Annotated in this window: 45 protein-coding genes (2 of these 45 running past the window's edge); 33 read left to right on the forward strand and 12 right to left on the reverse strand. The window is 47.9% G+C overall.

The genetic code is table 11. From position 1 onward, the window contains the following. The 17 genes from ABXS70_RS29260 to ABXS70_RS29340 form a co-directional block, all read left to right on the forward strand. A protein-coding gene (locus tag ABXS70_RS29260; RefSeq protein WP_366292965.1) for a flagellar protein FlgN crosses the window boundary here: on the forward strand, positions 1-364 show its 3' portion. Its footprint begins 140 nt before the window's first position; 364 of the gene's 504 nt are visible here — the last part of the coding sequence; its start codon lies off the left edge, out of view; its stop codon occupies positions 362-364. Between the two features lie 19 nt (positions 365-383). Beyond that, positions 384-1,937: a flagellar hook-associated protein FlgK gene (flgK, locus tag ABXS70_RS29265; RefSeq protein ID WP_366292968.1), complete on the forward strand. Its 1,554-nt coding sequence runs from the start codon at positions 384-386 to the stop codon at positions 1,935-1,937. Positions 1,938-1,961: 24 nt separating this feature from the next. Beyond that, positions 1,962-2,882: a flagellar hook-associated protein FlgL gene (gene flgL / locus ABXS70_RS29270; RefSeq protein WP_366292971.1), complete on the forward strand. Its 921-nt coding sequence runs from the start codon at positions 1,962-1,964 to the stop codon at positions 2,880-2,882. 15 nt (positions 2,883-2,897) lie between these two features. After that, positions 2,898-3,467 (forward strand): DUF6470 family protein, encoded by a 570-nt coding sequence (locus tag ABXS70_RS29275; RefSeq protein WP_366292974.1) that lies wholly within the window; start codon positions 2,898-2,900, stop codon positions 3,465-3,467. Positions 3,468-3,518: 51 nt separating this feature from the next. After that, complete coding sequence (gene fliW / locus ABXS70_RS29280; RefSeq protein ID WP_366292977.1) at positions 3,519-4,001, forward strand: flagellar assembly protein FliW; 483 nt, start codon at positions 3,519-3,521, stop codon at positions 3,999-4,001. A 1-nt stretch (position 4,002) separates the two neighbouring features. Beyond that, on the forward strand, positions 4,003-4,248 hold the full coding sequence (csrA, locus tag ABXS70_RS29285; RefSeq protein ID WP_366292980.1) for a carbon storage regulator CsrA: 246 nt from the start codon (positions 4,003-4,005) through the stop codon (positions 4,246-4,248). Between the two features lie 144 nt (positions 4,249-4,392). Further along, positions 4,393-6,132: a flagellin gene (locus ABXS70_RS29290; RefSeq protein ID WP_366292983.1), complete on the forward strand. Its 1,740-nt coding sequence runs from the start codon at positions 4,393-4,395 to the stop codon at positions 6,130-6,132. A gap of 135 nt (positions 6,133-6,267) precedes the next feature. After that, entirely contained in the window at positions 6,268-6,654 is a 387-nt protein-coding gene (locus tag ABXS70_RS29295; protein WP_342553038.1) for a flagellar protein FlaG, read from the forward strand. Between the two features lie 17 nt (positions 6,655-6,671). Beyond that, complete coding sequence (gene fliD / locus ABXS70_RS29300; RefSeq protein ID WP_366292986.1) at positions 6,672-8,573, forward strand: flagellar filament capping protein FliD; 1,902 nt, start codon at positions 6,672-6,674, stop codon at positions 8,571-8,573. A gap of 25 nt (positions 8,574-8,598) precedes the next feature. Next, on the forward strand, positions 8,599-9,009 hold the full coding sequence (gene fliS, locus ABXS70_RS29305) for a flagellar export chaperone FliS (protein ID WP_342553036.1): 411 nt from the start codon (positions 8,599-8,601) through the stop codon (positions 9,007-9,009). Further along, a complete protein-coding gene (locus ABXS70_RS29310) occupies positions 9,002-9,343 on the forward strand; it encodes a hypothetical protein (protein WP_366292989.1) in 342 nt (113 codons plus the stop codon). Before fliS ends, ABXS70_RS29310 begins: the two co-directional genes overlap by 8 nt. Positions 9,344-9,758: 415 nt before the next feature. Then, positions 9,759-9,956, forward strand: a complete 198-nt coding sequence (locus ABXS70_RS29315; RefSeq protein ID WP_024631599.1) for a cold shock domain-containing protein — start codon at positions 9,759-9,761, stop codon at positions 9,954-9,956. A 410-nt stretch (positions 9,957-10,366) separates the two neighbouring features. Next, on the forward strand, positions 10,367-14,167 hold the full coding sequence (locus tag ABXS70_RS29320) for an InlB B-repeat-containing protein (RefSeq protein ID WP_366292992.1): 3,801 nt from the start codon (positions 10,367-10,369) through the stop codon (positions 14,165-14,167). A gap of 358 nt (positions 14,168-14,525) precedes the next feature. Further along, complete coding sequence (raiA, locus tag ABXS70_RS29325; RefSeq protein ID WP_145414115.1) at positions 14,526-15,089, forward strand: ribosome-associated translation inhibitor RaiA; 564 nt, start codon at positions 14,526-14,528, stop codon at positions 15,087-15,089. Between the two features lie 917 nt (positions 15,090-16,006). After that, positions 16,007-18,511 (forward strand): preprotein translocase subunit SecA, encoded by a 2,505-nt coding sequence (secA, locus tag ABXS70_RS29330; RefSeq protein ID WP_342553033.1) that lies wholly within the window; start codon positions 16,007-16,009, stop codon positions 18,509-18,511. 291 nt (positions 18,512-18,802) lie between these two features. Continuing rightward, a protein-coding gene (gene prfB, locus ABXS70_RS29335) for a peptide chain release factor 2 (RefSeq protein ID WP_342553032.1) occupies positions 18,803-19,916 on the forward strand; the annotation gives its coding sequence in 2 pieces (ribosomal slippage) (positions 18,803-18,874 and positions 18,876-19,916; 1,113 coding nt in all). A 127-nt stretch (positions 19,917-20,043) separates the two neighbouring features. Further along, a complete protein-coding gene (locus ABXS70_RS29340) occupies positions 20,044-20,952 on the forward strand; it encodes a YitT family protein (RefSeq protein WP_366292997.1) in 909 nt (302 codons plus the stop codon). A 176-nt stretch (positions 20,953-21,128) separates the two neighbouring features. Here ABXS70_RS29340 and cls read toward each other — a convergent pair whose 3' ends face one another. After that, entirely contained in the window at positions 21,129-22,577 is a 1,449-nt protein-coding gene (gene cls / locus ABXS70_RS29345) for a cardiolipin synthase (protein ID WP_342553030.1), read from the reverse strand. Positions 22,578-22,908: 331 nt separating this feature from the next. Between cls and argC the strand changes: the two genes are divergently transcribed. The 7 genes from argC (at position 22,909) to argH (ending at position 32,507) form a co-directional block, all read left to right on the forward strand. Further along, positions 22,909-23,958: an N-acetyl-gamma-glutamyl-phosphate reductase gene (gene argC, locus ABXS70_RS29350; protein ID WP_366293000.1), complete on the forward strand. Its 1,050-nt coding sequence runs from the start codon at positions 22,909-22,911 to the stop codon at positions 23,956-23,958. Positions 23,959-24,120: 162 nt separating this feature from the next. Further along, on the forward strand, positions 24,121-25,347 hold the full coding sequence (gene argJ / locus ABXS70_RS29355; protein ID WP_342556456.1) for a bifunctional glutamate N-acetyltransferase/amino-acid acetyltransferase ArgJ: 1,227 nt from the start codon (positions 24,121-24,123) through the stop codon (positions 25,345-25,347). Positions 25,348-25,817: 470 nt separating this feature from the next. Then, positions 25,818-26,663: an acetylglutamate kinase gene (argB, locus tag ABXS70_RS29360; protein WP_342553028.1), complete on the forward strand. Its 846-nt coding sequence runs from the start codon at positions 25,818-25,820 to the stop codon at positions 26,661-26,663. A gap of 469 nt (positions 26,664-27,132) precedes the next feature. Further along, a complete protein-coding gene (locus ABXS70_RS29365; RefSeq protein WP_342553027.1) occupies positions 27,133-28,386 on the forward strand; it encodes an aspartate aminotransferase family protein in 1,254 nt (417 codons plus the stop codon). A gap of 253 nt (positions 28,387-28,639) precedes the next feature. Beyond that, positions 28,640-29,605, forward strand: a complete 966-nt coding sequence (argF, locus tag ABXS70_RS29370; RefSeq protein WP_366293005.1) for an ornithine carbamoyltransferase — start codon at positions 28,640-28,642, stop codon at positions 29,603-29,605. Between the two features lie 156 nt (positions 29,606-29,761). Further along, entirely contained in the window at positions 29,762-30,997 is a 1,236-nt protein-coding gene (locus tag ABXS70_RS29375; RefSeq protein ID WP_090922968.1) for an argininosuccinate synthase, read from the forward strand. A 106-nt stretch (positions 30,998-31,103) separates the two neighbouring features. Continuing rightward, positions 31,104-32,507, forward strand: coding sequence for an argininosuccinate lyase (argH, locus tag ABXS70_RS29380; protein WP_342553025.1), 1,404 nt, complete (start codon positions 31,104-31,106; stop codon positions 32,505-32,507). A 131-nt stretch (positions 32,508-32,638) separates the two neighbouring features. Here argH and ABXS70_RS29385 read toward each other — a convergent pair whose 3' ends face one another. The 8 genes from ABXS70_RS29385 to allC form a co-directional block, all read right to left on the reverse strand. After that, positions 32,639-33,994 (reverse strand): allantoinase, encoded by a 1,356-nt coding sequence (locus ABXS70_RS29385; protein WP_366293010.1) that lies wholly within the window; start codon positions 33,992-33,994, stop codon positions 32,639-32,641. Between the two features lie 68 nt (positions 33,995-34,062). After that, on the reverse strand, positions 34,063-35,457 hold the full coding sequence (locus ABXS70_RS29390) for an NCS1 family transporter (RefSeq protein ID WP_342553023.1): 1,395 nt from the start codon (positions 35,455-35,457) through the stop codon (positions 34,063-34,065). A 327-nt stretch (positions 35,458-35,784) separates the two neighbouring features. Beyond that, complete coding sequence (locus ABXS70_RS29395) at positions 35,785-36,645, reverse strand: fumarylacetoacetate hydrolase family protein (RefSeq protein WP_342553022.1); 861 nt, start codon at positions 36,643-36,645, stop codon at positions 35,785-35,787. Then, positions 36,642-37,190: an amidase family protein gene (locus tag ABXS70_RS29400; protein ID WP_366293014.1), complete on the reverse strand. Its 549-nt coding sequence runs from the start codon at positions 37,188-37,190 to the stop codon at positions 36,642-36,644. The genes ABXS70_RS29395 and ABXS70_RS29400 overlap by 4 nt, the downstream gene beginning before the upstream one ends. 100 nt (positions 37,191-37,290) lie before the next feature. Further along, positions 37,291-37,974, reverse strand: a complete 684-nt coding sequence (locus tag ABXS70_RS29405; protein ID WP_366293017.1) for an amidase family protein — start codon at positions 37,972-37,974, stop codon at positions 37,291-37,293. Beyond that, positions 37,971-39,314, reverse strand: a complete 1,344-nt coding sequence (locus ABXS70_RS29410; RefSeq protein WP_342553020.1) for a uracil/xanthine transporter — start codon at positions 39,312-39,314, stop codon at positions 37,971-37,973. Before ABXS70_RS29410 ends, ABXS70_RS29405 begins: the two co-directional genes overlap by 4 nt. A gap of 260 nt (positions 39,315-39,574) precedes the next feature. Continuing rightward, positions 39,575-40,825 (reverse strand): alanine--glyoxylate aminotransferase family protein, encoded by a 1,251-nt coding sequence (locus ABXS70_RS29415; RefSeq protein ID WP_342553019.1) that lies wholly within the window; start codon positions 40,823-40,825, stop codon positions 39,575-39,577. Positions 40,826-40,851: 26 nt separating this feature from the next. Next, a complete protein-coding gene (gene allC / locus ABXS70_RS29420) occupies positions 40,852-42,096 on the reverse strand; it encodes an allantoate deiminase (protein ID WP_342553018.1) in 1,245 nt (414 codons plus the stop codon). A 167-nt stretch (positions 42,097-42,263) separates the two neighbouring features. On the opposite strand from allC, the gene ABXS70_RS29425 reads away from it, so the two are divergent. Beyond that, a complete protein-coding gene (locus tag ABXS70_RS29425; protein ID WP_342553017.1) occupies positions 42,264-43,898 on the forward strand; it encodes a PucR family transcriptional regulator ligand-binding domain-containing protein in 1,635 nt (544 codons plus the stop codon). 257 nt (positions 43,899-44,155) lie between these two features. Here ABXS70_RS29425 and ABXS70_RS29430 read toward each other — a convergent pair whose 3' ends face one another. Further along, a complete protein-coding gene (locus tag ABXS70_RS29430; RefSeq protein ID WP_366293022.1) occupies positions 44,156-44,944 on the reverse strand; it encodes an alpha/beta hydrolase family protein in 789 nt (262 codons plus the stop codon). Between the two features lie 320 nt (positions 44,945-45,264). On the opposite strand from ABXS70_RS29430, the gene ABXS70_RS29435 reads away from it, so the two are divergent. From ABXS70_RS29435 to ABXS70_RS29445, 3 genes are all read left to right on the forward strand, one after another. After that, entirely contained in the window at positions 45,265-45,888 is a 624-nt protein-coding gene (locus tag ABXS70_RS29435; protein WP_342553015.1) for a YhbD family protein, read from the forward strand. A 13-nt stretch (positions 45,889-45,901) separates the two neighbouring features. Continuing rightward, positions 45,902-46,729, forward strand: coding sequence for a hypothetical protein (locus tag ABXS70_RS29440; RefSeq protein ID WP_342553014.1), 828 nt, complete (start codon positions 45,902-45,904; stop codon positions 46,727-46,729). Positions 46,730-46,882: 153 nt separating this feature from the next. Next, positions 46,883-48,433 carry an MDR family MFS transporter gene (locus tag ABXS70_RS29445; RefSeq protein WP_366293026.1) on the forward strand — a complete coding sequence of 517 codons (1,551 nt, stop codon included), beginning with the start codon at positions 46,883-46,885 and terminating at the stop codon, positions 48,431-48,433. Positions 48,434-49,084: 651 nt separating this feature from the next. On the opposite strand, the gene ABXS70_RS29450 is transcribed toward ABXS70_RS29445, so the two are convergent. After that, complete coding sequence (locus ABXS70_RS29450) at positions 49,085-50,518, reverse strand: VanW family protein (protein WP_366293029.1); 1,434 nt, start codon at positions 50,516-50,518, stop codon at positions 49,085-49,087. Positions 50,519-50,771: 253 nt separating this feature from the next. On the opposite strand from ABXS70_RS29450, the gene ftsE reads away from it, so the two are divergent. The 5 genes from ftsE to ABXS70_RS29475 all read left to right on the forward strand — a co-directional run bounded on the left by ftsE (position 50,772) and on the right by ABXS70_RS29475 (position 57,018). Further along, on the forward strand, positions 50,772-51,458 hold the full coding sequence (gene ftsE / locus ABXS70_RS29455; RefSeq protein ID WP_366293032.1) for a cell division ATP-binding protein FtsE: 687 nt from the start codon (positions 50,772-50,774) through the stop codon (positions 51,456-51,458). Next, entirely contained in the window at positions 51,448-52,365 is a 918-nt protein-coding gene (gene ftsX, locus ABXS70_RS29460; RefSeq protein ID WP_342553010.1) for a permease-like cell division protein FtsX, read from the forward strand. The genes ftsE and ftsX overlap by 11 nt, the downstream gene beginning before the upstream one ends. A 158-nt stretch (positions 52,366-52,523) precedes the next feature. Beyond that, positions 52,524-53,807 (forward strand): peptidoglycan DD-metalloendopeptidase family protein, encoded by a 1,284-nt coding sequence (locus tag ABXS70_RS29465; protein WP_366293036.1) that lies wholly within the window; start codon positions 52,524-52,526, stop codon positions 53,805-53,807. A 345-nt stretch (positions 53,808-54,152) separates the two neighbouring features. Next, positions 54,153-55,625, forward strand: coding sequence for a S41 family peptidase (locus ABXS70_RS29470; RefSeq protein ID WP_342553008.1), 1,473 nt, complete (start codon positions 54,153-54,155; stop codon positions 55,623-55,625). A 64-nt stretch (positions 55,626-55,689) separates the two neighbouring features. Further along, entirely contained in the window at positions 55,690-57,018 is a 1,329-nt protein-coding gene (locus tag ABXS70_RS29475; RefSeq protein ID WP_342553007.1) for a PDZ domain-containing protein, read from the forward strand. 76 nt (positions 57,019-57,094) lie between these two features. Here the strand turns inward: ABXS70_RS29475 and ABXS70_RS29480 are convergent, their stop codons facing one another. Continuing rightward, positions 57,095-57,671, reverse strand: the 3' portion of a protein-coding gene (locus ABXS70_RS29480; RefSeq protein WP_342553006.1) for a response regulator transcription factor. It continues 113 nt past the right edge of the window; the window shows 577 of its 690 coding nt (coding positions 114-690); its start codon lies off the right edge, out of view — the gene reads right to left on this strand; its stop codon occupies positions 57,095-57,097.

Genomic DNA, 57,671 nt, shown 5'->3' on the forward strand with positions numbered 1-57,671 from the left:
ATCCAAGTTTATGAAACAGCAGGAGCCGCTGGAGACGGAGCGAATGCATGCTGTTCACGAACTGCTTCAGGAGCGCGGCATCAAATCGATGCTGAACCTGAATATTACCGAGATTTCCAAGCTGATCTTTGATCCGGCTGATAAACAGCGATTGTTTGAGATCCAGAAGAAGCTGGCGGGAACATTACAGGAACTGAAAGACATCAATCAACTCAATCAAAAGCTGATCGAGCAATCGTTAATGTTTATTGATCTATCGATGGACATGTTTGCTTCGAGGCCGGAACAGGATGCAACTTATCAGCATCCTGCTGATAAGCACGGCAATCCAGGGCGAATCGGTCTGTTTGACACGCGTGCCTGATTAAATAGGGGGAAACCAGGTGACATCTACATTTCATTCAATCGAAACGGCTAAACGCAGTTTGTTCGCACAGACGACCGCTCTTAGCACAACAGGTCATAACGTAGCCAATGCCAACACGGAAGGGTACTCACGCCAGCGAGTAAACATGCAGGCATCCATTCCGATGGAGCCGTTTGCATTTCTGCACAGCACAACACCAGGTCAGCTCGGAACAGGGGTGGAGTTCGACTCCATTACCCGGATTCGCGAGAAGTTTCTGGACGATCAGTATCGTAATGAAAATACCAACTTCGGGAGTTGGTCCATTCAGCGAGATACACTCGAAAAGCTGGAAGCTATCGTTAACGAGCCATCGGAGACCGGTTTTCGGACGGTGATGGATAACTTCTATAAATCCTGGTCCGATCTGAGCAAAAACCCGGAGGACGTAACTGCACGCCGGATTGTTAAAGAAACGACACTCGCACTTACGGACGCAATGAACCAGATTAGCCGTCAATTGGATGCATTGGGGCATGATTTGGACAGCAACATTGCGGTGAAAAGCAATGAAATTCAGGGATATTTGGGTAACATTGCAAACCTGAACAGTGCAATCGTGAAGGTTGAATCCCTTGGCGATAACGCCAACGATCTGCGTGACCAACGTGACTTGATGGCAGACAAGCTGTCCAAAATTATGAATATTACCGTTACGGATACACCACAGGGTTATCAGGTTCAGATGAATGGACAAGGACTTGTGGCTGGTGGAGCCGTACAAGCTGTGGTCGATCCAGCATTTTTGAATGCTGCTTACACAGCGGGAACACTCACTAACGGTGAGGTCCACGGTATGATTAAGTCCCGAGATACACTGGTGAGCGATTATCGCAAACAAATGGACGAGTTAGCTAATACATTGGCTAATGGGGATATTGAGATCACTATACCTGCAGGTTCTGTACTGCCTGAGAATACCTTCCTGGATGGTGTTCAATACAACGGAGATGGACGGAAACTGACTACTGATCTTAAGGTTACTGTTAAAGGTCTGAACGGATTACACCAGCTCGGATACAGTATGGATGGAACCACTACGGGAGGTTTGCCTTTCTTTACTGCAGCTGGCGGTGGAACCACAATTACAGCAGGAAACATTTCCTTGAATGCGGCCATATTGGCTGATCCGAACAAGATTGCGACCTCACTTCGTACGACAGATGCATCTGGAACGGAAACGGTAATCAAAGGGAATAACACCTTGGCTCTTTTGCTCGCAAACTTGAAAGATACCCCAATGAAATCAGCGGATGGATTGCGTAATGCAACGATCGGGGCACAATTCAGTGCCATCGTAGGGCAGCTGGGTGTTCAATCTCAGGAAGCAGCACGTCAGACATCCAACACCGAATTTTTGGTACAGCAGGTGGATACCCGTAGGCAATCGGTCAGCGGTGTATCATTGGACGAAGAGATGGGCAACATGATCAAATTCCAGCATGCTTACAGTGCATCTGCACGTTTTATGACCACTTATGATCAACTGCTTGATAAATTAATTAACTCTACCGGTATGGTAGGCAGATAATCGAAGGGAGTGGCATGACAGATCATGAGAATCACGAATAACATGCTTAGTTCTCAGCTGCTGCTGAACTTGAACCGCAATGCACAGCAGATGAATAATACGCAGACACAACTGGCAACAGGACGTAAAATTAATAAACCCTCAGACGATCCGGTAGGCATCACGTACTCCCTCCGTTATCGGGCTGAGCTGTCCTCCAATGAGCAGTATCAGAAGAATGTAGACAGTGCAATTTCTTGGCTGGAGTTCAATGATACAGTAATGAATCAAGCAGGAAACGTTGTTCAGCGAATACGTGAATTGACTGTACAGGGTTCGACTGGTACTAATCCTCAATCTGCACTCGATAGTATCAATGAAGAGGTTAAGGAACTTAAAGAGCAGCTCGTTGATATTGCTAACAGCAAGTTGAATGGAAAGTATATCTTTAATGGCGAGACATACGATCTTCAGCCATATGTATTTCCTTCTAATCCTGATGGGTCTTTAGACACTTCCGGTGCGGCTTCTATCAAAACGGACAGTGGTAGAATTAATTTTATTGTCGGTGATAGTGTGCAGCTTCCTATTAACGTTAATGGGAATGAGGTTTTTGGTAATGAATCGGAAGAAGATAACCTGTTTGTGACCGTGAACAATATTATGAAGGCTTTAACTCAAGGAGATACAGAAGAGTTAAGCAAGCAGCTTGATAATATAGATACCCGAATGAATAAAATGCTGGCGATCCGTTCCGAGATTGGAGCCAAAACGAACCGGGTGGATTTGATGATGGGTCGTCTGGATGATCTTAATATCAACTTAACTGACCTTCAAGCCAAAGTTGAAGATGCTGATTATGCCGAACTGGCAATGAAATCGAAAATACAGGAAAATATCTATAATGCTTCTCTTTCCACAGGGGCCAAAATTATTTCTCCTTCCTTAGTGGACTTCTTAAGATAATAGGAGGAGCTTAATATGAGGATTCCCCCTGTCGTACAGATTCAGACAACACCTTCGCTGCTCAGCATAGATGCAGACCCGGGACAGTATTCCATTCGTCAACCTAAGGCTGAAGTGCAGCTTCAGACGAAACCTTCGAAGTTGACTGTGCAGAGTCATCCAATTGAGCTGCATGTAGACCAACGTCAAGCCTTCTCTGCATATAATGGAGGCAATATGATCGATATGAATGCGCGGATATATTCAGGTATTCAACAAAATTTAATGCAGAATATAGCGGCGCGTGTGGAGCAGGGAAATCAGTTGGCAGCTATCCATAAGCCTGGAAACACGATTGCTGACATTGTGGGAACAAATTGGCAAGCTCAGGCGTTTCCGGAGATAAGAACCCCTGCTTCTTATGATAACGTAGACATTCGTATAAACACACGACCTCCGGATATCAGCTTTGATCCAGCCGTTTCGGAGGTGAATGTCATCGTACATAAGCCGGAGATTGAGTATCAGAGAGGTAAGTTAGACATTCATGTTCAGCAGTATGCATCGATTCAATATACTCCGCCAGCCATCGATATGGTGTTATAAGTTATAATATGAGCTATAGACGGTCTCGGACGCAGCCCTCTATGGCTCTTTTTGTATAAAATCACTGCCAAGGAGGCGTTTATTATTTATATTCAGACAAGTATGTGGGGAGAAGTAGAGGTACAGGAGAAGGATATTTATCAATTTCCCAAAGGATTACCGGGTTTCGAAGATGAAACGCGGTTTGCCCTGATTCCCTGGGAAGATACACCATTCAGTTATTTACAATCCATTCGTGAGAAAGAGCTATCGTTCTTATTGGTAAGTCCGTTTACGTTTGCTCCTGAATATAGTTTTGAGTTAGGTGAAGTGGATAAGGAGGAACTGCAGATTGAAGAGCAAGTTTCTGTATTCTCTCTGGTTACCATCCATTCACAGGCTAATAAATCAACAATGAATCTCCTTGCACCCATTGTACTGAATCCAGATCTAGGTTTGGGTAAACAAGTCGTGCTCCATCATTCGCAATATGACACACGCCATCTCATCTGGGCGGAAGAAGAAAAAACGGAATCTGTGAAGGGTGGAGTATAATATGCTGGTTTTGTCGCGGAAAAAAGGAGAATCTATCGTTATTCAAGATCATATCGAAGTTACAGTACTTGCAGTCGAGGGAGATACCGTAAGAATCGGTATAACTGCACCCAAACATATTGATATATTTCGTCAGGAAATCTACGCATCCATTCAAGAGGCCAATCGAGAGTCAGCTGCACCTTTGGCTGCTAATGTTGAAGCGTTTATGGAACGATTAAGAAATAACGGAGTAAAAAAAGAATAAAAAATATTCCAATTTGCTATAAAGAGTTGCTAACCTCCCGTCGATATATAATTTAGACGCTGCTTCGGCAGGGCGGCCGACCTTAATGTCGCGGCGTTTACCACAAGGATGTGGAACTAACTTATTTCAGGGAGGAAACACTCAATGATTATCAACCATAACGTACCGGCGTTGAACACTCACCGCCAATTGTCCATTAACACTGGTAACACCAATAAAAACATCGAAAAATTGTCTTCCGGTCTTCGCATCAACCGTGCTGGTGACGATGCTGCTGGTCTCGCAATTTCCGAAAAAATGCGCGGTCAAATCCGTGGTTTGGACCAAGCTTCCCGTAACGCTCAAGACGGTATCTCTTTGATCCAAACAGCTGAGGGTGCTTTGAACGAAACTCACTCCATCCTGCAGCGTCAACGCGAGATTGCTAACCAATCCGCTAACGGAACAAACACGGATTCTGACCGCCAAGCACTGCAAGATGAAATGAACGCTCTGACTTCCGAAATCAACCGGATCGGTAACACAACTGAGTTCAATACTCAAAAGTTGCTGCAAGGTGATGGAAAAGCGAATCTTGAAGGAGCTAAACTTTTTGCTGATGGAAAATTAGCAAATGGAGCAACCAATAAAACTCAAGTCACACAAACAACAACTATTGGTACTGCAGCAGCTGATGGGGATACGTTGAAATTCACTTTGAACGGTCAAGATTTGACTGTTGGCTTCACAACAAGTGGCAGTAACGGTGCTGCTGCAAATGATGGTAAGGCCTACGATGTCACTTCTAATTCCGCAAAAGTAGCTCGTGCTGCAACTGCTGATGCAGATGCGAATGCTACATCATTACGTGAAGCTTTGACATCGATGATTAATGCGAATGATCAACTTAAAGGTCAATATACAGTAACTGGTACCGGTGCAGATGTAATTGTTACTGCAGTGGCGGGCGGAAAATTTGATGGTGCAGATGGTAATATAGCAGTAGCTGCAAAAACAGGAACAATAGCATTTGGTACAACTGGAACAGCAGCTGTTGGTACAACAACTGCAGTTAATGCATCCAAAACTCTTGACTTTAGCTCATTAGAGAATACAGATGCAGCTACAACTAATGCTAACCTTCAGAAGTTAGTAGGAACTGGGTTTACAATTGGTAATCAACAAGTTGAGTTTTATAAGGCTAGTGAAGGTGCATACAAAGGCACAGGAATCGGTGTAGCTATTGATACAGCATTGGAAAATGGCACTTACACTACTAAAGCTGATTCTTTGACAAAGGCAATTGCAGATGCTGTTGGCAGTAAAATTGAAGGTGTTACACTTACTAACAATGCCAATAACTTAGTGATCACAGCTACTAAGGGTGGGGTTGAAGGTAACAATATTGAGTACAAAGACGGTGGAGTTCAAAAAGCTTTCGAAACATCCTTCCAAATCGGTGCTAACACTGGTCAATCCATGAGCTTGTCTATTAATGACATGCGTTCCAAAGCTCTTGGTATCACTGGTAAAGCTGGCGATGCTGGCTTCACGAAAGATAACACTGTAACTGATGGAACAAACGATGTTAAAGGCGAAGCTGCCCTGAACATCTCCACTAAAGAAGGTGCAGCGGCTGCAATCGCAGTACTGGATAAAGCAACTGCTCTCGTATCCAGCGAACGTTCTAAACTGGGTGCTACTCAAAACCGTCTGGAGCACACAATCAACAACTTGGGAACTGCATCTGAGAACCTGACAGCTGCTGAATCCCGTATCCGTGACGTTGACATGGCGAAAGAAATGATGCAGCAAACAAAAAACAACATCTTGGCTCAAGCAGCTCAAGCTATGTTGGCACAAGCAAACCAACAGCCGCAAGGCGTTCTGCAATTGCTGCGTTAATTTTAACAAGATTAACATTAAACCTTGGATCATTGATCCAAGGTTTTTTTATTGATTTTACATATTCCCTAAAACTAGAGCTCTGTCTAACCGATATATACTATAAATGCCAAACATGGTGGAGGTCGTTCAAGGGTGAACATTCAATTTTCTTTATCTGCCGCCTCATCCGTAACGAATGCTGGGATTGAGGCACAGAACCCGGCAAGCGCTTCTCAAGCGGGACCAGAAACAGCGAGTATTAAGACAGCCAAGGAAGCGTATAACAAGGAAAAACAAGGTATACATCTGTCCATAGGGGAAGAGCAGTTGATTCGCAATATTGATCGGGCTGTTAAGGCTTTACAAGGTCCGCAGACGACATTGGATATCAGCATTCATGAGAAAACACATGAAATTATGGTCAAAGTTCTCAATAAGGATACAGGAGAATTAATCCGGGAAGTTCCTCCTGAGAAGACGTTAGATTTGGTAGCCAAGATGATGGAGATTGCTGGGATTATTATTGACGAGAAAATATAGATTGTGGGGGTGGAATAATGGTAACACGAGTGAATGGATTCTCAGGTATGGACATTGAGAGTATGGTTAAGAGTATGATGGCAACCAAGCGGGCGCCTTTGGATAAAATTAATCAGGAGAAGCAGCTGCTGCAGTGGCAGCGGGAAAGTTACCGGGAGCTGAGCAGTAAGCTCTATGATTTCAGATCAAACAAATTAATCACTAAATATGGAAACTCTACAGCATTAAATGCTAATAAAGCCATTGTTTCGGGAAATACAGATGCGGTAAAAGCGGAGGCAACCGCAGCGGCTAGTGGAGTAGAGATGAAGGTAAGTGTCACTCAACTGGCCAAAAGTGCAACGGCATCCACATCTGGACTTGGGCAGGGAGTAAGCGGTTCTACATCGTTAGCGGCTTTGGAAGGTGTAGACATTAACAGAATGAGCGCTGTTGATCTGGAAAAATATTTGCAAAAAGGTTTTGATATTAAAATAAATGGGGTTAGTTTTACCGATAAAGACGGCAAATCATTATTTAATGGAATGACATCGATCTCTACGCTCGTATCTACTATCAACTCTAATGCTCAGGCCAATGCGATTGCCAGTTATGACGAAATTACAGGTAAGCTGTCCATTGCATCCAAAACAGGTGGGGACGATAGCAAAATAACAGTGGAGACGCCAAGTGGAGGCAACTCCATCATAGCTCTTTTTTCTAAAAAGACAGTTATTGAAACTAACGGTGTGGGATCAGGGGTTACAGATGATAAAACGTTAGCTGATTTATATAAGCTCAATGGGGGCAAGGACCCAGAGCCTGGAGACCCTGCGAAGACCTACAGCTTTGTTTTAAATGGAAAAACATTTAATTTCAGTGAAACCGATAAAATATCAGATGTTGTGAACAGTATCAATGCTGATACGAATATGACGGGCACTCCTGATGCTAATGCAACAGCTAGTTTCGTTGACGGTAAACTTACAATCACTGCAGTTCCAGGCAAAGAGCTTAAAATGAGCGGAGGCTCCTATGAATTTTTGAGTTTGTTTAAAGGAGCTAAACCGTATACGGATGTGGCAGGGCAGCTTACCACTACCCAAGGGCAGGATGCAAAGGTTAATGTGAACGGTGAAGACTTGCAAAATATGAAGAGCAACACATTTACCCTTAACGGCGTGCAGTTTACTCTTCAAGGCCTTACTAAGGGAGCAGACAATGTAGATAATCCAACAATTGTGAAAAACCAAACCGATCCTGATAAAGCCTTGGAATCTATCAAATCTTTTATTGAAGACTACAACACTTTAATTAAAGCATTAAATTCCAAGGTAGATGAAACCAAGTACCGGGACTTTAAACCACTGACTGACGAGCAGAAGAAAGAACTGAAAGAAACAGAAATAAACTCTTGGACTGAAAAAGCAAAGAGCGGCTTGCTTAAAAATGATGATATTATTAAATCGGTTCTATCTGAAATGCGTCAAGTGATTACAGACAAGCTTGGTCCTTTAAGTACACTTGGAATTACTACTGGGAACTATGCCGAAAATGGTAAGTTAGTTATTGAGAATGAGATCAAATTAAAAAATATGATCAGTGAAAATCCTCAACTTGCATTGGATCTGTTCCAAGGTCCTGCTAACGCTCCAAAAGAAGGGTTGTTTAATAAACTAGCTGATAAAGTAGGAAATGCAATCGAAAAAATTTATCAGCGTGCAGGTACGAATAGATATACAACTGATGTTACCAGCGCATTTCGTGATGAGAACATCATGGGTCGTAAGATGAAAGAGTATAATAACCGAATTCTGATGATGCAGACGAACCTGCAAAGGACAGAAGATCGGTATTATAGACAGTTTGCTGCAATGGAAGCAGCGATGAATAAAATGCAGTCACAGTCGTCCAGTCTTTTTTCCAGTATGGGAAGATAAGAAACTTATATAAAGGGTGAGACATTTGATTACATCTCCATATGATAAATACCGTCAATCGTCAGTTCAGACTTCTAATCCGGCGCAATTAGTTATTATGTTGTATGACGGTGCCATTCGTTTTGTGAAGACGGCTATCGAAGGTTTAGCTCAAAATGATAATGAAAAAACAAGTCTGAATTTGGGTAAAGCTCAGACGATTATTAGTGAGCTGATGAGTACGTTGGATCGTTCGTACGACATATCTAAAAACCTGAATTCATTGTATGAATATACAAACTATTTGCTTGTGGAAGCGAACATTCGTAAAGATGCATCCAAGGCTCAGGAGGCAGTCGGTTATCTGACAGAACTTCGTGAAACGTGGTTGGAGGCATCTAAAATTGCTGCGGGACAGCAGACATCCTCTGTTTCGGCCGAAAGCGCCCATGGATAAACAAACGTATTTACATCAACTGAGTGAATTGACGAGTACGATGATGAGTGAATTATATGAGATGAATTATGAGCAGCTTGAAGCTTTCGTTGAAGAGCGTCAGTTGATTGTTAACGGGCTTGTGGAGCTTTTTGCCGAACAACCTCCTAGTGCGGAAGAGAAGAATAAAGTCGAAGAACTCTTAGGTCACGACCATGAGATCATAGCTCGTATGAATGTCCTTCGTCTCGAAGCTCAGGACTGGCTGCATAAGCGCGGGCAGGCAAAAACGCAGCGTAATGCGTATGAGACGAATTATGCTCCTGACAGTTTTTTAATGGACAAAAAGAAATAACAACCATTCAGCCCTTCTATGTACGCCTTGACTAGTTATCTTGGTGGTATAGAAGGGTATTTTATATAATAAACATTATCTAATTGTAATGCCTAATCATCTTCTATTAATGAGACTTTAAATTCACCGGATAACACTAGATTCAAAATGTTACCATCATGCTGCTGAAGATTTGTTGATGTCACTGAACGGATATACTTTAATTGGATGTTTCTTCAAAAAAATTTATTTATAAATTTCATTCTACAAAAACCCTGCATATTCCTCAAAATCCTCAATTAATCTACAAAAAATACCAATAAAACATTTTCTTTACCAATTGACAATGGATAAGTTTAGGTGATATCATCTGAATTGTGGGCTAGGGTCTTGGCCAGGGCTTCACTTCATTTGATGACGAAGGGAATGTTAGTGCATGCAAGGTAAAGTAAAATGGTTCAACGCAGAAAAAGGTTACGGTTTCATTGAGACTGAAGACGGCGGCGACGTATTCGTACACTTCTCCGCAATTCAATCCGAAGGCTTCAAAACTTTGGAAGAAGGTCAATCCGTAGAATTCGACATCGTCGAAGGCGCACGTGGACCTCAAGCCGCTAACGTAATCAAATTATAATCATCCGGACAATCCGACCTACATATATGGTTAGATGGTTACCAAATTGAATTATCGCTAGCATCAGACTCCGGTCATCCGGGGTCTTTTTTTGTTGTCTTTAGTTTTTAAATTAAAGTCTAGCTCTATATTTTTTTCAGTAATAGATGTTAGCCAACACGGGTTTAAAGCTAACCAAATTGGATTGAAAGTGTAAAAAACGAGTTGTACTGGAGAAGATTCCAATCTTCTTCCTAAACTATCATTGAAGAGCAAATAAATAGTAGAATATTCCTCTCATCATATGGTATATTATTACTACCTTGCTAGATAATTAGACCCATACATCTTAGATGTTAGATTGAGTTCAATCTTCTAACAAAGCATTGCCAATTATCTGAGAGTAATACATAAGACTTTAGGAGGACAACATGAGTAAAAAGAAAAAACTTCGTGGGGCAGTTGTTAGCGCATTGAGCTTAAGTATGGCATTATCTTCAATGGGTGCTGTATCTGCACAGTCTGTAAATGATGTTAAAGGACACTGGGCGGAGCAGCAGATGGATAGCTGGATTGCGAACGGGAATCTGAAAGGTTATCAGGATGGTTCCGTTAAACCAAATAGCGCGATTACACGTGCCGAGTTCATCGTATTGGTGAATCGGTTATTTGAATTTTCTGAAACAGCATCTGCTGATTTCAAAGACTTGTCTGCTTCCAACTGGGCTTATAATGACGTAGCTAAAGCGCTCGGAGCTGGCTATGTTAAAGGTTATTCGGATAATACGTTTAAACCTACTTCCAATGTAAGTCGTCAGGAAGCAGCGAGCATGGTATCCAGCATTCTTGGTCTGGACACAAGTAACTCTGAAATAGTTAACCAATTCAAAGATGCAGGTAAAATTCCTGCTTGGAGTAAGGGAAGTATTGCAGCAGTAATTGATAAGGGGATCATGAAGGGATATCCGGATGGCACATTCCAAGCTCAAAAGCAGCTGACTCGTGCTGAAGCTGTTGTCTTGATTGATTCTGCCCTGAACAATCGCACGACTCCCAAAGAAACGGTAAGCATCGATACACCAGGAACTTATGGAAGCACGCAAGAAACCAAAGTTGTGAACGGTGATGTAATTATCAATGTCGCTGGCGTAACTCTTCAAAACTATGAAATTAAAGGTAACTTAATGCTCGCATCAGGAATTGGCAGCGGCGATGTTACCATTAAAAATGTAAAAGTCCATGGAACTACAAATGTCGAGGGTGGCGGAGAAAACTCTATTCATTTCGTAGATTCCGTACTCGTTAACGTTCTGGTCAATAAAAAAGATGGTACCGTTCGTCTGGTCGCTGAAGGTACGACAACAGCACAAAAAGTGGTTGTTCAATCTTCTGCCAAATTGGAAGAAAATGAACTGCAGGGCCAAGGATTTACTGATGTTGAATTGGCTAAAGAACTGCCAGCAAATGCAAAAGTACAGTTGAACGGTAAATTTGATGATCTTGATGTATTCAGTGCGTCCGTGACTGTGCAGCTGCAGCGTGGATCGATTCAAGACGTTAAAGTGGATGCTGCGGCAGCCAATAACACGATTCAAATTAACGCTGGAGCACAGGTGGTAAATATTGTATTGAATGCAATTTCAAAAATTTTGGGTGCCACTAATATTACAACAGTTACGCTGAACCCGGGTTCACAAAACTCTGTATTTGACGTAAGACCGAGTAAAGTTGAAGGAGAGCAAAAAGCTAATTATATCGTCAACACTCCATCAACTACGGCGACTGCTCCAAGCGGAGGATCTTCTTCAGGTGGATCATCTAGCGGAAGCTCAGGTGGTGGCTCAACAGGTGGAGGAGATAACCAACCGACCGTGAAATACACCGTAACCTTTAACTTGAACGGCGCTGAAGGTACAGCCCCAAGTGCAGTAACTGTAGAAGCGGGCAAAGCCCCAGCACTGCCGGCTAACCCAGAACGTGCTGGATATGCGTTTGCGGGCTGGAACACCAAAGCAGATGGAAGTGGAACAGCAGTAAATACTACAACTGCGATTGCGCAAAATACAACGGTATATGCACAGTGGTACCTGGCTGCACCAGTGGATGGCAAAAAGACATTAAGCGTTGCTAATGTGACAGCGGCTGGAGCAAAGTTCTTGGCTAAAGGCTTGTTGGATAATGGAGTAGAGGTTCCAAGCACTCTGGCAGATGTCAAAACATATATCGATGACAAGTATGATGTGTCCTTCAACACAGATGCGATTCAAGTGGTAGATGGGAAAATCTCCATTTCTGGAAGTATTCTGAGTTCAGCAGACTGGGCTAAGGTGAAAAAGAACGGGGACAAAACAATCCCGTACCGCATTACCCTGCTGGAAGATGGAACGAAGGTTATCGCGGCTAAAATCGCCATGTACCAGGATGGAAAAGCAGTGATTGAATCGTACCAAGCTGAAGAAGCAGTAGAGTATACAGTGAGTTTTGACCTTAATGGTGCTGAAGGAACAGCTCCAGAAGCGGTAAAGGTAGAAGAGGGCAAAACGTTAACACTGCCGGCTAACCCAGAGCGTGTCGGATATGCGTTTGCGGGCTGGAACACCAAAGCAGATGGAAGTGGAACAGCAGTAAATACTACAACTGTGATTGCGCAAAATACAACGGTATATGCACAGTGGCACCTGGCTGCACCAGTGGATGGCAAAAAGACATTAAGCGTTGCTAATGTGACAGCAGCTGGAGCAAAGTTCTTGGCTAAAGGCTTGATGGATAATGGAGTAGAGGTTCCAAGCACTCTGGCAGATGTCAAAACATATATCGATGACAAGTATGATGTGTCCTTCAACACAGATGCGATTCAAGTGGTAGATGGGAAAATCTCCATTTCTGGAAGTATTCTGAGTTCAGCAGATTGGGCTAAGGTGAAAAAGAACGGGGACAAAACAATCCCGTACCGCATTACCCTGCTGGAAGATGGAACAAAGGTCATCGCGGCTAAAATCGCCATGTACCAGGATGGAAAAGCAGTGATTGAATCGTATCAAGCCGAAGAAGCAGTAGAGTATACAGTGAGTTTTGACCTTAATGGTGCTGAAGGAACAGCTCCAGAAGCGGTAAAGGTAGAAGAGGGCAAAACGTTAACACTGCCGGCTAACCCAGAGCGTGCTGGATATGCGTTTGCAGGCTGGAACACCAAAGCAGATGGAAGTGGAGCGGCGGTAGACAATACGACTGTAATTGCTCAAGATGCAACCGTATATGCTCAGTGGCACCTGGCTGCACCGGCTGACGGCTTAACGACATTAGACGTTGCACGTGTAACTGCGGCTGAAGCAAAGTTCTTGGCTAAAGGCTTGTTGGATAATGAAGTAGAGGTTCCAAGTACTCTGGCAGAAGTCAAAACATATATCGATAACAAGTATGATGTGTCCTTCAACACAGATGCGATTCAAGTGGTAGACGGGAAGGTCTCCATTTCTGGAAGTGTCCTGAACTCCACAGACTGGGCTAAGGTGAAAAAGAACGGGGACAAAACAATCCCTTACCGCATTACCCTGCTGGAAGATGGAACAAAGGTCATCGCGGCTAAAATCGCCATGTACCAGGATGGAAAAGCAGTGATTGAATCGTACCAAGCTGAAGAAGCAGTAGAGTATACGGTGAATTTTGACCTTAATGGTGCTGGAGAAACAGCTCCAGAAGCGGTAAAGGTAGAAGAGGGCAAAACGTTAACACTGCCAGCTAACCCAGAGCGTGTCGGATATGCGTTTGCGGGCTGGAACACCAAAGCAGATGGAAGTGGAACAGCAGTAAATACTACAACTGCGATTGCACAAAATACAACGGTATATGCACAGTGGCACCTGGCTGCACCGGCTGACGGCTTAACGACATTAGACGTTGCACGTGTAACTGCGGCTGAAGCAAAGTTCTTGGCTAAAGGCTTGTTGGATAATGAAGTAGAGGTTCCAAGTACTCTGGCAGAAGTCAAAACATATATCGATAACAAGTATGATGTGTCCTTCAACACAGATGCGATTCAAGTGGTAGACGGGAAGGTCTCCATTTCCGGAAGTGTCCTGAACTCCACAGACTGGGCTAAGGTGAAAAAGAACGGGGACAAAACAATCCCGTACCGCATTACCCTGCTGGAAGATGGAACGAAGGTCATCGCGGCTAAAATCGCCATGTACCAGGATGGAAAAGCAGTGATTGAATCGTATCAAGCAGAATAAAACAAAGTTAATGCCATAAGTTGTTAAAACTTTGTAGTAGCAAGTTATTACCAGGCACTTTTAAATTATTCTAGCAATAGCCCTTGGAGATAATATCCATAGGGCTATTGTTATGCGAAAGTAGTCTGCAAGATTAAACCACCCCCAAAACGGTTAAATACATCATCAAGTGCCGGATATGTGATTCGGTGAAATCTGATATTTTGCTCGAAAATAGCGAAATATCACGAAATATGGCGTTAAATCTACATTGGCTGATGTGGCTGGAGGAGATGTCATTATTCGGTCACCGGGAGTTTTTACATGGCGCTTACATTCGTGTTATAATGAAGTGGCAAAGATAAAGGAGGAGTGCCCTATGAATTTAAGTATTCGAGGTCAACAAATCGAGGTTACCGAAGCTTTGAAAGATTATGTCGACAAAAAGTTGAGTAGACTCGAGAAGTATTTCGATGCACCCCTTACCTCTGACGGTGCCGTTACCCTGAGCACGACAAGAGGCTTGCATACAGTCGAGGTGACGATTCCTTTGAAAGGCTTTGTACTCCGTGCTGAAGATGAGAGCGATGATATGTACGCATCCATTGACGCCGTTGTGGACAAGCTGGAACGTCAAATTCGCAAACATAAAACGAAAATTAACCGTAAGTTCCGTCAGGAAGGCAGCCTGAAGACACTCTTCGTGGAAGATCCATCAGGCACTGTAGCTACAGCCGAACTGGACACGGATACGGATGATGATGATCTGGAAGTTGTACGGACGAAACGCTTTATGTTGAAACCAATGGACGTGGAAGAGGCGATCCTCCAGATGAACATGGTTGGTCATAACTTCTTCGTATTCTCCAACATCGAGAACGAGGAAGTCAGCGTGGTTTACAAACGGAACGATGGCAAGTATGGCTTGATTGAACAAGGTTAAGTATACTTACGGCATCGCTTCAATTGAATAGAACACCCAATTATTGAATATAAGCAGGAGCCGACGCTTCCTGAAATGAACCTAACGAGAGCTTCCATCCTTTTAAGGGATGGGGCTCTTTTGTGCGTAGCGGGTGTGAGGCGTTAGATCGGAGGAGCTCACCACCCACGGCGAGTGTTGATGGGCAGGGCATTCGGCGTTCGATAGGCTGCTGGAAATAAAATGATGAAACTATTCGCGGTACTGCTGCGTCTAATAGATTAGAAGCTTGGTAGAAATATCAATAGGAAGTTTGGTAGAGATATCAATAAGAAGTTGGGTAGAGATATCAGGTGTAAATATTAATAAGTCCTTTAGATATTGAGGGTCGTAGAAAATGATATCTGTAGATATCTATATTTCATAGATTTCGATAGAGAATTAAATTTGAAATCACCTTCCATATTTCCCATAAATAACAGCTTGCACCTTGGCATATCTAGGGAAATAAAACAATCATACAGCTGCTTCGGCTAACGACTATGATTTTTTGCACTTCAACTCGGTTTATATGGGGGTCAAAGTTCAAAGAAGTCTGCTGCGGCGTGTTGCGGCGACCCTTACAAACTGTTACAATTTATGCAAAGAGAATCATTGTCCTGATGGAGAATTGTCAACGAATGATCGCAATCATAATCAATGACAGGCACAGCACCATGAACATGATTCAACAGCCCGAACTCTGGCAAGGATTTAACCAAACCAGACTCGGGTGAACACCGGATCAGCTTCATGAGTAACCGTGGCAAGCCTGGAGTTGATTCATCTCATATGTTTTAGTTTGTCACCCCCGGGGACAAGTGGATGAACAATCCATCCGATGGTGCCGCTCGGCGGCAGCAGGGGGTCTATTCTGTTTTGCACGAAAGGGGTATACCATGTTAGGACTTGTCAAAAAGATCTTCGGAGACATGAACGAGCGTGATGTGAAACGTCTGATGAAGACGGTCGATGTGATCAATAAACTGGAACCGGAATTTCAGGCTTTGTCTGATGAGCAGTTGAAAGGCAAAACGGAGGAATTCCGTGCTCGAATCGAGAAGGGAGAAACGACGGATCAACTTCTTCCTGAAGCATTTGCAACCGTACGTGAAGCATCTCGCCGTGTACTGGGCAAACGTCACTATGACGTACAGATGCTGGGTGGTATTGCGCTGCACGAGGGCCGTATTTCCGAGATGAAAACGGGTGAAGGTAAAACGCTGGTAGGAACACTGCCGGTATATTTGAATGCATTGATGTCCAAAGGTGTACACGTAGTCACAGTCAATGACTATTTGGCGCAGCGGGATAGCCAAGAGATGGGACAAATCTATGAATTCCTGGGCATGACAGTTGGAGTGAACCTCAGCGGCATGGACCATGCACTCAAGCAGCATGCTTATGCATGTGATATTACGTACGGTACGAATAACGAATTCGGATTCGATTACCTGCGTGACAACATGGTGCTGTACAAAGAACAGATGGTACAGCGTCCACTGTTCTTCTGTATCATTGACGAAGTGGACTCCATCCTCGTCGATGAGGCGCGTACACCACTGATCATTTCCGGACAAGCTCAGAAATCGACCGATCTGTATTACGCAGCCGATCGTTTTGTGAAACGTCTCGTGCCGGAAGAAGATTTTACAGTGGATATCAAAGTGAAATCCGTAGCGCTGACTGAGGGCGGCGTAGCGAAAGCGGAGAAAGCTTTTGGCATCGAGAACTTGTATGACCATGCAAACGTAACGCTGAATCACCACATTGTACAGGCTCTGAAAGCGAACGTGATTATGCGCCGTGACGTAGATTACGTTGTTACGGACGAAGAAGTGATGATCGTGGATGAATTCACAGGTCGTCTGATGTCTGGACGCCGCTACAGTGATGGATTGCACCAAGCCATTGAAGCTAAAGAGGGCATCGAGGTTCAGAACGAGAGCATGACTCTCGCAACGATCACATTCCAGAACTACTTCCGGATGTACCGCAAACTTGCGGGCATGACGGGTACGGCGAAAACAGAGGAAGAAGAGTTCAAGAAAATCTACGGCCTTGAGGTGCTGCAGATTCCAACGAACCGTCCGAACCGACGGAATGATATGCCTGATGTGGTCTACAAGAGCATTGATGGCAAGTTTAAGGCCGTTGTGGAAGAAATCGTGGAGCGTCACGGCAAAAATCAACCGATCCTGGTGGGTACCGTATCCATCGAGAACTCGGAGCGCCTGTCAGACATGCTGAAACGCCGCGGTATCAGACACCAGGTCCTGAACGCGAAGTTCCATGCGGAAGAAGCCGAAATCATCTCCGGTGCTGGTCAAGCGGGTGCAGTAACGATTGCAACGAACATGGCCGGACGGGGTACAGATATTATTTTGGGTGATGGCGTAGCTGAAGTTGGCGGCCTTCACATCATCGGTACAGAGCGTCACGAATCACGCCGGATCGATAACCAGCTACGTGGTCGTGCGGGACGTCAGGGTGACCCGGGTTCAACACAGTTCTACCTGTCCCTTGGCGACGAACTGATGAGACGTTTCGGTGCAGACAACGTGCTGAACATGATGGAGCGTCTTGGTTTTGAAGAAGACCAGCCGATTGAGAGCCGTATGATCACTCGTGCGGTAGAATCAGCGCAGAAGCGGGTTGAAGGTAATAACTTTGACGTACGTAAAGTGGTCCTCCAGTACGATGACGTTATGAACCAGCAACGTGAAATTATCTATAAACAGCGCCGCGAGGTACTGGAATCCGAAAATATTAAACAAATCGTTATGGATATGATTAAACCATCCATCGAACGGATCGTTGAAGCACACTGCAGTGACGACATTCCAGAGAACTGGGAGCTGCAGGAAGTTGCAGATTACATGAACAGCAAGCTTCTGGACGACGGCTCGGTTACCAAAGATGAGCTGTGGGGCAAAGAAGCCGAAGAGATCATTGAGCATCTGTTCGAGAAAGTACAGAACAAGTACAATGCTCGTGAAGAACGTATCGGTGAAGAGATGGTTCGTGAGTTCGAGAAGGTTGTTGTCCTGCGTGCAGTAGACAGCAAGTGGATGGACCACATTGATGCGATGGATCAACTGCGTCAAGGTATCCACCTTCGTGCATACGGCGGTACAGATCCGCTTCGTGAGTACCAGTTCGAAGGTTTCGAGATGTTCCATCAGATGATCGCTTCCATCCAGGAGGAAGTTGCGACCTACGTGATGAAGGCACAGATCGAAAGCAACCAGGAGCGTCAAGCGGTTGTGGATGAGAGTCAGATCTCGACCAGCGGCGAACCTACAGAGAAACGTCCGGTGAAAGTGTCTGACCAAATCGGTCGTAATGATCCTTGTCCATGCGGTAGCGGCAAAAAGTTCAAACACTGCCACGGTCAAGAGTAGTTCTCGTCTCATTTCTTATATCGAAGTGATTGGCGAAGTAAGATAGATGAGTCCAATGTATATGGTTTGACTTCTGCGGCTCCTTGCAGCCGGGTGTTCAATAAGATAAAGTGAAGGATGCATATCCCATGACTGGTGCATATGAATAATCATATGGCGCTGCATGAGGGCTGACGTGCCTGCTGGTAACAGTATGCGCAGAGCTTGCGGTATAATGTATCCGGGACTTGATCTTGATTATTGAACTTCCCGGATGCGGGGAGCTTATCTTAATGAAAAGAGGAATTGCACATGATTGATCCAAGCGTGAAGCAGGACCTGCGTGAAATAGGCAAGAAATTAACAAACCTTAGGGGGTCTCTTTGACTTAGATCTCAAACAGGAAATGATTGAGAACTTCGAAGAGAAGATGTCGGCTCCAGACTTCTGGGATGACAACGAGAAAGCACAAGCCCTTATTGCCGAGATGAATGCAGTGAAAGGGTCGGTAGATCAATACGCGAAGCTGCAGCAGGATTACGACGATGCCTTGATGATGGCTGAGCTGGCCGATGAAGAAGGCGACGAAGAACTGGCAGCCGAGATTGGTAACAGTGTCGCCGCCATGGTAAGCAAGTTGGAAGATTTCGAGCTGCAGCTGCTTCTGAATCAGCCGTATGACAAAATGAATGCCATTCTTGAGCTTCACCCTGGGGCTGGCGGTACCGAGTCGCAGGACTGGGGACAGATGCTGCTTCGGATGTATACACGCTGGGCGGAGAAGCGCGGCTTCAAGGTTGAGGTGCTGGATTACCTTCCGGGTGACGAAGCTGGGATCAAAAGTGTGACACTGTCCATTAAGGGACATAATGCTTATGGGTATCTGAAAGCAGAGAAAGGTGTTCACCGTCTGGTGCGGATTTCTCCTTTTGACTCATCGGGCCGCAGGCATACGTCCTTCGTATCCTGTGATGTCGTGCCGGAGATTGACGATACAATCGAGATTGACATCCGGACCGAAGACCTCAAGATCGACACTTACCGTGCGAGCGGTGCGGGTGGACAGCACATTAACACCACCGACTCAGCCGTGCGGATTACACATATCCCGACCGGAGTGGTTGTCACCTGTCAGAATGAACGTTCACAGATCAAAAACCGTGAGCGCGCGATGACAATGCTTCGTTCGAAATTGTATGAGCGCAAAATTGAAGAGCAAAAACAACAGCTGGACGAAATCCGAGGGGATCAGTCGGAAATTTCGTGGGGAAGCCAGATTCGCTCCTATGTATTCCATCCCTATAGTATGGTAAAGGATCACCGTACAAGTGTAGAGACAGGAAATACAGGAGCGGTTATGGACGGCGACCTCGATGCATTCATCGACGGTTATTTGCGCAGCCAAATTAAAGTAGAGACCGATTAAATACAAGTTCCTGTATGGACCCGTGCGCGTAGGCGTATGCTGGTGTATACAGGGGCTTTTTTTTGAACATTTTTATGAAATGTGAAGAAGATCATGGATACGTTATATAAAAGGAGAGCACGACAGCATGCAGGAACAGCAGCATTTATATCCTCAACGTAAAAAGAGGTTAACCACCTTCATTCCCCTTAATGGGCCATGGCGAAATGTCATTGATACCCTGCTTATTATCGTAGGTTCATTTTTGATTGCAGCGGCCTTTAACTTATTTTTATTACCCAACCAAATCGCGTCCGGTGGTGTATCTGGTCTGTCGATTCTGGGAGACGAATGGCTTGGCTGGGAACCGGCGTATACTCAATGGGCCATTAATATCCCGCTGTTAATTGCAGGTTTTCTGCTTATCGGCAAACAGTACGGTTTGCGTTCCATCCTTGGCAGTATCGTGCTGCCGCTCTTTGTGTATCTAACCAGTCACTGGGAGATTCCGACCGCGAATCCGCTGCTTGGCTCGCTGTATGGCGGCATTGGCGTTGGTCTGGGCATCGGGATTGTGTACAGAGGCAGAGGATCAACCGGGGGCATGAGCATTCTGGCTCGTATTGTACAGAAGTACAGCGGCCTAAGTTATTCCCTGTGTGTTGTCATCATGGATGCGACGGTGATTATTCTGGCAGCCTTTGTGCTGTCACTGGAACAGTCTTTATATGCATTAATCGGGTTATATGTGACGGGGAAAGTTATTGATGCCGTGGAGATAGGGCTTGGATATTCAAAGGTCGCGTATATTATCTCCAACCAGACGGAACCGATTACCAAAGTCATTCTGGCTGATCTGGATCGAGGGCTGACCAAACTGGAGGCCAAAGGTGGATATACAGATGACCAGCGGACCGTGCTGATGGTAGTGGTTGGGCAGAATGAAGTGCCGAGACTGAAAACGCTGATCCGGTCCGTGGACCCGGCTGCTTTTGTCATCATCAGTAATGCGCACGAGGTGCTTGGAGAGGGCTTTAAGCGCGGCGAGCATATTTAGAAAATTTAAAAACAAACCTAAAAAAGCAGATACTCCCTCGCCCATCAACCGGGTGAAGCAGTATCTGCTTTTGCTATTAAGGTGATGTAATCCAGACTAAGCAGGTTATTCTGTCATCTTAACGTCTGAGTGCCTGCTTAAATCATGTTAGGTTATTTATACAGCCATGCCCGAGTTTACAGGATTGGAGACAGCAGACGGGATATAGCTTCCTTGAAACGGATCACGAGACTGCGGCTTAGGTATTCCTCCAGTGTCAGCTCCCGCGATACGTGCAGGTCATGCTCGAAGGTCTGCACAAGCGTTGTTGCAATCGTTTCGTCATACATAAAAGCGTTGACCTCAAAGTTCAACCGGAAACTGCGATAGTCTATGTTGGCAGTCCCTACGGAAGCCACCAGACTGTCAATGATCAGTGTTTTGGCGTGAATAAATCCATTATCGTAGATAAACGCTTTGGCGCCTACTTTCAACAGCTCCCCGATGTAAGACAGCGTGGCCCAGTAGACAAAGGCATGATCCGGTTTATTGGGAATCATAATACGAACATCGATACCTGACAGGCACGCCAGACGTATGGCTTCGAATACACTGGCATCCGGGATGAAATAAGGCGTCTGGATCAGAATCGAATGTTTGGCCCCGTTAATCATCTTCAGATAACTGTTCTTGATGTGTTCGATCTCGGCGTCCGGCCCGCTGGACACGATCTGCATAGCCGTTTGGCCGGAACCCTCAATGTAAGGGAAGTGAGCAGGAACGTACGGCGTGTCATGCTGTTTGGAAGCCTCGTTCCAGTCGAGCAGGAAACGTGTCTGCAGCGCATGCACCGCATTACCTCGTATTCGCAGATGAGTGTCGCGCCAGTAACCAAACTTTGAATTCAATCCGAGATACTCATCACCCACATTGAACCCGCCGGTATAACCGAGATTACCATCAATGATAACGATTTTTCGGTGGTTGCGGTAGTTCATCCTAAGGTTGATGAGGCTGAATTTGGATGGGAAAAAGACTTCCACCAGTCCGCCCGCTTCGCGCAGTTCTTTGAAAAAGCGATTCCTCACTCGCCGCGAGCCAAGCGCGTCATAGAGCAGACGGACTTTCACGCCTTCGCGCGCTTTGCGGATCAGCGCATCCCGGATTCTTTTGCCCAGTGTGTCCCCCCGATAAATGTAATACTGCACGTGCACATGGTCCTGTGCTGCCTCAATATCATCCAGAAGCCGCTGAAACTTGTCTGTTCCATCGGTAATGATCTCAACGGCATTATCCTCCGTCACGAGCGCACCGTTCTGCTTGAGGTTCATGTAGATCATGTCCTGACTGCTCTCGGTGGCTTTGTTGGAGAAAGGGGTGCGGTTATCCTGCAGCTGGGCAAGCTGCGCTTCGATTCGTTCCTCCAGGCCGAGCTTCTTGCGCTCTTTCCATTGGAAGAGACGGTAACGGGTCAGATTCTGGCCCGTCAAAAGATAAAGGATGAACCCGAAGACCGGAATAAAATTCAATACCAGCAGCCAAGCCCAGGAAGCACTGGCGTCCTTGCGTTCAAAGAAGACGACTGCGGCAGCGAAGATGATATTCAGTCCCAGGAGCACAATAAGTAAAATGGATTCGATATGCACTTTAGTCCCCCATGTCTCATAATGACCTTCGGAGTCGAGTTCAATTTAGCCTTTCATGACAAGGTGTATATGAGAACAAGACTCTGTATGTAATCTTTCCTGCTACTATGTATTTTAACAGAAGAAACCCTGTTCGTCCCGAAGGGAAAAAGATATCGTTCGGATTTGTTGGGAATCCGTGTTAAATTCATGATAGAGTGTTGTATTTATATAACTAGAGTCGTATAATAATACACAAATATGCATAGAAGCGACGGAATTGCCTGCTCAAGCTTTGACGAGCAAGGAGCGGGGCATATGCAGCGCATACAACAGGGATGGGGGAGCGAGAGTGAATAACAAATTAAGAGTGGCAATCGTCGGTTCCACCGGCTACGGCGGGGTGGAACTGATTCGTTTTTTTCAGAATCATCCGCAGGTTGAAATTACATCGGTAATCTCTTCATCGAGCAGCGGGGAGTCCATCGCTGATGGATTTCCGCATTTGACGGATGTGATTCGCAGGCCGCTCGACGGTGTCGATCCGGGAGAGATCGCAAGTCGTGCAGATCTCGTATTCACCGCGACCCCGTCTGGCGTAAGCGCCAAGCTCGTACCGAGTTTGCTGGAGGCCGGGCTGAAAGTGATTGACCTGTCTGGTGATTTCCGTTTGAAGGACGGATCGGTATATGAGCAGTGGTACAAACACCCTGCCCCGTCAGCGGATCTGCTGGAGAAGGCTGTATACGGTATGGCTGAGGTGTACGGAGATGAAGTGAAGGGCAAAGATTTCATATCCAACCCGGGCTGTTATCCGACAGCTACGCTGCTGGGTCTGATTCCCGCGGTGGAAGCAGGTTGGATTGATCCATCGACCATCATTATCGATGCAAAATCAGGCGTATCCGGTGCAGGGCGCGGAACCAGCCTGACCAACCATTACGCAGAAATGAATGAAAACTTTAAAGCGTACAAATTGAATAAACATCAGCATATTCCTGAGATCGAGCAGGTTCTTGGCAGTATTACCGGAAGCCCGGTAACCGTGACCTTTACGACGCAGCTTGTACCCATGACACGCGGCATTATGAGTACAATGTATGCCAAGCTGACGGGCGAGCACAGTGATCGGGAGATTGTGGATTTATACCGTAAATATTATGAGAACAGACCTTTCGTACGTGTGCGTGAACCAGGCATCTGGCCTTCGACGAAAGAGGTATCTGGATCGAACTACTGCGATATCGGATTTTCGGCAGACCCGCGGACCGGACGTTTGACGATCATTTCGGTAATCGACAACCTGGTGAAGGGTGCATCCGGGCAAGCAATTCAAAATATGAACCTGATGATGGGATGGGAGGAGAACCTCGGGCTGAACATGACACCGGTATATCCATAAGAATGTGACGAGTGAACATCGCAGAGGGAGCGCAAGCGCAAGCAAACGGTGTTTCATTTGGGAGTCACACAGCATGGGCAGCAGCTGGGCAGTTTCGGTTAAAGCAGGCGGTTCATCAGCATATGGCTGAACGCATACGGGGGATACGATATGGGAACAAAAGTGGAGCAGCAGGCTTTTACGATCATTGAAAATGGAACAATTGTAACGCCAGGCGGTTTTACAGCAGGTGGACTGCACTGCGGTTTGAAAAAAACATCACGCAACGACATCGGAGCCATCCGCTGTGACATTCCTGCGACGGCTGCAGCGGTATACACAACCAACGTGTTTCAGGCTGCGCCGCTCAAAGTCACTCGGGAGAGTCTGAGCAACGGGCGTCTGCAGGCTGTGATCGTGAACAGCGGTAACGCTAATGCATGTACAGGACAGCAGGGTGAAGAGGACGCGTATGCGATGCGTGCGGCAGCGGCTCGTGAACTGGGTGTGGCTGAAGAGGACGTGGCTGTGGCTTCCACAGGGGTTATTGGCGAACTGCTCAAGATGGATGCGGTGCATTCGGGTATCGCAGCTCTTCCGGAACAGCTGGGCAAGGAAACGAACGAAGCAGAGCAATTTTCACAAGCGATTCTGACTACCGATTTGGTGAAAAAGGAAGCCTGCGTTTCCGTCGTAGTCGGCGGCAAGACGGTAACGATTGCGGGAGCGGCCAAGGGCTCGGGAATGATTCATCCGAATATGGCCACAATGCTGGCGTTTATGACCTCGGACGCGGTCATCGGAGCAGAAGCACTGCAGCGCCTGCTGCGCCAGGCGACTAACCATACATTCAACATGATTACCGTGGACGGTGATACCAGTACGAATGATATGCTCGTAGCGATGTCCAGCGGCTATGCAGGCAATGAAGAACTGACGATGGATCACCCGGATTGGGATGCATTCGCTGCTGGATTCACATACGTATGCCAGGTGCTCGCCAAAGCGATTGCCCGGGATGGTGAAGGTGCGACCAAACTGGTAGAAGTTGAAGTGACAGGTGCGGTTAGCGACGAATCTGCACAAGCCATTGCCAAAACCGTGATTGGCTCAAGCCTGGTAAAATCGGCCATGTTTGGTGCAGACGCGAACTGGGGACGGATTATTGCTGCCGTAGGCCGTGCAGGCCAGCCGGTGAACCCGGATACAGTGGATATCCGTCTCGGAGACATTTCGGTGCTCGCACAGTCTCGTCCTGTTGTGTTTGATGAAGAAGCGGCGCTGGCCTACCTGCAGACCGACACGGTACGCATTGTAGTGGACCTGCATCACGGTGAAGGCAGCGCTGTAGCTTGGGGATGCGATCTGACGTATGACTATGTGCGCATTAATGCCGCGTACCGCACGTAAATAGAAGTTTTGTTATTTATAAGCGGTGTCTTAACTCATATCCCAACTCTAATCAAGTGAATCTGTTAATTGCATGTATCTCGATTGATCTGATTTTGATCAGATTGCCTTGATTCAGTGAGGTTGATTAGGCTTTCGAGATTGTATTGAAGTCATGTTGATTCTAAAAGGTATTGAACTCGCAGCTTGATCTCTAGAAAGCTGCATACCATCATAGATGTAAAATCAGTTATAAGGATTAAACTTTTAAATATAAAATAAACGAATGTAGTGGAAGAGGCGGAATCGATTCTGTAGAAGCGGAGCGTTCGCATGTGTCTCCGGGTTTTCCCTTTGGAAAAAGGGAATCGAAAAATCTGGAGGCAGCGGCGATCGAAAGAACGATCCGAATCTGGAACGGCTGGCGTTTATCTATATGTTTTATATAGGTGTTAATCCTTTATAACTCTATTAGGAAGGAGCTTTGCCTCATGAATTCAACATTGCCAAGCACAAACGGCAGCACTGCAGCGGAAGCAGGTACCGAGAAACAGATGTTTGTAATGAAATGCGGAGGCAGTACGCTGGCTGCACTGCCGGAATCCTTCTTTGCAGATCTGCGTGATCTGCAGACCTCGGGAAGTGGTCCGGTTATTGTTCATGGCGGCGGCCCGGCAATCTCTGATAATCTGGCGAAGCTTGGGATCGAAACCGAATTCGTGAACGGCCTGCGCAAAACAACCGAGCCTGTACTGGATGTAGTGGAGATGGTGCTGGCGGGCAGTATTAACAAACAGATCGTACGTTTGATCCAGCGTGTGGGCGGTCAGGCCTTGGGTGTGTCGGGTGTGGACGGCGGGCTGATCCAGGCGAAACCTGTATCGAATCACGCGGAGATCGGCTGGGTGGGTGACGTAACAAGTGTCAAAGCCGAGATTATCCAAGGGATCGTCAACATGGGTTATATGCCTGTTATTGCACCTGTGGGTGTAGATGCGAGCGGCCAGCGATACAATATTAACGCAGATACGGCTGCAGGAGCGGTCGCTTCTTATCTCGGTGTAAAGCGCATGATTGTAGTGACGGACGTTCCAGGCATTATGAAAACGGTGAATGGCGAGAAAAAAGTGCTGCCATCTGTATCTGTGCAGGAGATTGAGGATATGATCCAGACCGGCGAAATCTACGGCGGCATGATTCCAAAAGTACGCGCAGCGATTGCGTGCATTCACGGCGAGGTGCGCGAGGTTATTATCGTGGACGGCAGCGAACCGCAGATCCTGAGCCGTGTGCTTGGCGGAGAGACAATCGGCACACGTATTATGCGAATGCAGTAGAATGCATTACGAAATTCACATTTAAGCTTTTGATTTATATAAAAAAAGAATTTGTACACGGCGTTTTTATGAGAAGTTGAATTTACACGTTAACGAAGAGGACAGAGAAACCTGAAGAGTGAAGCACTTGTTTATATGCGGATTTTTTTCTATCTGTCATTGTTGAACTATTTGTTTACACAAAAAACGGAGAGGACAGAAAAAACCTGAAAAAGCGTAGCGGTCGCCTTTATCACCGGATTTTCCCTTTGAGAGAAAAGGGAATCCAAAAAATCTGGGGATAACAGCGATTGAAAGGTTATTCTGTCATTGGAGTGGCCAGTGTGAACTGCCTTTAGTTCAATAATATGATCGAAAATCCGGGTATAACAGTGGTCGAATGGTTGTTCTTTTATCGGAGTGACAAGAGTAAATGAAGGTTTTCTCATAATTGATCGCAGTGTACGAATCGACAAGGAGTGATTTGCTCATGGCAAAAGGCAGCGAACAGCCAGGTTCTGGCACAGCAGTAGCGGGCGCAGCAGGAACAGGTGCAGCGGCACAGACAGAAAGCTCGCTTTTTCAAACATATGCACGGTATCCGATCAGTTTGGTTAAAGGTAAAGGCAGCTGGTTATGGGATGATCAGGGGAACCGCTATCTCGATTTCATGTGCGGACTTGCTGTAACGAGCCTGGGCCATGCACCGGAGAAAGTGGGAGCGAAGCTGAAAGCGCAGATCGATGAGCTGTGGCACGTATCCAACCTGTTTCAGATTCCAGGTCAGGAAAAGGCAGCCGCTTTGCTGACGGCCAACACCTGCGCAGATGCGGTCTTTTTCTGCAACAGCGGCGCTGAGGCGAATGAAGCGGCGATCAAGGTGGCTCGGCGTTATCAGCAGAAGGTGAAAGGCGAAGAGCGGTACGAAGTCATTACCTTTGCGCAATCGTTCCATGGACGGACATTGGCAACGCTGACGGCAACTGGACAGGATAAGGTGAAAGAAGGATTTTTGCCGCTGCCAGCTGGATTTGTAACCGTGCCATTGCACGATATTCCTGCACTTGAAGCGGCGATTGGACCAAAAACAGCAGCGATTATGCTGGAGATGGTCCAGGCAGAAGGCGGCGTTTATCCGGTGGAGCCGGAATTTGTGAAGCATGTGCGTAAACTGTGCGACGAGCACGGATTGCTGATGATTGTAGACGAAGTGCAGACAGGTATGGGACGGACAGGTAAGCTGTTTGCTCACGAGCACTACGGTGTTGAACCGGACGTGTTCACCGTTGCGAAAGGCATCGGTAGTGGATTCCCTGTTGGCGCAATGCTGGGTAAGGGGTTCCTGCGTGATGCATTTACACCGGGCAGCCATGCAACGACATTTGGTGGTACACCGCTTGCTTCCTCTGTCGTTATTGCAACGATCGAGACGATGCTGGAGGATCGTTTGCCGGAGCGTGCAGCCGAGATGGGCGACTATCTGATGACGTCTTTGCGCAATCGTTTGGCAGGCAGTTCTTTTGTGAAAGAAGTGCGCGGCATGGGCCTGCTGGTGGGTATTGAGTGTGCAGAGCCCGTCGGAGATATCGTGCTGGCAGGACAGAAACGCGGCATTTTGTTTGTATCGGCAGGCCCTAACGTCATTCGTCTGCTTCCTAACCTTTATGTAAGTAAAGAAGAGATCGACGAGGCGGTGTCCTTGGTAGCGGCGTTAATCGAGGAACACGCTGCGGCGAAAGCCTGATCGCATGAAAAAATAAAATACTGACCGGGGCCGTCATGGCCCCCGGCGCAGATTAAAGTGAAAGAATCCCTGCAGCCGCATGGTAATCAGCGCAGAAGCAGCAGAGGCTGACGATCCACCCGCAGTATGGACTGAACGCCGGATTTGCTCTACCTGGGCTGATATGGAGAGGTCTGATTCAGCCAAGTCAGACGAGGATGTGAAACTTCTGCCCATGCGGGTGCAGGGAACCGGAAATGAGGAGGAACTAATCATGGCATTACAACACACAGACAAGGTTCGGAAAGTTGACCTGAGAGGCCGGGATTTCATTGAATTCACGGACTATACGGCAGAAGAAATTCGTTACCTGCTGGATCTCGCGATTGAGATTAAAGGCAAGCAAAAAAGCGGTGTACCGTTCCAGCCCCTGAAGGGCAAAACGATCGGACTTATTTTTGAAAAATCATCCACACGTACGCGTGTATCCTTTGAAGTCGGTATGTTCCAACTGGGCGGACACGCATTGTTCCTGAGCAAAAACGACATTCAGCTGGGACGCGGCGAGACGACGCATGATACGGCCAAAGTGTTGTCCCGTTACCTCGACGGCATTATGATTCGTACATTTGGACACCATAATGTGATTGAACTGGCAGAACATGCGGATGTTCCGGTGATTAACGGCCTGAGCGATGCAGCACATCCATGTCAGGTGCTGGCGGATTTCCAAACCGTGCTGGAGCATAAAGGCAAGCTGGCGGGCCTGAAGATGGCTTATGTCGGTGACGGCAACAATATGGCGCACTCTCTGATGCTGGGCGCAGCCAAAATGGGTATGCACGTTGCGGTGGCAACACCGGAAGGATATGAGCCGGACAGCACTGTGGTCGAGCAAGCTCGTGCGATTGCACAGGAGAGCGGCTCCGAAGTGCTTGTAACCTACAGTGCACAGGAAGCCGTGAAAGATGCCGATATTGTGTATACGGATGTATGGGCGAGCATGGGCTTTGAAGAAGAACAGAAGATTCGTGAGCGGGCATTTGCGGCGTATCAGGTCGATGAGGAACTGATGAAAGGTGCCAAGCCGGACTACATGTTCCTACACTGCCTGCCAGCACACCGCGGCGAAGAAGTGAGCGCAGGAGTCATTGACGGTCCGAACTCTCTAATCTTTGATCAGGCGGAGAATCGTCTGCACGCACAAAAGGCTTTGATGGCTGCGCTGATGAGCGAATAGTCGCGATTTGCGGCAATGGGTTGATTTTACACGCCAATTTGGCGATGATAGATAAAATATATTCATAACTTAAACTTGAACATACACGTAACGGAAATTACAGTGGATGAGCAAGGGTTTGATTATCGTAATTGATCTTGGGGAGGACCATACCACATGGCTAAGGAAAAAATCGTACTCGCCTATTCCGGCGGGTTGGACACATCAGTAATTTTGAAATGGCTGAAAGAAACGTATGATGCCGAGATTATCGCGTTTACCGCGGATATCGGTCAGAAGGATGAACTCGACGGTTTGGAGGAAAAAGCACTCGCTACGGGCGCTTCCAAAGTATACATCGATGATCTGCGCGACGAGTTCGCCAAAGATTTTATCTATCCGATGTTTCAGGCTGGTGCCCTTTATGAAGGTCAATACCTGCTCGGTACGAGTATCGCACGTCCACTTATCGCTAAACGTATGGTCGATATCGCTCGCGCGGAAGGCGCTACAGCGATTGCTCACGGCGCTACGGGTAAAGGAAATGACCAGGTTCGTTTTGAGTTGAACGCAGCTGCACTTACACCGGACATTCAAGTGATTGCGCCTTGGCGTCTGGAAGAGTTCCGCAATCAGTTCCCGGGACGTGCCGAGATGATCGCTTACGCTGAAAAACATGGCATTCCGGTTACCGCTTCTGCGGCGAAACCTTACTCCACGGACCGCAACCTGCTGCATATCAGCTATGAGAGTGGTGTGCTTGAAGATCCTTGGTTTGATCCGAGCGCGGACGAGAACAAAGATATGTTCCTGCTGAGCAGTGCACCTGAAGATGCACCGGATCAACCGGAGTACCTCGAACTGGAGTTTGAACAAGGGGACTGTGTTGCCCTGAACGGCGAGCGTTTGAGCCCATTGCAGGTGATGGAGCAGCTGAATGAGCTTGGCGGCAAACACGGCATCGGCCGTGTAGACATGGTAGAGAACCGTTTTGTCGGCATGAAGAGCCGCGGCGTATACGAAACACCAGGTGGAACGATCCTGTTCACGGCACATCGCAAAATGGAATCCATCACGATGGATCGTGAAGTGATGAACCTGCGTGACAGCTTGATTACACGTTACAGCACGCTCGTATACAATGGTTTCTGGTTTGCGCCGGAACGTCTTGCGCTGCAGGCGCTCGTAACGGAAAGTCAGAAGAACGTAACGGGTACAGTTCGTGTGAAATTGTACAAAGGAAACGTCATCGGCGCAGGCGTGAAAAGCCCTGTCAGCCTGTACAATCCGGACATTGCGACCATGGAAGCAGATCCATCGGAGGCATATGATCAGGGAGATGCAACAGGCTTTATCCGCCTGAATGCACTGCGCTTGAAAGTACATTCCGGTGTGGAGCAAAATAAAAAATAATTGGCGGCGTGTGTGGCACGCTGTATCATAATTAATGACAAGGCAGGCCGTTCTTGCACATTCTGGCAGGGGCGGCTTTGTCCATGAGCGAAAGGGGATACTCACTGTGAGCAAGCTGTGGGGAGGACGTTTTACGAAGCAAACCAACCATCTGGTTGAAGAATATACCGCATCCATTAACTTTGACAAAGCATTGGCGGAAGAAGATATTCAAGGCAGTCTGGCCCATGTAACGATGCTGGGCAAATGCGGAATTTTGCCGGCAGAAGATGTGGAAACGATCAAAGAAGGCCTAATTACCGTTTTGCATAAAATCCGTGCAGGTGAAGTGGAGTTCTCCGTATCGGACGAAGACATCCACATGAATATTGAGAAAAACCTGATCGAAACGATCGGTCCTGTCGGCGGCAAACTGCATACAGGCCGCAGCCGGAATGACCAAGTGGCAACCGACATGCATTTGTATCTGCGTGAGCGTGTAATTGGGTTCGTAGGCATGCTCTATGCGCTGCAGGAATCGCTGATTGAACAGGCCAAAGACAACTTGGATACCATTGTGCCAGGTTACACGCATTTACAGCGGGCACAGCCGATTTTGTTTGCACATCACCTGATGGCGTATGTATCGATGTTCCAACGCGATGCGGAGCGTCTGATGGACAGTTACAAACGGATTAACGTACTGCCGCTGGGAGCAGGGGCTCTTGCAGGTACAACGTTCCCGATTGACCGTCATTTTGTAGCAGAGCAGCTTGGTTTTGACGGTGTATACGAGAATAGTCTGGATGCGGTAAGTGACCGTGACTTCATCGTGGAATTTCTGGCGGCCGCTTCCCTGATCATGACTCACTTGTCCCGTCTGAGTGAGGAATTGGTGCTGTGGAGCAGCACGGAGTTTGGTTTTGTAGAGCTGGATGATGCGTTCTGCACAGGCAGCAGCATTATGCCGCAGAAGAAGAATCCGGATGTACCCGAACTCGTTCGTGGTAAAACAGGGCGTGTATACGGCAATCTCATCGGATTGCTGACCGTGTTGAAATCACTTCCACTGGCCTACAACAAGGACATGCAGGAAGACAAAGAAGGCATGTTCGATACGGTAGCAACTCTGGAAGGTGCGCTCCAGTTATTCGCTCCAATGATTGCTACGATGAAAGTGAACAAAGATCGTATGCGTCAAGCGGTGAATCAGGACTTCTCCAATGCAACAGATATTGCCGATTTCCTCGTAGGAGAGGGTCTGCCTTTCCGTCAAGCACATGAGGTAATTGGTAAAACGGTACTGTACTGCATCCAGAACGGCAAATATCTGCTTGATCTCACGATTGATGAATTCAAGCAGTTCTCACCGCTGTTCGATGACCGAATCTACGATGTGCTGCAGCCGGAAGCGGTAGTTAACGCTCGGAATGTATATGGCGGTACAGCGTCGGGCCAAGTAGCAGAGGCTATTGCTCGCAGCGAGAAGCTGCTTGCCCAAACGGAGCAGTGGGTTGAAAACCGGGGCTGAGGCTTGGGGATAATCTGATGTACTGAAATAGATGTACAGAAAATAAAGTGCGGAAATAAAGTGCCAAAAAAGAAGCTTGTTCGGGAATTTAAGTTCCCCGGACATGCTTCTTTTTTGGTTTTTTTGGTCCTCTAAGGCTTTTGCCAGCTGCCTTCTTTTATAGAGGTGAGTACCTCACCATTCCTAACAACGATGTGTCCGCGGACAATTGTGCCTGCCACACCGGAAGGGAAGGTGTGACCCATATAGAGACTCTGTTTATGCTTTGCATGATAGTTATCTTCCGTGACGGTAAAGGGTTCATTCAGATTTACGATGGCAAAGTCTGCATCCATACCGACGGCAATGCTGCCCTTACGATCTGCGAGGCCAAAGCGAGCTGCCGGATTTGAAGCAGTCCAAGCTGCGACATGGTCGAGTGAAATGCTGTGTGCCAGTGCGAGTTCGAGTGCCGAGAGCAGCGTGAATTGTCCACCGCTGATTCCGCCCCAAGCTTGGAAGAGGTTGTAGTCCTTCGGGTCCTTCATCTCGTAAGGACAGGGTGAATGATCTGAAGACAGCATATCGAACTTACCTTCGATCAGGAGAGAAATCAGCCGCTGCTGCTCTTCCGCTTCCCGCAGTGGAGGGGCACATTTGGCGATCGTCCCTTTCTCCCGCAGGCTGTCGTGGTTATAGAGCAGATAATGCGGACAGGTTTCCACAGTGACGTTCATACCGCGTGCTTTGGCTGCCTCGATTCTAGATACGGCAGATGCAGAGCTGATATGAACAAAATGCAGGGCGCAGCCTGTAATTTCGGAGTAGTAAAGTGCGCGCTCAACGGCTTCCACTTCCGCGAGGATCGGTCGTGTCTCCAGATAGTCATCGGCGGAGACAAGCCCTGCCGTCTCCTTTTCAGCTTTTAGCCAGTTCGTAATGGCCGCGCTTTCTGAATGCAGAGCGAGAATTTTACCGAGGGCCGCAATCTTTTTCATACCCGTCAGCAGGGTCATGTCATCAACGGCTTCGAATTCTTTGTTGCCGGTGGTCGACAGAAAGGCTTTGAAGCCAATGACGCCAGATGCAGCTAACGGCTGCAGATCCTCTTCGTTACCAGGTACGAGTCCACCCCAGAGGCCGAAATCGACGAGCGATTTTTCACTGCCGATCTTTGCCTTTTCCAGAAGTGCTTCTTCCGTGACTGTGGAGGGGATTCCGTTGAGCGGCATATCGAAAAAGGTGGTACAGCCGCCTGCGGCCATCATGGCCGATCCGGTTGTGAATCCTTCCCAGTGCTCCCGGCCTGGTTCGCTGAAATGCACGTGTACATCAATCATGCCCGGGAGCACATGCTGTCCGGCAGCATCCCACTCCTGTATAGCTTCCCCCTCTAATGCAGCGGCAATCGCCGCAATCTTTCCATCCCTCACCCCGATATCCACTTGCGTAACCCGGTCCGGCAGCACCACACTTCCGCCGCGTATGATCAGATCATAATGTTCCATAGACATCTCTCTCCTCTTTGGTTATGTTTGAATTGTATGGCTCTGGCGGTGAAGTCAGGCCTATTCGTTTATTCGTAGATGGTGCCTTTCTTGAATGAGGAGCCTTTGAAGGCGAACTTGCTCAGCAGTACATAAGCAAGGCCAGCTGTCATAAATCCGATGATCCAGCCGATATCAACGAGCAGGAAGGCGGCTCCGGCCCCGATCAGCATGGCTATCAAGGCACTTGGGTTATATCCTTTAAACGAGCCGTTATCCAGGTATAATTCTGCTGTATTAACCTTCTGTTTACGCAGGATATAATATTCGACCAGCATGATCGCCACAATGGGGCCGAGGAAAGCAGAGTAGATCAGAATGAACGTATTCAAACCTTGAGCCGAGGAATCCTGTACGAGTACCCACGGGAAGGAACAGAGGGCAAGTACGCCGGTGATGGTGACGGATGCTTTGTATTTGAGCTTGGTGACAAGCGAGATGACGTAAGCGGGTGGAACGATGTTGGCGACCATGTTAACAGCAACAGCGCCAATGACAATGAAGGCTGAAACAAATACAGTGATATAGGGGTTGTCCACAATAACAGCGAAGGCTTTGACTGGATTGGAGATGCCTGTTGCTGCGGCCATCATCGCCCCGATGGTCAGGACAAAGCCATAAGCGATAACGATCGGGAAGAAGTACAGCATACTGCGCTTTTTATCACTCATACCGCTTTTCAGTTCACGGGAATAATCACCTGCGCTTAGGAAGATGGCTGCATAATTACCCAGGAATACCATGATGAAAGCGAAGAATGGAAGTCCCCATGTGCCTTTTGCATTCACCCAATTTTGAGTGATTGCTGTGCTGTGAGAGTTGAGCAGAATGCTGAATACATAGACCAGTGCCAACATAATGACTACGGAAGCAAGGGTCTCTACCCACTTGATTGCGTGAAAGCCGTAAAGGGACAGGACGATCTGAACCGCCTGCAGCAGGACGAAACAAACGGGGATGTTATCGAAGCTTCCTCCGCTAAGCACTTTAACAATTTCGTTCAGTGCTGTTGCGCCGACCCAGCTTTGGAAACCGTACCAGACAATAGCGGGCACGCCGCGTAAAAATGAGGAGATGATGGACCCCTTGATGCCAAACGACATGCGCAGCTGTACGACATAGGGGATGCCTGTTCGATAACCGAAGCGGTCATTGAGAGCAAAGATCACCGAAATGATTGCAATGGCAATCATCGCAGCCACAAATGTTTGAAGCACATTGAGCGTGGCAGCGCCGGCGACGATGAGGCTGGCTCCAAGTGTCATGTTACCAAGGTTTACGCCATCCCCGATCCACATAAACATGTAGGGAACTGCTCCGATCGTTCGCTCACTCTCCCTTTTGGGTTTCAAGGAGTCGTCCACACTGATTTCTTCATGCAGCTGCGTCTGTTTCAATACTTGTCCTGCCAAATTAGTAGACATAATCCTGCCCCACTCCTCTTTGATATGGGGTGCCGCAAGGTTGGTCGATCTCTAGATTAATGAGCTGTTTCGTCCATTTCCTATCCGCACACCACAGATGATATAAGTTGTGTAAGGTTACATACCCAATTAGAGTTATGTAATCTTACACTTAATTTATATCTCTTATTTTATCACCTTGGTCACACAATTCATTGACAAAAACGTAGATTGTTATCGTAATTTCTGTTCAAATTGTATGAAAAAAGATGACGTGGAGTGTCATGTACTGATAATTGAATCCTATATACGAATTTTTCTGTTAATAATTCTTTAGATTGTTCGGAACTAGCCTTCTACCACATTGTCCAATGGTTTAAGTCCGACAATCCGGCACCCCACCGTGTCGCCCGCTTGAATGGTGACGGATCCGGGCGTACCCGTCAAAATGACATCTCCCGGATGAAGCGTCATCACTTTTGACAGGAAAGAAATCAAGTATGCCGGAGAAAAAATCATGCGATTAACGGTATTGCTGTGGGCGACGATGCCATTGTGCAAAGTCTCGATTTCAAGATCGTTCAGATTCCGGTATTCGTCAGGGGTGGAGAGGGAGGAGCCAAGGCTCAGAAAGGTATCAAAACTTTTGGCACGCTGCATAAACCGGGGATTGCGAGCATGGATCTCCTTGGCTGTCATATCAAGCGAGGTAGTGTAACCGGCGATGACGCTTAACGCCTCTTCCTCATGGATATTTCGGCAGGTCTGCCCGATGACAATCGCAAGTTCGGCCTCGGCTGTAATCTGTCCTGCTCCATCCGGTAAACGAATCGTTTCTCCGGCACCAATCAGTGAGGTATCAGGCTTGAGAAAGATTACGGGCTCATCTTCAGGTGGACGTCCGGATAATTCAATGGCTTTGGCCCAGTAGTTCATGCCTACACCTATGATTTTTCCTGGATGGCGGTACAGCGCACGATAACATACGTCAATTCCTGATAGACATGGTAATGATGTGAGATGCTCCTGTCCGCTGTGATCGTACCAGCGGCGGAGTTCGTTAAATTGATTTGTTTGGAGTAAAGCAAAGAGGTCTGTATCCCAGTTCGTGCCGAACTGCCCATTTACCCATGTCAGCGGAATAACACCTTGATCTGTCCACAAAGCAGCCTGTTCTTGGCCGCTAACCTCAATCGTTACCACTCTCATGCCTGCACCTCTTTTGTGAATTGCTTGGCTGTCCACTGCAATAATTTATGATCTGTATTTGCACCGCCGATAAAAGACAGTCCTAATGCCAGCCCGTCCGGACGAAACACGGGTACGGTAACCTGAGGTAAACCGGCAAGGCCTGCGATACACGAGAGCTGCATTGTTTTGGCACGGTAAGCCTCAGCCTCAGGACCTTTCAGCCCAAGAAGCGGGGCTGGACCTGGTGCGGTTGGAATCGCCATCAGTCCTTGTTCTCCCAACAGTTCAACGAGTTTGCGCCGGACACGAGCTCGCAGCTCGGCTTCAGCTCTGCTTGCGGATTGTTCCAGTGAAAGTGCCCATTCGAAACGTTCTGCAATGCCTGGGCCAAATGTCGGGCTTTCCGCTGTCAGCCATTCGCGATGTTCTTGTGCAATTTCCAACCCTTGAAGAACACGAAATGCGGCTGACCAGTCTGCCAAGGTCTTGTCAGATTCGGTGAGCTTCATCACTGTATGGTGATCTGGCTGCCAGCCAGCGAGTTCATGTAACGTTTTGAGCAAAAGTGAACGGTCCTCTTCTTCTGGAAGGTTCCATGCTTCTGATGCGATATAGTAGTGAGTGAAAGGCGTCGTTCCTGTTTCAGAACGGTGGTGTTCAACCTCATTTCTGGCACTTGCCCTGAAATGGGATGCTGCGAGCAGGGGGTTCTGGACGATCTTTCAGCAGGACAGTGCCTGCGTTGAGTAAAATACGTGCATCCCGACTCATCCACCCAATTGTATCGAAGCTTGGAGCAAGTGGAATGACCCCTGCTGCGGATACTGCTCCATGCGTAGGACGGAAGCCAAACAAGCCGCAGTATGAAGAGGGGATGCGTACAGAACCGCCAGTATCTGTTCCCACAGCAAAATCGGCCAGACCCGCTGCTGCTGCGACGGCTGAGCCGCTGGAAGAGCCGCCTGGAATCCGATCCGGCGCAAGGGGATTGATCGGTGTGCCGTAATGGGCATTCTCCCCGTTCAGGCTGTACATCAGTTCATCCGTTTGTGTCGTGCCTTCGAGGCCTGCACCATTTTCCAACAGAGTAAGAAGGGCTGGAGCGGTGGATGCCGCAGGGGAATGGGTGCGAAGCCAATCGGGATTGCCTGCTCCGCTTGTTTCTCCACCGATGTCGAAGACATCTTTGACTGCAAAAGTCAGCCCGTTAAGCAAGCCGCTCTGAATGGGCTGCAGTCTGGTTCCTGCGTTCACATATGCTCCCCATGGGTCAGAGCGGAGTGTATCTGTTTTTTCCTTCGGATGGAGTGGGGTTACCTCCGCTTGTTTTTTGTCTGGAAGTTTCATCGTTGATCTCCTTTCGCTCTTAGATTAGGACTCATCGCACTCAGGTGCGGTCGGGAGCGGACTTGATTTAACGCTAATGCCAGTAAAATGCCTACCAACAGCCCGTTTCCAAGGAGTGGACGAAGCAGGGGAGGCAGTGTAATGAAAAATTCAGAAGGCAGGCCCATCACGATGATGCCTATAAATAAAGGTGCAGCTGTCCGGTAGAGATTTGCTGCATCCATATGAATCTGTCCGAAATATTGGAGAGATGAGCCGAGCAGGCGCAGATAAGTTACGAACAGTACAGCGCTTCCGATACTGAGGGGAAGCTGTGTCAGCAGACTGCTGACAGCCGGGATCAGACCGATCACCGCAAACAGCAGGCCGCCAATGACAAACGGAAGCCGCTCCCGAATCCGGGTTTGCTGGAGAAAACCGACAGATGATACATAAGGAGCGTAAGGGACGAGCCCGAGCAAACCTGATATTACAGCAAGCACGCCGCTGATTGTAAAGGAGCGTTTATACTGTTTGTTGGATGTTTCCTGTTCATATATATGATCTGTTCCCTTCAGTGCACCAAAGGTATTTGAAGTGTTAATCAGACCAGCGATAATCGCAATTGCGATAACGCCTGCATTCAGCCTGGTTGAAGGGCTGCCCAGTGGAAACCAGCCCATATCAAGTGTGCCTGTTCCGGGTGTTCCGCCTGCATCGGGGAAGACTGCTGTCTGCAGCATCCATCCGCCCAAAATGCCAATCAGCAGTGCATACTGAGCGATGGCTGGTTTTGCTTTTGCTGATAAGACCGCAGTGATAACAGCCACGAATGCTGCTGTCAGGAAAATGGCCGGCTGAATGGCGGACGTTTCCGCCGAGGAGCCTGGTGAAATGCCGAGCATGCCTTCAAGAAAAATGATATTCAGCCGGCAGCCGAGCAGGAACATGAATACAGCCATGACGCCTGGTGTAAACAATCTGGATAAGGGGACGGCGAGGCCGCAGATACCGATCAAAATAGTAATCACCCCGGAGATTAAGATGCCGACTGCCAGACTGCCTCCCAGTTCAGGCAGCGATATGCCCAGTGAAGGTGCGGCAGCGCTGAGGCTCAGAATGACGCCCCACCACAATCCGGACTGCCCCTCCATAACGGCTCTTCGATGTCCAAGTCCTGCTTGGATTACGCAGGCGATTCCGGTGAGGACAAACGAGCACTGGATCAGGAACTGGATTTTTTCCTGAGGTAGTGCAAATGCTGCTCCGACTGTAATAGGAATAACGACCGTGTTGGTAAATAAGAAAAATAGCCACTGCAGCCCCGCGATCCCGGAGCGCAAACTGTTAAGTTTAAACATGTTTCACCTTCCGTTGAAGCTCCGTTGAAAATGGTTCCGTGCATGAATGCAGTCCGTATATCTAACGAAGTCTGTATTGTACAAAAGGATTCCGGAAGTTCCGGAATCCTCTCTATATTGAAGAATAACTTTGCAGATCCTGTATCCTGTTTGTCCGGTCAGTCCAATACAAGCAGAGCGAATCATGGCGAACTTTTGGGGGATCTGCCAACCGTTTTTAACTCTATATTTCTTGTTATAACTAACCGTGTTAATTTGTCTCAATTATGTGCCGCTGCACCTGAATCTGCTTGTTCGTACACGTCAAGAGCTTCCTGCACTCCACGCCCGATGGCAATCGGCGCGCGATGCCGAATAAGTACAGCTTCGAGTGCGGACAGAACGAACAGCATGTTTTCCTTACGGCAGCTGTAGCCCATGGTGCCAATTCGCCAGATTTGACCGTGCAGCGGGCCAAAGGAACTGGCGATCTCAATGCCGAACTGGGTCAGCAGTGTCGTACGTACTGCCTCACCATCAATACCTGCCGGGATTTTGACACAGGTGACGACCGGGAGCTTCCAGGCTGTATCGTTGAACAGGTCAAGTCCCATGCCGCGAATGCCTGCCATGAGTGCTTGTTCATGCAGTTTGTGGCGCTTGAAACGTTCTTCGAGACCTTCCTCCAGCAAAATGCGCAGCCCTTCACGCAGGGCGTACAGCATGGATGTTGCCTCGGTATGGTGATTCAAACGGCGTGGTCCCCAGTAGTCCTGCAGCTGGCTCAGATCAAAATAGTTGCTGCGGATCGGATGGGCGACATCGCGATGGTCACTATCGAGTGCGACGCCGCGCTCTACTTTTTTTCGGCTGGTCAGAATACGTTCTACCCGCTCATTGTAGGTCAGTGGCGCCATGCCGGAGGGCACGGATATGCATTTCTGTGTGCCGCCAATTACGGCGTCAAGCTGCCATTCATCCACTTTGACGGGTACGCCGCCAATGGAAGCAACGGCATCAACTACGGTCAGTACACCGAGCTCCCGGCAGGCTGGGCCGATCTGATCCAGCGGCTGCATGCAGCCAGTTGACGTTTCGCCGTGTACGATTGCCAAAATTTTCGGCTGAACCCGTTTGACCTCGTCGATCACCGCCTGCTGGTCAAATACTTCTCCCCAAGAACACTCCATTAGATGAACTTCTGCACCATGGCGTTCGGCTATTTCAGTCAGCAGATGTCCAAATCGCCCGAATATGGGAATGAGTACTTTGTCGCCAGGTTCAATCAGGCTGCATAGTACGGCTTCCAGACCGGAACGTGAAGTACCATCGACCGGAAAAGCCCACTTGTTCTTCGTTTGGAATGTCTTCCGCAGCATGTCCATCGTTTCATTCATCATTCGAGTGAATTCCGGATCGAATTGGCCCAGAATGGGGGTTGCCATCGCCCGCAGCACTCTGGGGTCAACCTCGACGGGTCCTGGTGTCATAATTGTTCTTAATGGCGTGTGGATTTCCCGGTATTGTGTCATCTCGTTATCGCCTCCTGGTTGTTCATTCAGTATGCTAGCTTATACAGCAGGTCGATCAGCAGCTGCACTCCTCGCTGTAAATCTTCCGTATGGGTAAATTCCGCAGGAGAGTGACTGATTCCGCCTTGGCTGGGGACGAACAGCAAGCCTGTGGGACAATACGTCCCAAAAATCTGTGAGTCGTGACCTGCTCCGCTGGTCATCATCTGGTACGATATATTTCGGTCTTTTAAAATATTTTCCGCAGCTTGTGTCAGCGTGCAGTCCATCGGCACCGGAGGTTCATCCATCCAGTTACGATACACGACCTGTGTCCCGTGCTTGATTGCGATGGCATCGAATTCGCTGAAGCAAGCTTCGCAAAATGTCTGGATCGTCTCCGCATCTCGGTGGCGGACATCCAGGCTAAAGGTCACTTCGCGTGCAATGACATTCCCTACATTCGGTGTAACTTCCATGCGTCCGACTGTAGCCACCAGCCCGCTTTCATCCGCTTGGGCGCGATGCATCAATATCCGGATCAGCTCAGCCGAGGTGAACATGGCATCACGGCGCCAATGCATGGGGGTTGTTCCGGCGTGATTACTCTCGCCGTATACCGTAATGTTATAGCGGCGCTGTCCAACGATGTGGCTTACGAGTCCGATGGATTTCTTTTCCCGTTCAAGCACCTGGCCCTGCTCGATATGGAGTTCAATAAAACACTCCAGGTCTTTGCGTTCTGGCTGCGGGTATAATCCGAGTCCGAAGCCTGCCTCGTGCATCGCCTGTTCAAATGGTATTCCATCTGCATCTTGAATGCTGCGAACCGCCTCGCGACTTTTGGCTCCTGTTATACTGCCTGAACCCCAATAAGTCATGGGGAAGCGGCTGCCTTCTTCTTCACATAGAGATACGACTTCAATCGGTTTAAGCGGCAGACCGTGATGTGTCAGCAAATATTCCACAGCAATGAGTGCAGCGATAATACCGTAGGCTCCGTCGTACTTGCCCCCGCCGATCACGGTATCGATGTGAGAACCGGTTAATATTACTTTTGCTTCGGGATCACGGCCGCTGAGACGTCCGAATAAATTGCCCACATCATCATAATGTGCGGATAAACCGAGATGTTTTATTTTGGCCTGGATCGCTTCCTGAGCTGCCCTCCAGGCCGGGTCGTAGAGCAAACGGGTCACACCGCCGCTTGTGTCTTTTCCATACGAAGCCAGCCATTCGACCATATCTTCGATCTGTTTAGACAAGGCAGAAGGTTTCGATTGTTCGATCATCAAATGCAGTTCCCCCATTCCGGCAGCGCCAGCTTTCCAACCGATGTTATATTAATTAACTTGGCATTGCGTTTCATCCATCGTAAAATAAAAAACAATCAAAATCATTCACGAAAATGTAGAAGAATAAATGAATTCGTTGTACATGTTAACCATAGGGGTGGAGAATGATGAAAATGAATGAACTGCTGAAGCTGCCTATATTTCATGGGACAATCGTTATGGGAGGAGGCAGTGGTCTGAACAGGGAAGTTCACACGGTAAATATGATGGATGCTCCGGACATCATTCCTTATTTGAAGCGAAATGAGCTGCTGATTACAACAGCTTTTCATTTTAAGGATGATCTGGAGGCTTTGCTTGAACTGATTCGTGAGATGGGGCTCCAGGAATGTGCGGGACTTGGGATCAAAAGCAAACGATTTCTCGGGACCATCCCTGAATCAGCGGTTCAGCTCGCGAGCGAGTTGGAACTGCCTCTAATGGAGCTGCCTGTCGATCCTTCGCTAGGCGATATTGTCAACAAAGCGTTGAGTCATATCCTCGATGTGCGAACAACCGAGCTGCATAATGCTATACAGACTCATCGACAGTTCACCCAGCAGATTATGAGCGGCCAAGGGATACCGAAGCTGTTAGATCAGCTGTCCTCGCTGCTGCGACTGCCTGTGTTTCTGCTGGGCCCATATCTGCAGCCCATGTACGGCCGAATGGCTTCGCATACCGCTGTGCAGCTTGAAACGCTGTTATCCGGCGGAGGGCGTTTGCACGCCGAACCGTCAACTTTCTTAACATTCTCCCTGCTGGGTGAAGAGCGTGAGACATTGACCTTGTTTCCGGTGTACACCCATAGACAGCTGCATTACCTCTGTATTTCCGGCTTTATATCCACGTCTGAACGTTCCAACATTCTAACCATTGAGCAGGCGGCGAATGTGATTGCCTTTGAATTGATGAAGGATAATGCGCTGAAGCAAAATCGGCGCCGTATCCAGAATGAATTTTTTACAAATTTCATAGGGGGAGTATTCTCGAGCAGTGAGGAGATCGTGAGCAGAGCACGGGAATTCGGAATGTCAGGTGACCAGCGGTACCTCTGTGCAGTCGGTAAGCTGGGCGGCAGGGATCGCACGACTTCATTCATGCAGTACAAGGCAGAACAGGATCAGATTGCCGAGTATCTTCAAGGAGAACTTGGTCACTTCCATACCCCGATCTATCTGTTTACCCACGATCAATCCTACATCCTGTTGATGACGCTGACGGAGGAATGGGAGGCGGTCAGACCTTTATTTGTGGAGCTGCTGGAACGTCTGCAGCATAAAACTGGTGCGTATTACGATTCGGAACTGTCTTTTGGTCTCAGCAGCTATGCTCAGCCCCTTACCCAAGTTCCTTTAGCTTATAAAGAAGCCAATGAAGCTCTCTATTTTGGAAGCATCACCGGTAAAACGCGTTTTATCGAATTGTATCAGCCTAAGGAAGTATCTGAAATGCTGCGTCTGATCCCTCAAGAACATCTGCGGAAATTTTATAGCGATACGATGCAGGGATTTGAGGACGAAACGATTAAGGATCACCATATGCTGCTCCATACGCTGTCCGTATACCTGGAGACGCACTGCCACCTTGCCGAGACAGCCAAACGGCTGTATATTCACCGGAATACTGTGATTTATCGACTGGAAAAGTGTGAAGAGATCATCGGCCGCAGCTTGAAAGATCCGGAAGAAACACTGCGTCTTCGGATGGCATTCCGAATCAAGGCACTTCTGCCCGAAGAAGGAAAAGCCGGGTGGTGAAAACGAATCGAATAATGAGGCAGGAAGAAGGAGGCGGTTGGAAACGCAGTTCAAAATCAGATTGAAATGAAGATGAGATAAAATGATAAAATGCCGGAGCTGGTGAAGCGAAGGTGTAAAAGCAGGCTGAGATGAACTGCACTTCCGGATCATTTTTCGGTAATAAACGGAGGTGGTTCATTTCAAGCCTGCTTTTTATATTATGAAAGATATACAGTACCCAGAAGCAGTCTGTTTCAGGAGAGGAGATGCCGTCATTAAACTCTTTCAGGCAGCGGCAGCCACTTGAGCACATCCTGAATTTTCATGTCCCAATAACCCCACTCATGTTCCCCGGGTTCTTCCTCATAAGTTAGTTTGAAGTCTGTCTCTGCGCAGGCTTTACGAAACGTCTGATTTTCTTCGTACAAAAAATCCTCCGTTCCGCAGCATTGATAGAGAAGCGGCTTTGGCCCTGAATGTTGTTTGCTTTCCTGGAGCAGGTGGATGAGATCATTCTCTGAGCCCACAAAGTTCGGCCCGAATATACGCAGCAGTTCGGTCTGCTGCAGTGCGGACGGGACTTCGTTGTTCATATGAGCCGCCATGTCCAGTGCGCCCGAAAGACTTGCGGCAGCGGCATACTGATCCGGTTTGCGCAGGGCCAGTTTGAAGGCACCGTAACCTCCCATGGATAGACCGGCAGCAAAATTATCCTCTCGTTTCGGCGACAGCGGGAAGAAGGAGCGGGCAAGAGCGGGCAGTTCCTCACTTATGAAAGTCCAGTAACGGCCTCCCTCTGCCATATCAGTGTAGAAGCTGCGATGAACCTGCGGCATAACGACCGCAATGCCAAGCGAAGCGACATAACGTTCTATAGAGGTGCGGCGCAGCCAGATTGAATCATCATCGGACAGACCGTGCAGCAGATAGAGGGTTGGATGCAGACCTGAACCTTTGACATTCTCCATGCCAATCTGATTGTGAGTCTGCTGCGGCAGAATGACGTGCATGCTTGTACTTAATCCGAGGGCGTCTGAGTAGAAATCACATTTAATGAGTGCCATACCGAAAAGTAACCCCTTTCATAAATCGAAATTGAAATGGTGTTCACGTACAGCGATAAAGAGTAGAGAAGCAAATTTTTCCGCTGTAAGTCAAGGTTATACCTAAAGTACGGCAAACGCAATGACGAGATATAAAACGTATTCGACGTTTCCTGAATCATTCCGAATCTTCTCTTAATCCACGCTTGAACGAATTCATAAAACAAGCTTTGCGCTGATAGAGTAGAGGCAAAGTTCGATTTTCTATGGGGAGATTATATTCCGCTTTACAACGTAACAATGTTTTGTTACACTGATTTTAATGAAAAGGGGGTCCTGAAATGAAGGATGATTTGATCTCCAAAAAAGAGCTGCTTGACCTGACAGGCATTTCATACGGTCAGTTATATCGCTGGAAGCGCAAGAACCTGATTCCGGAGGAATGGTTTATTCGAAAGTCCTCCTTTACGGGACAGGAAACATTTTTTCCGAAACAGCAGATATTGCAGCGAATCGACAAGATTATTCATATGAAAGACGGGCTTTCACTGGATGAACTGGCGGATGTGTTCTCGCCAACTCTTGGTGAGGTAGAGATGACAGATCAGCAATTACTCGATCGAAACATTGTTTCGTTAGCTTCGCTTGACCTGTTAAACGAGGCGGGGCGCCAGCAGTCATTATATGGACTGGAACAGATTATGATGCTGTATGTGCTTGAGAAGCTGCTGCTTGGCGGTGATATCACACAGCAGGAAGGACTGCTGCTGATTGAAGTGATGTCTGAACATTATTATAGGTTCCGTGACCGTGCCAGTGAACTGCTGCTGATCCGCAAGATGGGTGTACCTACCTTTGTGCTGGCGAACGCAGGAGCAGAGCTTTATTTTGATCAAGGGGTGAAAGTGGTGCTCCGCATGCCGCTGCAGGCATTCATGGAAGAATTGAAACTTAAATTGGGCTGAGGGGGATTTATGAATGGAAGAACGTCATTTGAGAAATGATCTGAATGTTACAGGGTCACGCAAAACGAGCGGCGGTGTTTACCACCGGGTAAACATTGACGGTATGGCTAAACTGGATGGTGATCTGGATTGTTCTTCCCTTAGCGTTAACGGGACTCTGAAAATCTATGGTTCTCTGGTCTCCGAAAGCACAACCATAAACGGAATGGCCAAAGTAGAGGGTGAACTGCGCACCCAGTCTCTGGATGTCAACGGAACGCTGGGAGTCCACGGAGCGGCTCGTGCCGACAGCACTATGGTCAATGGCATGTGTACCATTAATGGGCCGCTGGTCAGCAATCGGGTTCGTGTCGATGGCATGAGCACCATTAACGGTGATTTGTTTACACCTGAATTTACAGTGAATGGTAAATGTAACGTTCGTGGTAGAGTGGACAGTGAACGCATCGATATCGGGGGAATGGCGACGATCGATGGAGATGTGCAGGGAGAGAACATTCACGTGCAGGGCAACATCAAAGTGGGCGGACTGCTCAATGCGGACAGTGTGGAAATCCGTTTGTACACCTCCTCTTCAGCGAGAGAAGTAGGTGGCGAGCGGATCGATATCCGGCGCAGAGAACGCAGTGGATTCTGGAAAGCCCTCGGATTGGGCGGAGCCCCATCTTTCAGAGCGCAGCTGATTGAGGGCGACGAAGTTGTGCTGGAAGATACCGAGGCGGATACGGTTCGAGGAACCAGAGTTCACATTGGACGCGGCTGTAATATCCGGTTTGTGGAGTACTCTGGTGAATTGACGGTGGATCCGGAAGCGAAGATTGGGAACAGCAAACAGATCTAACGTATGGTCTTATGACGGTGAGCGGATCTTGAGCCTTCACGGTAGAAGGTTTTGCCATAAAGCAATCGGTCCTTGGACTGATTGCTTGTTACGTCTTTTCGGATATACTAATGCAGTCATATGAATAGAACGGGAATGGAGAGATTAACAACAATGGCTGCACGCAATAATAAAATTGGATTTGTGCTGGCAGGTCTGCTGCTCAGCATATTAATGGCCTCTATGGATAATACCATTGTGGCTACGGCGATGGGTGATATCGTCGGCAAGCTGGGGGGGCTCGACAAGTTTGTCTGGGTAACCTCCGCATATATGGTGGCCGAGATGGCCGGCATGCCGATCTTTGGTAAGCTGTCGGATATGTATGGACGCAAAAAGTTTTTTGTTTTCGGTATCATTGTGTTTATGCTCGGCTCCGCATTGTGCGGAACCGCGACATCCATCGTGGAACTAACGATGTACAGAGCAATTCAAGGGATTGGTGCAGGAGCGCTCGTGCCGATTGCTTTTACCATCATGTTTGATGTGGTTGCACCGGAATCCAGAGGTAAACTGGGTGGACTATTTGGTGCGGTCTTCGGCCTTTCGAGTGTATTTGGACCGCTGCTGGGTGCATACATTACGGAGTATGCGACATGGGAATGGGTATTTTATATCAATCTGCCGTTGGGTTTGATTGCATTTTTGTTCATCGCATTTTTCTATAAAGAATCCCATCAGCATCAATCGCAGCAGATCGACTGGCTGGGGGCTGTTACACTCATTGGCGCAGTAGTCTGCCTGATCTTCGGACTGGAACTCGGCGGCAAAACATATGCCTGGGATTCCGCACAGATTTTGGGGCTGTTTGCCGGATTCATCTTGCTGGCCCTGCTTTTCCTGTATGCAGAGACGAAGGCGAAAGAGCCAATTATCTCATTCAGTATGTTCCGCAAGCGAGTGTACTGGTCAAGTAATGTAATCGCGATGTTCAGCGGCGCAGCTTTTATTACGGCTTCCGTATATATTCCGATTTTCATCCAAGGTGTACTCGGCGGTAAAGCGACCAACTCGGGTCTGGTCCTGCTTCCGATGATGCTCGGTTCTGTCGTGACGGCTTCCTTGGGTGGTGTACTTATGACCAAAATAAAGTACCGCAATATTATGATTCCAACGCTGGCTTTGCTTGTAATCGGTCTGGGTCTGCTGACTACACTGGATGAAGGTTCATCCCTGTGGACGATCCGCGTATACATGGTGATGATTGGTCTTGGCGTTGGCGCATCCTTCTCCGTGCTCAGTAATGCGGCGATGAATGCCTTCGAACCCCAAAGACGCGGCGCCGCCAGTTCTACGTTAAACTTCCTGCGCTCTCTGGGCATGACGATGGGCATCACGATCTTCGGGATCGTGCAGAGTCAAGTGTTCACGCGCAAAATGACGGACGGCATGACTGGCGCTGCTGGTGAAGCAGGGGCACCTACTGGCGGCATGCCAGCTGGAATGGATCTAAGCGATCCGCATGCATTGTTATCACCAGAGCTGCGCAAAGGAATTCCACCGCAGGTGCTGGAATCCATTACTCAGGCGCTCTCATCTTCGATTGTACAGCTGTTTGCCTGGGCCGTTATCCCTGCAGCTCTTGCATTAATTGCGTCCTTCTTCATGGGGAAAGAGAAAATGGTTGTGGGAGCAGAACAGCACGAGTACACGGGTGGGCACTAAAGTAAGGAATTAAACGGAGTCATTTCAAGCTGTCCTAATTTCTTCGCTGCTAATTTTAAGGAATCTATTATTAAATAAGCAAATCCCGAAAAGACACATTCTCATGTATCCTGTAAAGTGCATGAGAATGTGTCTTTTGAATGTGTACCTGATGCCGTAGCGTGTTGGTCGTACGTTATTTACAAGTTAGCGATCTCGTGCTGGAGTGGTATTTGCTGTGAGCTGAATCGGAAATGGAACTGGTTGGAGCAGCTCGCTGTTAATCTCCTCCTGAACACACTTTAACCCGACTCCAACCAGGCTTAACTAAACTCCCTCTACGCTGCTGACCTCGCTAACGATTCCAAGAAACGTTATTTAGACTAATTAGACCATCCTGAAATTCTAACGATCTCACGAGACGCTATTTCGCCATAATGATTCGATTCCCGCCACTTTGGCACGATTTCCAGCGAAATAGCGTTTCTACGAATCGTTACATTTTCAAACGACCCAATTTGCAAGGAATAAGGCTTATGGGAATCGTTAGCGCCCTGAGCGAATCATACGGAATCCGAAAAATCCGGGGATAACAGCGATCGGAAGGTTATTCTGTCAGTGAATTGTCCAGTGTAAAGCTTTCCCGTTTAACTTATATATTTCCACCTGAATTTAAGGCTGATTCCCTTCCCGAATGCCATCCTCCACCACTGAAGGCTGCTTTGGATCAGGCATGTTGATGTGACCTGAACGTGCAATTAGACGGCTTTGTGCTTTGTAGGTATCGCGCGAGATCGTTTTGGACTCTACCACTTTGCCATCGACCCTCTTCGTGCGGACTGTCTCAACGATATAACCAGGCTGTCCGTTCTGAAGCACCTGCTGGGCCCCGTCAGGCAGCACACTGCTGGATACATATTTTACGGGAACACTCAGCGTTTCAATCGTACGAGACTCCAGCGTATAACTGACGTTCTCGGGGAATGTGCCGAAAAATTTGACGACCATGCGCCCGCCCTGCACCTTTGCGTGGATTAATAGGGACTTCTCCGTGCTGTTTTTGAAACGAAAATTAATCGCCCCGGAAGCAAAGGTGGCATCCAGCCCTTTAGGCAAATATTTCACCGGCAGCGAATGATTACGCCGCTCGACGATATCCAGGCCCGTGAGAAGAGCCGCGTTATATACCGTACTGGATACCTGACAGATTCCCCCGCCGATTCCGGGCGTCAGCCGGCCATTCACAATGACCGGTGCCTCTCGAAAACCGTACTCCTTCTCCGCTTTGCGAATCACCTTTTCATAATCAAAAACACCACCAGGAGGCAGAATCATGCCGTTAATCGCCTGGGCCGCTGCGCTGACGTTATGTACTCGGCCTTGGCTGCTGTTTCCCAGCCCTGTGGAAAATTCAATGATTTTGCGCTCGATCCCTTCCTGCTTCAATGAATCAATCGTTACCTCCGGTTTCAGTGTGTACAGGGGTAAAAGGATTCGTACTGGTTCAGGCTTATCTCCCGTGTCCATGCCGCCCAGCTCCCGGTGCATCCTGCTCTGTATGAGGGTGCTGAGTGTTTTCCAGTCAATCCGGCGCACGCTTTTCTCCGGAATGTACTGCACTTTATCATTTGCGGTGATTCGGCGAACGGCTTCAGCAGGGGTACCGAAGGTTTCTTTTTCCCAGGCAGGACTAAGCAGTTGTTGAAGGGTTTGTTCGCTATAGGTCATATCCAAAGAGAAGGTCTCGGGGAATTGGTACCTTGCATATGCGCGTTCCCACAGGCTGCCTTCCTGCAGCTGTTTTAATGCGCTTTCGAAGCTGTTTACGCTGTAGCTCACGCCCACCTCACCTGCAGGATGTGTCATCGTTAGCGGACTGGGTTCAGCCACTTCAAGAGTGACAGGCCAATCCTCCAATTGTTGAATGCGAGTGTGCAGTTCTGCCAGTACTTCTTTGCGGTGTTTGTCACCGGGTTCCCAGCCGCCGATTTGTACACCTTTGGGCAGGTTTGGCTGGTTCACGTACATATAGAGCAATCCATAGGACGCGGAGCCGATCAAGAGCAGGGAGAACAGAACGATGACCGTTACATGGATTTTTTTCATAACCGAACGCTCCTTTTGGCTTCTGTTGTTCCGGAATTCGCAACACTATCTATCTATATGATCCAAGGGTGGAAAACTTTCGGGTACTCAATAGGTAACAAATTTGTTACAATAAACTTCATATGAATCCATGCTTCACCAGCAGTAGAGGGTAGGCTTGGATTTTTCCTGATGAATTTCAGGCCTTTTTAAAGGAAATGCCGGGATTGTGTCGAAATTATAATGGCTAACTATGTGAGCAGGAAGTGATGATGTGATAGAAATGCAGGACGTGTGGAAGACCTACGCCAATGGTACCCACGCATTACAAGGGGTATCGGTGAAGATCGACCGCAATGAATTTGTCTATATCGTTGGTCCATCCGGTGCAGGCAAATCGACATTCATGAAACTGATGTACAGAGAAGAAGTGCCAACCAAAGGACAAATATCCATTAACGGATTTAATATTGGCAAGTTAAAACCACGCAAAATTCCTTATGTTCGACGCAACATCGGTGTTGTATTCCAGGATTTTCGTCTGCTGCCGAAGATGACGGCATTCGAGAATGTTGCATTTGCAATGGAAGTTATTGAAGCGCCGAAACGGCATATCAAGAAACGGGTGATGGAGGTACTCGATCTGGTGGGACTGCGCAATAAGGCCAATCGTGAACCTTCACAGCTCTCCGGTGGGGAACAGCAGCGGATTGCAATCGCACGTGCAATTGTGAACAATCCTTCTGTTATCATCGCAGACGAACCTACAGGTAATCTGGACCCGGAGACGTCTTGGGGCATTATGCAGCTGCTGGACGAGATCAATTTCCGGGGAACAACAATTGTTATGGCTACACACAACAAGGATATTGTAAATACGATGCGTAAACGGGTTATCGCCATTGAACGCGGACAGATTGTACGGGATCAGATGAGAGGGGAATACGGTTATGAATTTTAGTACTCTCTTGCGGCATCTGCGGGAGGGTTTCAAGAACGTATTCCGCAATGGCTGGATGTCCGTGGCATCCGTCATGTCGATCATTGTCTCACTGTTTATTCTTGGCGTGTTTATGCTGCTTGTACTCAACGTAAACTCCATGGCCAATCAGGTAGACAGCCAAGTGGAGATCAGCACGTTTCTGGAGCTGAATGTCGACGAGAACCTGCGCAGTACGCTGCAGCAGGAGATTAGTGCGATGCCTGAAGTCAGTGAAATCCGTTTTGTATCCAAGGAAGAAGGGCTTAAGGAATTCCGCGAACGTCTTGGGACGAGCGCAGATAATGTACTGAGCGGTTTCGACGTGGATAACAATCCGCTGCCGGATACGATTGAAGTCAAAGTAATCGAACCGGAAACGGTCAATTTTGTCGCGCAGAAGATTGAAGCATTGAACGAGAAACATCCCGAGAAGCCGATCATGAAAGTGAACTACGGCAAGGAAACGGTAGATGTCTTATTCAAATTTACGAAGCTTGTTCGTAACATCGGATTTATTTTTGTCGGGGGGCTGGGCCTGATGTCCATGTTCCTGATCTCGAATACGATTCGCGTAACGATTCTCGCACGCCGCCGGGAGATTGGCATCATGAAGCTGGTAGGGGCAACCAACACCTTTATCCGCTGGCCGTTCTTTATTGAAGGGGCGCTGATCGGACTGATTGGCTCGGTCATTACGGTCATAGTTCTGTTCTTCGGATACAGCCGTTTGATGGCAACCGTCGGTCAGGATGTTTTCATGCAGATGCTTAATCTGATTCCGCTGAGTGATATTTGGCTGCTTATGGGGACGCTGTTGATTGGACTTGGTGTGCTTGTCGGCATTCTGGGCAGTACGCTGTCCATTCGGAAGTCGCTTAAAGTGTAGCAAAAAAGAATGGCAGAACAGGTTCATTATTGAACGCTGTTTGACGATATGAAGAAAAGACGCAACTGTTGTTTTGATGAAAGAAAGCAGAGGAACATGCTGTTCACCACCTGTGCAGGTTGCTTTCTTGTGAATTCATAGGATGGGGGATCATCATTTTGAAAAAAACCGCTTCGCTGCTGGCCTTCATGTTACTGGCCGGTATGACGTTTCAACCTTCTGACGGATATGCTAAGAACAGCATCAGCGAGATTGACCAGCAAATTAAGCAGCTGGAGAGCAGAGCAGCTTCTGCCAAACAGGAGCAGAAGAAGGCTGCGGCCAACAAAAAGGAAGCCCAGCACTACAAGAACAAAACGAATGCCTATCTGAAGGTCGTTATGGAGCAGATTAATGTCGTAAGTGATGAACTGGCGAGTGTATCTTTGCAGATTGAAACTACGGAGGAAGACCTTCGTACGACCAAGAAGGATTTGCAAGCGGCAGAAGACCGCATTGCTGCCAGAGAAAAACTGCTGGAATCACGTGTGCGCCTGATGTATACGGACGGGGCTGTGTCCTATCTGGATGTTTTGTTGTCGTCCACAAGCTTTACCGATTTCTTGACCCGGGCTGATTCGCTCAAAACGATTGTAGACCAAGATCAGCACCTGCTGGATGAACATAAAGCGGACAAGCAGCTTGTAGTGGAGAAAAAGGCAGACCTTGACCGTCAGTATGCGGAAGCCAAGAGCCTGTACGCACAGAAGAAGCACCGCAAGTCGCAGCTGAACGAGAAAGAGAAGGAAAAGCAAGTGCTTCTGGCTTCATATGATGTTAAGATTGAACAATCTGAAGAGTTGACCGCAGAGCAGGAAGCGGTATTAATGCAGATCGCTGGCAAGCGCTCAGCTCTGCTTCAGGAGAAAAATAAACTGCGTGAACAGCAGGCCGCCGCAGCGGCTAAAGCTCGGGCAGAAGCCGCGGCGCGAGCCAAAGCAGTAGCCAAGAAAACAACTCGCGTAAGCTCCAACGGCAGCAGTGAAGCAGTGACCTATTCGTCAGGAAACGGTATCTTTGCAAAACCTGTTTCGGGTGGACGCATTTCTTCATCTTTTGGACCGCGGATTCACCCGATTACAGGTGAAGTGGGCAAGATGCATGCGGGTGTCGATTTCGCTGTGCCTGTAGGCACTTCAGTTCACGCGGCTTCAGGTGGTATCGTTATTATGGCTGAATGGTACAGCGGCTATGGTTATACGGTCATCGTCGATCATGGCGGAGGTTTGTGGTCATTGTATGGTCACTTGCGCGAAGGTGGATTCAAGGTCAGCAAAGGTGATACGGTAAACAAAGGTGATACGATTGCTGAATCGGGAAATACAGGGAATTCCACAGGCCCTCACCTGCACTTTGAAGTACGTGATAATGGAACAGCTGTAAATCCGATGAACTATTTGTAGATTGTCTGATTTAATGCGATGCAGCTTATATAAGTTGAACTATTCATTTACACTCTAACGGACAGGACAGAAAAAATCTGGAAAAGCGAAGCGTTCGCCTTTATCACCGGATTTTTCCCTTCAAAAAAGGGAATCCAAAAAATCAGGGGATAACAGCGATTGTAAGGTTATTCTGTCATTGGAGTGGGCTGTGTAAAATTTTTAGTTCAAATTATATAGTTTAAACTTCGAATGGAAAAATCATAATCCGTACAAGCTAGACATATACTAAGCTGGCATGTTCAGGGAATGATTCGGAGCAGTCCGAATCGGATGCGCTTCAAAACTAAAGGCGGTGACAAACGGATGATGAAAAAAAGATCGGCGCTGCTGTTCGTTATACTTGGACTGCTTGGCGGGAGTCTATTAACGCTGGCACTAATGACTTACCCGGGCATTGCCAATCAGGCTTCACCAGGTGAAGGATTGCTGGCAAGTGTAACCGGCAGTTCACAGCAGAAAAACGATTTGAAGAAGATTGAAACCGCGATGGATTTAATCTCCAGCAACTATTATAAAGACGTCGACCGTACCAAGCTGATTGATGGGGCGATCAACGGCATGATGGAATCGTTGGGTGATCCCTACTCCAACTATATGGGCCAGGAAACAGCTGCCCAATTCGAAGAGTCAATCGAAGGTTCCTTTACCGGAATCGGGGCTGAGGTATCCTCGCAGGACGGTAACGTTGTTGTCGTTTCCCCGATCAAAGGTTCACCTGCCGAAAAAGCAGGTATTCGTGCGAAAGACATCATTATGTCGGTTAACGGTGAATCTCTTCAAGGACTTGAATTAAACAAAGCCGTTAACAAGATCAGAGGTCCTAAGGGCAGCGAAGCCAAAGTGCAGGTGAAGCGTGCCGGATCAACAGAGCCGATCGAATTCACGATTGTCCGTGATGATATTGATCTGGAGACCGTCTATGCTCATATGGAAGACGGCGGCATTGGTGTCATCAATATTACGCAGTTCTCGCTGAACACAGGTGAGCGGTTTAAGGAAGAACTGGCTAAACTGGAGAAGCAGAATATGAAAGGCCTGATCATCGACGTGCGAAATGACCCGGGCGGTGTACTGCAGGTTGTCATTGACATTGCAGAACAGTTCGTACCGAAAGGCAAAGTCATCGTTCAGGTAGAAGACAAAAATGGCAAGAAGGAACAAAGTAAATCGAATGGATCTGCCAAACCCTATCCAATCACCGTGTTGATGAACAAGGGAAGCGCGAGCGCATCCGAGATTCTGGCAGGTGCTCTGCAGCAGTCGGCAGGTGCCACACTGGTCGGTGAGAATTCATTTGGTAAAGGTACCGTTCAGACCAGCTATGATAAACAAATGGGTGATGGCAGTCTGCTGAAAATTACAATCGCCAAGTGGCTGACTCCTAACGGAGACTGGATTCATGAAAAAGGAATCAAACCGGATATTGCAGTAAATCAGCCGGACTATTTCTCGGTAGCCCCAATCAACAAAGAGAAGCTGCCGCTGAAATATGACAGTAACAGCATGGATGTGAAAAGTGCGCAGACGATGCTGAGAGGACTGGACTTCAAACCGGATCGTGTGGACGGGTACTACGACCAGAAGACGGAGGAAGCAGTCAAGGCGTTCCAGAAGGAAAAAGGCATTCAGGTCACTGGCCAGATTGATGAGAAGACGGCTGAATCACTGGAAGCTTCTCTGATTGAGCGCATTGCCAATCCTCAATATGATGCACAGCTGAAACGCGCGATCGAAAATGTCTCAAAGGATATTTCGTCCGCTGTGTCGAAGCCATAGAGAAGGCTGATTTTCAGCCTTCTTTTTTTCTGAACCGGCTGAAGGAGAGGAGCGAAAAGCTACAATGGAATGGGTATGGCCGTGGTTAACTACATTAGGTGAAGCATTGTTGCAGTTGTTTATTCAGCCGTTTTATTATATTGCAGTTATTTTGATCGCATTAAACTATCATCGTCAGCTGCTCCAGGAGCGCAAACTCTTCCATGTTCGTATGCAGAGCTCAATCACTCAGACGATTCGAGCGGTCCTTGGAGGCATTGTCATAGGCGCTATGATCTCCATCGTGTCTCTTTTCCTTGGGGCCCATCTTACCTCGGGAAGTCTGATCAGCATATGGATTGCAGCGTTGGTCTTATCTCTTATTCGTATCCGATATCTGTGCTTCGCGTATGCAGCGGGCGCGCTGGGTGTGCTTCAATTTGTTTTGAATATCGCTTCAGGCTGGAATCCATCCGGTATGCTTGGACAGGCTGTAGAGACAGTACGCGCACTGGATATGCCTGTACTGCTTGTCTTGGCAGCACTCCTGCATTTAGGTGAGGCCGCACTAGCTCGAATGCAGGGTGTGTCTATGGCCTCTCCGTTCCTTATGGAAGGCAAACGCGGAAAACTCGTAGGCGGATATCAGATCCAGCTCTTCTGGGCCATCCCGCTGCTGATTCTTGTTCCAACAAACGGTGCCGTCACGCAGCTGGCTTGGACTCCGCTGTTTCATGCAGGTCAGGGTTATACACTGATGGCTCTGCCAATCCTGCTTGGACTCAGCGAGAATACACAAAGTATGCTGCCTGGACGTAAAATCCAGCTTTCAGCCAAGCGTCTGCTGATGTACAGCTTGGCACTGCTTGTGTTCAGTCTGCTCGCCGTGTGGTGGTCACCTCTGACAGTTGCTGCTGCACTGGTTGCTTTTGTTGGACATGAACTTCTGGTGTGGTACAGTGCCATGGAAGAGCAGCAGCTTAGTCCGGTATTTGTTCACCCGCAGCATGGACTTAAAGTGTTGAGTGTGATTCCGGACAGTCCTGCTGCGGAACTTGGAATTGAGGCAGGGGAGACGCTGTACAAAGTGAATGGTATGCTCGTTCATTCTCCGGAAGAGCTGCACAGGGCACTGCGCATGAATCCTGCTTTTTGCAAGCTGGAGGTCCGGAATCATCAAGGAGAGAGCAAGTTCATGCAGCGTGCGATCTACGAAGGCGAACATCACCAGCTTGGTGTCATTATGGCACCGGATAACCATGAGGCGTGGGCATTGCAGACCCGTCCCGTGACACTTTATCATATCGTCATGCTCAAAATTTTCACGAGCCGGAAAAAGCAGCACATGGAGGAAGCTCCGCTCAGCCTGCCGCCAGCCCCTATAGTCGGCGATAAAGGGTCTGTCGAAATGTAACCGAACGTACAAATATAACCGAAAAAGGTATTTCCTATGGCCAAAGGTGGCGCGAGGAAATACCTTTTTTCTTGTTTTATTGGGTCAGTATAAAGATGGCAATTTGTGTGCGGTCGCGTAACTGCAGCTTGCCCAGGATTTCAGTCACATAGTTTTTGACCGTGCCTTCGCTCAGAAACAGCCTGGCGGCAATTTCCTTATTGGACAAACCTTCAGATATGGCTTCCGCAACCGACAGCTCCGCGCGGGTGAGCCCATACGTTTCATGAGGATGATTGGCAGGGGCAGAAGCAGGAGTACGGAGAAGGCCTGCAAGTTTGCGTGCAATATCCGGGTGGATCAGCATATCCCCGTTATACACCGTTTTGATGCCCTGAACGATTCGGGCAGGAGGGACATTTTTAAGCAGATATCCACTTGCTCCATTTTGCAGCGCCTGAATAATGTATTCATCATCGTCAAAGGTCGTCAGCATCAGCACCTGGATGTCTGGAAATTTAGTTTTGATCCGCCGAGTTCCTTCAACTCCATCCCATTCGGGCATGCGAATATCCATTAACACCACATCCGCCGGTATTCCCGACTCAAGTAGGGTGAACGCCTCCTGACCGTTGGAAGCCATGCCTGTGATGCAGATACGGTCATCAAGACCA

This window comes from Paenibacillus sp. AN1007, assembly GCF_040702995.1.
Taxonomy (GTDB): Bacteria; Bacillota; Bacilli; order Paenibacillales; family Paenibacillaceae; genus Paenibacillus.

Bases quoted from the DNA above. Each gene is read 5' to 3' on its own strand.
- ABXS70_RS29320 (WP_366292992.1), top strand. From the start codon at position 10,367: ATGAGTAAAAAGAAAAAACTTCGTGGGGCAGTTGTTAGCGCATTGAGC.
- ABXS70_RS29430 (WP_366293022.1), bottom strand. From the start codon at position 44,944: ATGGCACTCATTAAATGTGATTTCTACTCAGACGCCCTCGGATTAAGT.
- ABXS70_RS29275 (WP_366292974.1), top strand. From the start codon at position 2,898: ATGAGGATTCCCCCTGTCGTACAGATTCAGACAACACCTTCGCTGCTC.
- ABXS70_RS29475 (WP_342553007.1), top strand. From the start codon at position 55,690: ATGGAATGGGTATGGCCGTGGTTAACTACATTAGGTGAAGCATTGTTG.
- ftsX (WP_342553010.1), top strand. From the start codon at position 51,448: ATGAATTTTAGTACTCTCTTGCGGCATCTGCGGGAGGGTTTCAAGAAC.
- ABXS70_RS29410 (WP_342553020.1), bottom strand. From the start codon at position 39,314: ATGTTTAAACTTAACAGTTTGCGCTCCGGGATCGCGGGGCTGCAGTGG.
- csrA (WP_366292980.1), top strand. From the start codon at position 4,003: ATGCTGGTTTTGTCGCGGAAAAAAGGAGAATCTATCGTTATTCAAGAT.
- allC (WP_342553018.1), bottom strand. From the start codon at position 42,096: ATGATCGAACAATCGAAACCTTCTGCCTTGTCTAAACAGATCGAAGAT.
- ABXS70_RS29445 (WP_366293026.1), top strand. From the start codon at position 46,883: ATGGCTGCACGCAATAATAAAATTGGATTTGTGCTGGCAGGTCTGCTG.
- ABXS70_RS29290 (WP_366292983.1), top strand. From the start codon at position 4,393: ATGATTATCAACCATAACGTACCGGCGTTGAACACTCACCGCCAATTG.
- ABXS70_RS29435 (WP_342553015.1), top strand. From the start codon at position 45,265: ATGAAGGATGATTTGATCTCCAAAAAAGAGCTGCTTGACCTGACAGGC.
- fliD (WP_366292986.1), top strand. From the start codon at position 6,672: ATGGTAACACGAGTGAATGGATTCTCAGGTATGGACATTGAGAGTATG.
- ABXS70_RS29385 (WP_366293010.1), bottom strand. From the start codon at position 33,994: ATGGAACATTATGATCTGATCATACGCGGCGGAAGTGTGGTGCTGCCG.
- ABXS70_RS29365 (WP_342553027.1), top strand. From the start codon at position 27,133: ATGGCAAAAGGCAGCGAACAGCCAGGTTCTGGCACAGCAGTAGCGGGC.
- ABXS70_RS29405 (WP_366293017.1), bottom strand. From the start codon at position 37,974: ATGAAACTTCCAGACAAAAAACAAGCGGAGGTAACCCCACTCCATCCG.
- ABXS70_RS29470 (WP_342553008.1), top strand. From the start codon at position 54,153: ATGATGAAAAAAAGATCGGCGCTGCTGTTCGTTATACTTGGACTGCTT.
- ABXS70_RS29315 (WP_024631599.1), top strand. From the start codon at position 9,759: ATGCAAGGTAAAGTAAAATGGTTCAACGCAGAAAAAGGTTACGGTTTC.
- ABXS70_RS29310 (WP_366292989.1), top strand. From the start codon at position 9,002: ATGGATAAACAAACGTATTTACATCAACTGAGTGAATTGACGAGTACG.
- secA (WP_342553033.1), top strand. From the start codon at position 16,007: ATGTTAGGACTTGTCAAAAAGATCTTCGGAGACATGAACGAGCGTGAT.
- ABXS70_RS29425 (WP_342553017.1), top strand. From the start codon at position 42,264: ATGATGAAAATGAATGAACTGCTGAAGCTGCCTATATTTCATGGGACA.
- argF (WP_366293005.1), top strand. From the start codon at position 28,640: ATGGCATTACAACACACAGACAAGGTTCGGAAAGTTGACCTGAGAGGC.
- raiA (WP_145414115.1), top strand. From the start codon at position 14,526: ATGAATTTAAGTATTCGAGGTCAACAAATCGAGGTTACCGAAGCTTTG.
- ABXS70_RS29450 (WP_366293029.1), bottom strand. From the start codon at position 50,518: ATGAAAAAAATCCATGTAACGGTCATCGTTCTGTTCTCCCTGCTCTTG.
- ABXS70_RS29395 (WP_342553022.1), bottom strand. From the start codon at position 36,645: ATGAGAGTGGTAACGATTGAGGTTAGCGGCCAAGAACAGGCTGCTTTG.
- ABXS70_RS29415 (WP_342553019.1), bottom strand. From the start codon at position 40,825: ATGACACAATACCGGGAAATCCACACGCCATTAAGAACAATTATGACA.
- argB (WP_342553028.1), top strand. From the start codon at position 25,818: ATGAATTCAACATTGCCAAGCACAAACGGCAGCACTGCAGCGGAAGCA.
- flgL (WP_366292971.1), top strand. From the start codon at position 1,962: ATGAGAATCACGAATAACATGCTTAGTTCTCAGCTGCTGCTGAACTTG.
- ABXS70_RS29390 (WP_342553023.1), bottom strand. From the start codon at position 35,457: ATGTCTACTAATTTGGCAGGACAAGTATTGAAACAGACGCAGCTGCAT.
- ABXS70_RS29440 (WP_342553014.1), top strand. From the start codon at position 45,902: ATGGAAGAACGTCATTTGAGAAATGATCTGAATGTTACAGGGTCACGC.
- ABXS70_RS29375 (WP_090922968.1), top strand. From the start codon at position 29,762: ATGGCTAAGGAAAAAATCGTACTCGCCTATTCCGGCGGGTTGGACACA.
- ABXS70_RS29340 (WP_366292997.1), top strand. From the start codon at position 20,044: ATGCAGGAACAGCAGCATTTATATCCTCAACGTAAAAAGAGGTTAACC.